Origin of the sequence: Kitasatospora sp. NPDC127116 (assembly GCF_042677365.1) — a bacterium.
Classification (GTDB): domain Bacteria; phylum Actinomycetota; class Actinomycetes; order Streptomycetales; family Streptomycetaceae; genus Kitasatospora; species Kitasatospora lactacystinica.
In genome coordinates, this window is sequence record NZ_JBHXTL010000030.1 from 1 (window position 1) to 57525 (window position 57525).

General features: G+C 74.8%; 42 protein-coding genes, 4 tRNA genes and 3 pseudogenes (1 of these 49 only partly in view). 31 read left to right on the plus strand and 18 right to left on the minus strand.

What is annotated here, in order from left to right; genetic code table 11:
* Positions 1–204: 204 nt before the first annotated feature.
* From ACFVHV_RS14750 to ACFVHV_RS14765, 4 genes and pseudogenes are all read left to right on the plus strand, one after another.
* Positions 205–2130, plus strand: a pseudogene (locus ACFVHV_RS14750) (MMPL family transporter); the annotation flags it as partial.
* Between the two features lie 82 nt (positions 2131–2212).
* Positions 2213–4492: a biotin carboxylase N-terminal domain-containing protein gene (locus ACFVHV_RS14755; RefSeq protein WP_380351426.1), complete on the plus strand. Its 2280-nt coding sequence runs from the start codon at positions 2213–2215 to the stop codon at positions 4490–4492.
* On the plus strand, positions 4489–5475 hold the full coding sequence (locus tag ACFVHV_RS14760; protein ID WP_380351427.1) for a hydroxymethylglutaryl-CoA lyase: 987 nt from the start codon (positions 4489–4491) through the stop codon (positions 5473–5475). The genes ACFVHV_RS14755 and ACFVHV_RS14760 overlap by 4 nt, the downstream gene beginning before the upstream one ends.
* A gap of 176 nt (positions 5476–5651) precedes the next feature.
* A complete protein-coding gene (locus ACFVHV_RS14765; protein WP_359908967.1) occupies positions 5652–6842 on the plus strand; it encodes an acyl-CoA dehydrogenase family protein in 1191 nt (396 codons plus the stop codon).
* Between the two features lie 158 nt (positions 6843–7000).
* Here ACFVHV_RS14765 and ACFVHV_RS14770 read toward each other — a convergent pair whose 3' ends face one another.
* Positions 7001–7477 (minus strand): universal stress protein, encoded by a 477-nt coding sequence (locus ACFVHV_RS14770; RefSeq protein WP_380351429.1) that lies wholly within the window; start codon positions 7475–7477, stop codon positions 7001–7003.
* On the opposite strand from ACFVHV_RS14770, the gene ACFVHV_RS14775 reads away from it, so the two are divergent.
* On the plus strand, positions 7409–8242 hold the full coding sequence (locus tag ACFVHV_RS14775) for a hypothetical protein (protein ID WP_380351483.1): 834 nt from the start codon (positions 7409–7411) through the stop codon (positions 8240–8242). The genes ACFVHV_RS14770 and ACFVHV_RS14775 overlap by 69 nt on opposite strands.
* A gap of 434 nt (positions 8243–8676) precedes the next feature.
* A complete protein-coding gene (locus ACFVHV_RS14780; protein WP_380351431.1) occupies positions 8677–9846 on the plus strand; it encodes an HAD-IA family hydrolase in 1170 nt (389 codons plus the stop codon).
* Positions 9847–9965: 119 nt separating this feature from the next.
* Here ACFVHV_RS14780 and ACFVHV_RS14785 read toward each other — a convergent pair whose 3' ends face one another.
* Positions 9966–10772, minus strand: coding sequence for a GNAT family N-acetyltransferase (locus tag ACFVHV_RS14785; RefSeq protein WP_380351433.1), 807 nt, complete (start codon positions 10770–10772; stop codon positions 9966–9968).
* 1016 nt (positions 10773–11788) lie between these two features.
* On the opposite strand from ACFVHV_RS14785, the pseudogene ACFVHV_RS14790 reads away from it, so the two are divergent.
* From ACFVHV_RS14790 to ACFVHV_RS14810, 5 genes and pseudogenes are all read left to right on the plus strand, one after another.
* Positions 11789–13030, plus strand: a pseudogene (locus ACFVHV_RS14790) (helix-turn-helix domain-containing protein); the annotation flags it as partial.
* A gap of 638 nt (positions 13031–13668) precedes the next feature.
* Positions 13669–14271: an oligoribonuclease gene (gene orn / locus ACFVHV_RS14795; RefSeq protein ID WP_380351435.1), complete on the plus strand. Its 603-nt coding sequence runs from the start codon at positions 13669–13671 to the stop codon at positions 14269–14271.
* A gap of 176 nt (positions 14272–14447) precedes the next feature.
* Positions 14448–14523: transfer RNA gene (locus ACFVHV_RS14800), tRNA-His, on the plus strand.
* A gap of 183 nt (positions 14524–14706) precedes the next feature.
* The gene (locus ACFVHV_RS14805) at positions 14707–15153 is read left to right on the plus strand and encodes a DUF4442 domain-containing protein (protein ID WP_359908975.1); all 447 of its coding nucleotides are present in this window, start codon (positions 14707–14709) and stop codon (positions 15151–15153) included.
* A 110-nt stretch (positions 15154–15263) separates the two neighbouring features.
* A complete protein-coding gene (locus ACFVHV_RS14810) occupies positions 15264–16181 on the plus strand; it encodes a hypothetical protein (protein ID WP_380351436.1) in 918 nt (305 codons plus the stop codon).
* Positions 16182–16443: 262 nt separating this feature from the next.
* Here the strand turns inward: ACFVHV_RS14810 and ACFVHV_RS14815 are convergent, their stop codons facing one another.
* The 3 genes from ACFVHV_RS14815 to ACFVHV_RS14825 form a co-directional block, all read right to left on the minus strand.
* Positions 16444–16902 (minus strand): GNAT family N-acetyltransferase, encoded by a 459-nt coding sequence (locus tag ACFVHV_RS14815; protein WP_380351438.1) that lies wholly within the window; start codon positions 16900–16902, stop codon positions 16444–16446.
* A gap of 130 nt (positions 16903–17032) precedes the next feature.
* Positions 17033–17938: a fused MFS/spermidine synthase gene (locus ACFVHV_RS14820; RefSeq protein WP_359908982.1), complete on the minus strand. Its 906-nt coding sequence runs from the start codon at positions 17936–17938 to the stop codon at positions 17033–17035.
* Positions 17939–18042: 104 nt separating this feature from the next.
* Positions 18043–18558, minus strand: coding sequence for a hypothetical protein (locus ACFVHV_RS14825; RefSeq protein ID WP_359908985.1), 516 nt, complete (start codon positions 18556–18558; stop codon positions 18043–18045).
* 262 nt (positions 18559–18820) lie between these two features.
* Here ACFVHV_RS14825 and ACFVHV_RS14830 point away from each other — a divergent pair, with 262 nt between their 5' ends.
* Positions 18821–20443: a tetratricopeptide repeat protein gene (locus ACFVHV_RS14830; protein ID WP_380351440.1), complete on the plus strand. Its 1623-nt coding sequence runs from the start codon at positions 18821–18823 to the stop codon at positions 20441–20443.
* A gap of 112 nt (positions 20444–20555) precedes the next feature.
* Here the strand turns inward: ACFVHV_RS14830 and ACFVHV_RS14835 are convergent, their stop codons facing one another.
* Complete coding sequence (locus ACFVHV_RS14835) at positions 20556–21212, minus strand: histidine phosphatase family protein (RefSeq protein ID WP_380351442.1); 657 nt, start codon at positions 21210–21212, stop codon at positions 20556–20558.
* A gap of 276 nt (positions 21213–21488) precedes the next feature.
* Here ACFVHV_RS14835 and ACFVHV_RS14840 point away from each other — a divergent pair, with 276 nt between their 5' ends.
* The 3 genes from ACFVHV_RS14840 to ACFVHV_RS14850 all read left to right on the plus strand — a co-directional run bounded on the left by ACFVHV_RS14840 (position 21489) and on the right by ACFVHV_RS14850 (position 25772).
* Complete coding sequence (locus tag ACFVHV_RS14840; RefSeq protein WP_380351443.1) at positions 21489–22733, plus strand: hypothetical protein; 1245 nt, start codon at positions 21489–21491, stop codon at positions 22731–22733.
* Between the two features lie 70 nt (positions 22734–22803).
* Positions 22804–24411 carry a hypothetical protein gene (locus tag ACFVHV_RS14845; protein ID WP_380351445.1) on the plus strand — a complete coding sequence of 536 codons (1608 nt, stop codon included), beginning with the start codon at positions 22804–22806 and terminating at the stop codon, positions 24409–24411.
* 8 nt (positions 24412–24419) lie between these two features.
* A complete protein-coding gene (locus ACFVHV_RS14850) occupies positions 24420–25772 on the plus strand; it encodes an AAA family ATPase (protein ID WP_359909006.1) in 1353 nt (450 codons plus the stop codon).
* A gap of 9 nt (positions 25773–25781) precedes the next feature.
* On the opposite strand, the gene ACFVHV_RS14855 is transcribed toward ACFVHV_RS14850, so the two are convergent.
* On the minus strand, positions 25782–26105 hold the full coding sequence (locus ACFVHV_RS14855) for a hypothetical protein (protein ID WP_359908998.1): 324 nt from the start codon (positions 26103–26105) through the stop codon (positions 25782–25784).
* A 236-nt stretch (positions 26106–26341) separates the two neighbouring features.
* On the opposite strand from ACFVHV_RS14855, the gene ACFVHV_RS14860 reads away from it, so the two are divergent.
* The 5 genes from ACFVHV_RS14860 (at position 26342) to ACFVHV_RS14880 (ending at position 29384) form a co-directional block, all read left to right on the plus strand.
* Positions 26342–26695 carry a hypothetical protein gene (locus ACFVHV_RS14860; protein WP_074005111.1) on the plus strand — a complete coding sequence of 118 codons (354 nt, stop codon included), beginning with the start codon at positions 26342–26344 and terminating at the stop codon, positions 26693–26695.
* Positions 26696–26901: 206 nt separating this feature from the next.
* Positions 26902–27438, plus strand: coding sequence for a bifunctional DNA primase/polymerase (locus tag ACFVHV_RS14865; protein ID WP_359909009.1), 537 nt, complete (start codon positions 26902–26904; stop codon positions 27436–27438).
* 68 nt (positions 27439–27506) lie between these two features.
* Positions 27507–27580, plus strand: a tRNA-Lys gene (locus tag ACFVHV_RS14870).
* Between the two features lie 203 nt (positions 27581–27783).
* Positions 27784–28755, plus strand: coding sequence for a GlxA family transcriptional regulator (locus tag ACFVHV_RS14875; protein WP_380351446.1), 972 nt, complete (start codon positions 27784–27786; stop codon positions 28753–28755).
* A complete protein-coding gene (locus ACFVHV_RS14880; RefSeq protein ID WP_380351448.1) occupies positions 28755–29384 on the plus strand; it encodes a DJ-1/PfpI family protein in 630 nt (209 codons plus the stop codon). Before ACFVHV_RS14875 ends, ACFVHV_RS14880 begins: the two co-directional genes overlap by 1 nt.
* On the opposite strand, the gene ACFVHV_RS14885 is transcribed toward ACFVHV_RS14880, so the two are convergent.
* Positions 29362–30594 carry an MFS transporter gene (locus tag ACFVHV_RS14885; RefSeq protein ID WP_380351450.1) on the minus strand — a complete coding sequence of 411 codons (1233 nt, stop codon included), beginning with the start codon at positions 30592–30594 and terminating at the stop codon, positions 29362–29364. The genes ACFVHV_RS14880 and ACFVHV_RS14885 overlap by 23 nt on opposite strands.
* A gap of 126 nt (positions 30595–30720) precedes the next feature.
* Complete coding sequence (locus tag ACFVHV_RS14890; RefSeq protein ID WP_380351451.1) at positions 30721–32403, minus strand: chitinase; 1683 nt, start codon at positions 32401–32403, stop codon at positions 30721–30723.
* 200 nt (positions 32404–32603) lie between these two features.
* Between ACFVHV_RS14890 and ACFVHV_RS14895 the strand changes: the two genes are divergently transcribed.
* Entirely contained in the window at positions 32604–35825 is a 3222-nt protein-coding gene (locus tag ACFVHV_RS14895; protein ID WP_380351453.1) for a S41 family peptidase, read from the plus strand.
* 13 nt (positions 35826–35838) lie between these two features.
* On the opposite strand, the gene ACFVHV_RS14900 is transcribed toward ACFVHV_RS14895, so the two are convergent.
* Positions 35839–36051 carry a hypothetical protein gene (locus ACFVHV_RS14900; protein ID WP_359901784.1) on the minus strand — a complete coding sequence of 71 codons (213 nt, stop codon included), beginning with the start codon at positions 36049–36051 and terminating at the stop codon, positions 35839–35841.
* A gap of 188 nt (positions 36052–36239) precedes the next feature.
* Here ACFVHV_RS14900 and ACFVHV_RS14905 point away from each other — a divergent pair, with 188 nt between their 5' ends.
* Positions 36240–37046: a phosphoribosyl-dephospho-CoA transferase MdcG domain-containing protein gene (locus tag ACFVHV_RS14905; RefSeq protein WP_359901787.1), complete on the plus strand. Its 807-nt coding sequence runs from the start codon at positions 36240–36242 to the stop codon at positions 37044–37046.
* Positions 37047–37165: 119 nt separating this feature from the next.
* Positions 37166–37705: a carboxymuconolactone decarboxylase family protein gene (locus tag ACFVHV_RS14910; protein WP_359901790.1), complete on the plus strand. Its 540-nt coding sequence runs from the start codon at positions 37166–37168 to the stop codon at positions 37703–37705.
* Positions 37706–37795: 90 nt separating this feature from the next.
* On the opposite strand, the pseudogene ACFVHV_RS14915 reads toward ACFVHV_RS14910, so the two are convergent.
* The 4 genes and pseudogenes from ACFVHV_RS14915 to snpA (ACFVHV_RS14930) form a co-directional block, all read right to left on the minus strand.
* Positions 37796–39871, minus strand: a pseudogene (locus ACFVHV_RS14915) (phosphocholine-specific phospholipase C); the annotation flags it as partial.
* Positions 39872–40050: 179 nt separating this feature from the next.
* Positions 40051–40710, minus strand: coding sequence for a pentapeptide repeat-containing protein (locus tag ACFVHV_RS14920; RefSeq protein ID WP_359901796.1), 660 nt, complete (start codon positions 40708–40710; stop codon positions 40051–40053).
* A 248-nt stretch (positions 40711–40958) separates the two neighbouring features.
* A complete protein-coding gene (snpA, locus tag ACFVHV_RS14925; protein ID WP_359901799.1) occupies positions 40959–41582 on the minus strand; it encodes a snapalysin in 624 nt (207 codons plus the stop codon).
* Between the two features lie 312 nt (positions 41583–41894).
* Positions 41895–42539, minus strand: a complete 645-nt coding sequence (snpA, locus tag ACFVHV_RS14930; RefSeq protein ID WP_380351455.1) for a snapalysin — start codon at positions 42537–42539, stop codon at positions 41895–41897.
* Between the two features lie 284 nt (positions 42540–42823).
* On the opposite strand from snpA (ACFVHV_RS14930), the gene ACFVHV_RS14935 reads away from it, so the two are divergent.
* On the plus strand, positions 42824–43843 hold the full coding sequence (locus ACFVHV_RS14935; RefSeq protein WP_380351457.1) for a LysR family transcriptional regulator: 1020 nt from the start codon (positions 42824–42826) through the stop codon (positions 43841–43843).
* Here the strand turns inward: ACFVHV_RS14935 and ACFVHV_RS14940 are convergent.
* Positions 43840–45114, minus strand: coding sequence for a low temperature requirement protein A (locus ACFVHV_RS14940; RefSeq protein ID WP_359901807.1), 1275 nt, complete (start codon positions 45112–45114; stop codon positions 43840–43842). The genes ACFVHV_RS14935 and ACFVHV_RS14940 overlap by 4 nt on opposite strands.
* A gap of 544 nt (positions 45115–45658) precedes the next feature.
* Positions 45659–47359: an ABC transporter family substrate-binding protein gene (locus ACFVHV_RS14945; protein WP_380351458.1), complete on the minus strand. Its 1701-nt coding sequence runs from the start codon at positions 47357–47359 to the stop codon at positions 45659–45661.
* Between the two features lie 327 nt (positions 47360–47686).
* Here ACFVHV_RS14945 and ACFVHV_RS14950 point away from each other — a divergent pair, with 327 nt between their 5' ends.
* The 4 genes from ACFVHV_RS14950 (at position 47687) to ACFVHV_RS14965 (ending at position 51843) form a co-directional block, all read left to right on the plus strand.
* Positions 47687–48667, plus strand: coding sequence for an ABC transporter permease (locus ACFVHV_RS14950; protein WP_359901813.1), 981 nt, complete (start codon positions 47687–47689; stop codon positions 48665–48667).
* Between the two features lie 16 nt (positions 48668–48683).
* On the plus strand, positions 48684–49631 hold the full coding sequence (locus ACFVHV_RS14955; protein WP_359901816.1) for an ABC transporter permease: 948 nt from the start codon (positions 48684–48686) through the stop codon (positions 49629–49631).
* Positions 49628–51709: a dipeptide ABC transporter ATP-binding protein gene (locus ACFVHV_RS14960; RefSeq protein WP_380351460.1), complete on the plus strand. Its 2082-nt coding sequence runs from the start codon at positions 49628–49630 to the stop codon at positions 51707–51709. Before ACFVHV_RS14955 ends, ACFVHV_RS14960 begins: the two co-directional genes overlap by 4 nt.
* Before the next feature lie 60 nt (positions 51710–51769).
* Positions 51770–51843, plus strand: a tRNA-Lys gene (locus ACFVHV_RS14965).
* A gap of 67 nt (positions 51844–51910) precedes the next feature.
* Here the strand turns inward: ACFVHV_RS14965 and ACFVHV_RS14970 are convergent.
* A complete protein-coding gene (locus ACFVHV_RS14970) occupies positions 51911–52795 on the minus strand; it encodes an alpha/beta fold hydrolase (protein WP_380351462.1) in 885 nt (294 codons plus the stop codon).
* Entirely contained in the window at positions 52792–53580 is a 789-nt protein-coding gene (locus ACFVHV_RS14975; RefSeq protein WP_380351463.1) for a DUF998 domain-containing protein, read from the minus strand. Before ACFVHV_RS14975 ends, ACFVHV_RS14970 begins: the two co-directional genes overlap by 4 nt.
* A 144-nt stretch (positions 53581–53724) precedes the next feature.
* Here ACFVHV_RS14975 and ACFVHV_RS14980 point away from each other — a divergent pair.
* The 3 genes from ACFVHV_RS14980 to ACFVHV_RS14990 form a co-directional block, all read left to right on the plus strand.
* A tRNA-Lys gene (locus ACFVHV_RS14980) sits at positions 53725–53798 on the plus strand.
* Between the two features lie 224 nt (positions 53799–54022).
* Positions 54023–56437, plus strand: a complete 2415-nt coding sequence (locus tag ACFVHV_RS14985) for a transglycosylase domain-containing protein (protein WP_380351465.1) — start codon at positions 54023–54025, stop codon at positions 56435–56437.
* A gap of 197 nt (positions 56438–56634) precedes the next feature.
* On the plus strand, positions 56635–57525 hold the 5' portion of the coding sequence (locus ACFVHV_RS14990) for a DMT family transporter (RefSeq protein ID WP_380351466.1). Its footprint extends 270 nt past the window's final position; the window shows 891 of its 1161 coding nt (coding positions 1–891); its start codon is at positions 56635–56637; the stop codon falls past the right edge of the window.

Below are 57525 nucleotides of genomic sequence, written 5' to 3' on the forward strand. Positions count from 1 at the left end.
CCGGGGCGCCCCCGCCCGCCCCAGCCCGCCCCGCCCCGCCCCGCCCCGGCCCCCGCCGCCCCCGGGCCGGCGGCCACGCCCCCGCGCGGGGGGGGGGCCGGGGCCGTAGGGGCGACTACCCGCCGGTACCGGTGGGCGGCGCGGGGCGGCCGGGAAGACTGCGCCGATCGGCGCACCGCCGTGCAGGAGACCCGGGAGCCTTCCATGCCGCCGTCCGCCCGTCCCGCCCCCTCGCCGGCCGCCGCGGCGCCGGCCCGGCGCTCGGCGCTGCGCCGCCTGGGCGAGTGGTGCGCGCGCCACTCGCTGATCGTGATCGTGCTGTGGCTGATCGCCCTGGCCGGCATCCAGGCCGCCAACAAGTCGGTGGGCGGCGCCTACTCGGACGACTTCTCGCTGCCCGGCACCCAGTCGCAGCAGGGCCGGGACGTCCTGCAGGCGCACGAGCCGGCCGCGGCGGGCACCAGTTCCCAGGTGGTGCTGCACGACGCGGCGCCGCTGACGGGGTTCCAGCCGCAGATCGCCCAGGCGGCGGCCTCGCTCCAGCAGTTGCCGCACGTGCTGTCGGTGCAGAGTCCGCTGCCGCCGCCGGGGCAGAGCCCGCCGCCGGGCGGGCCGCTGTCCGCCGACGGGCTGACCGGGTACTTCACCGTACGGTTCGACACCAACCCGACCCTGCTGGGCAAGGACTACCTGCCGGGGGTGGACGCGGCGGTGGAGCCGCTGCGGGCGGCCGGGGTGCAGGTGGAGTACGGGGGGCCGCTGGGCGAGCTGGCCCGGCCGGCGCCGGACGACCGTTCCAGCGAGGTGATCGGCTTCGCGGTGGCGGTCGTGGTGCTGCTGGTGGGGTTCGGCAGTGCGATCGCGGCCGGGCTGCCGCTGCTGACGGCGCTGTTCGCGGCGGTGGTGGGCCTGGGGATGCTGGGGCTGGTCGCGGCGCTGTCCACGTTCGCGACGGTGGCGCCGACGCTGGCGACGATGATCGGCATCGGGGTGGGGATCGACTACGCGCTGTTCCTGCTGACCCGTCACCGGCAGAACCTGATGGACGGGGTGGATCCGGTGGCCTCCGCCGGGCAGGCGGTGGCCACCAGCGGGCGGGCGGTGCTGGTCTCCGGCTGCACCGTGATCGTCGCGTTGTCCGGGCTGTCGGTGTCGGGGATCTCCTTCATCGCCAAGCTGGGGGCGGCGGCGGGCATCACGGTGGTGTCGGCGGTGCTCGGGGCGCTGACCCTGCTGCCGGCGCTGATGGGGCTGATCGGGCGCCGGATGGACCGGTTCGCGGTGCGCCGTCCGGTCGCGGAGGCCGGCGGGGACGTGGAGGGCGGGGCCTGGCACCGGTACGCCCGGCGGGTGCAGGCGCGGCCGTGGCGGTACCTGGTGGCCGGGGTGGCGGTGCTCGTGGTGCTGTCGATCCCGCTGTTCTCCATCCAGCTGGGCCACATCGGTGACGGCGCGGACTCCACCGACTTCACCGACCGGCGGGCCTACGACCTGATGTCCCAGGCCTTCGGGCCGGGCTCGAACGGGCCGCTGACGGTGGTGGTCGACCAGAGCGCCGTGCCCGCCGAGGCGCGGGCGGGGCTGTCGGCCTCGGTGCAGCAGGCGCTCACCGGCCTGCCCGGCGCGGCGAGCAGCACCCCGCTGCAGACCAGCCCGGACGGCGCGGTGCTGTTCGGCACCGTGATCCCGGCGAGCGCCCCGCAGGACCGGGCCACCACCGACCTGGTGAACCGGCTGGCGGACACCGTGCTGCCGGACGCGGTGGCCGGCACGGGCGCGAAGACGTACGTGACCGGCAACACGGCGGCGCAGGTCGACTTCCTGGACATCGTGTCGAGCCGGCTGCTGCTGATCATCGTGGTGGTGGTCGGGCTGGCCTTCCTGATCATCCTGCTGGTCTTCCGCGGCCCGCTGGTCGCGGTCAAGGCCGCGGTGCTCAACCTGCTGTCGATCGCCGCCTCGTACGGGGTGGTGGTGGCGGTCTTCCAGTGGGGCTGGGGCGGGCCGGCGCTGGGGGTGGAGGGGAAGGTGCCGATCGAGAGCTACGTGCCGATGATGATGTTCGCGATCGTCTTCGGGCTGAGCATGGACTACGAGATCTTCCTGCTGTCGCGGGTGCACGAGGCGTGGGGGGGCCCCCGGGGCCCCCCCCCCCGACCGCCCACCGCCACCTCCTTCGTACGGCTCCCCTCGACCCGGAGGAACGCCTCCCATGTTCGACACAGTTCTGGTCGCCAACCGCGGCGAGATCGCCCTCCGGGTGATCCGCACCCTGCGGCGGCTCGGCATCCGCTCGGTCGCCGTGTTCAGCGACGCGGACGCCGACGCGCCGCACGTCCGCGAGGCCGATGTCGCGGTCCGGCTCGGCCCGGCCGACCGCAGCGACAGCTCGGCGGCCGAGACCTACCTGCGGACCGACCGGATCCTCGACGCCGCCCGCCGCACCGGCGCCCAGGCCGTCCACCCCGGCTACGGCTTCCTCGCCGAGAACCCCGGCTTCGCCCGCGCCTGCGCCGACGCGGGCCTCGCCTTCATCGGGCCTCCTCCCGGTGCGGTCGAGCTGATGGGCGACAAGATCAACGCCAAGGAGGCCGTCCGGGCCGCAGGTGTCCCGGTGGTCCCCGGCAGCCAGGCCACCGCGCCCACCGACGATCAACTCGTCGCCGCCGCCGACGAGATCGGCTACCCGGTACTGCTCAAGCCGTCCGCCGGCGGTGGCGGCAAGGGCATGCGGCTCGTGCGGGACCGCGCCGACCTGCCCACCGAGATCGCCGCCGCCCGCCGCGTCGCCCGCACCGCCTTCGGCGACGACACCCTGCTGCTGGAGCGCTGGGTCGACCGGCCGCGCCACATCGAAGTGCAGGTGCTGGCCGACGCCCACGGCACCACCGTCCACCTCGGCGAGCGCGAGTGCAGCCTGCAGCGCCGCCACCAGAAAGTGATCGAAGAGGCTCCCTCCGTTCTCCTCAATGCCGAGACCCGCGCCGCGATGGGCGCCGCGGCCGTCCGCGCCGCGGAGTCCTGCGGCTACACCGGCGCCGGCACCGTGGAGTTCATCGTCCCCGGCATCGACCCGGACGCCCCCGCCGCCGCCTCCGACGCCGAGGGGGTTCGGGACTTCTTCTTCATGGAGATGAACACCCGTCTCCAGGTGGAACACCCCGTCACCGAACTCGCCGTCGCGGTCGGCGCGGACTCGGCCCGGCTCGACCTGGTCGAGTGGCAGGTGCGCGTCGCCGCCGGCGAACCGCTCTCCTTCACCCAGTCCGACGTCTCCTTCCTGGGCCACGCCATCGAGGCCCGCATCTGTGCCGAGGACCCGGAACGGGACTTCCTGCCCACCGGCGGCCGCATCCTCACCCTGGACGAGCCCCGGGGCGAGGGCATCCGCGTCGACTCCGGAGTGGCCGCCGGAACCGTCGTCACCAGCGCCTACGACCCCATGCTCGCCAAGGTCATCGCGTACGGGCCCGACCGCCCGACCGCGCTGCGCCGGCTCCGCGCGGCGCTGGCCGACACCCGCATCCTGGGCATCACCACCAACACCGGCTTCCTGCGCCGACTGCTCGCACACCCCGAGGTCGCCGCCGGCCGATTGGACACCGGCCTGGTGGAGCGGACGGCCCAGGAGCAGCCGGCCCTGCTCACCTCGCCGCACTCCCCCGCGAACGCGATCACCCCGGACGCGGCCGCGGCGGACCCGACCTCGGCGGTCGAAGCGCCGTCACCCGCTCACCTCCTCTACTACGCGGCCGCACTGGCACGGCACCTGGAACTCACCCCGGCCGCCGACCCCGACGGCTGGACCGACCCGTTCTCCCTTCCCTCCGGCTGGCGCCTGGGCGGCACCCCCGCCTGGACCACCCACCGACTCCGTACCCCCGGCCAGGACCCGGTGGCGGTGCGCATCCGTTCGATCACTGCGGGCAACGTAGCCGATGCCACTGACAATTCCGCCGGGACCACCCGCGAGGTGGAGCTCCGGCTCGACGAGGGCGCCGCGCACCGCGCCCGCGCGACCCTGGCCGGCGACCGGCTGCACCTGACCGTCGACGGCCTCCGCACCACGTTCTCGCTGGCCACCGACGCCACCCCCGGCCTCGCCGCCGGACCGGTGACCTGGCTCGGCATCGAGGGCGACGCCTGGCCGCTGCACGCCTACGACCCGGTCGTCGAGAGCGCCGCCGGGGCCGGGGCGCACCACGGAGCCCTCACCGCCCCGATGCCCGGCACCGTGACCGTCGTCAAGACCACGGCGGGCGAGACGGTCCGCAAGGGGCAGCCCCTGCTCGTGCTGGAGGCCATGAAGATGGAACACGTGATCGCCGCGCCGCACGACGGCGTGGTGAGCGAACTGCGGGCCGCCGCCGGCGCCACCGTCGCGATGGAGGACCTGCTGGTCGTGGTCACCCCGGTCGAGGACGCGGCGGGCGAGGACGCGGCGGCCGACCCGGTCGCCGCCCCCGCCGAGCCCGCGGAGGTCCGGTCGTGACCGCCCCCGCCCGCGAGCCCGACGCCCTCGACCTGGGCCTGCCCGACCCGGTCCGCGCCCCCGGCCTGCCCGAGGCGGTCCGGATCCACGAGGTCGGACCGCGCGACGGCCTGCAGAACGAGAAGTCCTCGGTGCCGGTCGAGGTGAAGGCCGAGTTCATCGCCCGGCTCGCGGCCGCCGGGCTGCGCACCGTCGAGGCCACCAGCTTCGTTCACCCGAAATGGGTACCGCAGCTGGCCGACGCGGAGGAGCTGTTCCCCCGGCTCGCCGGCCTGCCGGAGCGCCACCCCGGCCTGCGGCTGCCGGTGCTGGTGCCCAACGAGCGCGGCCTGGACCGCGCGCTCGCCCACCGCGCCTCCGACATCGCGGTGTTCGCCAGCGCCACCGAAACCTTCGCCCGCCGCAACCTCAACCGCTCGGCGGACGAGGCCATGGCGATGTTCCGCCCGGTCGTGGCCCGGGCCACCAAGGCCGGGGTCGCGGTCCGCGGCTACCTCTCGATGTGCTTCGGCGACCCGTGGGAGGGCCCCGTCCCGGTCGACCAGGTGGTCCGGTACGGCGTGCAGCTGCTGGAGCAGGGCTGCGCGGAGCTGAGCCTCGGCGACACCATCGGGGTGGCCACTCCGGGCCAGGTCACCGCCCTGCTGGCGGGTTTCGAGCGGGCCGGCGTCCCGGTCGACCGGCTCGCGGTGCACTTCCACGACACCTACGGCCAGGCGCTCAGCAACACCCTGGCGGCACTGCGCGAGGGCGTCACCACGGTGGACGCCTCGGCGGGCGGCCTGGGCGGCTGCCCGTACGCGAAGAGCGCCACCGGCAACCTGGCCACCGAGGACCTGGTCTGGATGCTGCACGGGCTCGGCATCCGGACCGGCGTCGACCTGCGCGCGCTCGTCGCGACCAGCGGCTGGATGGCCGAGCGCCTCGGCCGCCCGAGTCCCTCCCGCGCCGTCCAGGCGCTGCTCGGCTCCACCGGGAGCTGACCCGCCCGCACCCGTCCCGGCGCCGACCGCCCGCAACCCGGCCGGCGCCGCGCACCACCCGCACCGCCCGACACCCGTCCCTCACATCACACCGCGCGTCCGTCACACCGTCCGACGGGCGCCGGTCACCCCGCTCACGTCCGCGGCCGACCCGGCCGGGCGCCAGGAGGATCACCATGCTCGACCACAGGCTCAGCAGCGAGTACGAGGAACTGCGGCGCACCGTCGCCGAGTTCGCCCAGGACGTGGTGGCGCCGAAGATCGGCGGGTTCTACGAGCGGGAGGAGTTCCCCTACGAGATCGTCCGGGAGATGGGGCGGATGGGGCTCTTCGGCCTGCCCTTCCCGGAGGAGTACGGCGGCATGGGCGGGGACTACTTCGCCCTGGGCCTCGCCCTGGAGGAACTCGCCCGCGTCGACTCCTCGGTGGCGATCACCCTGGAGGCCGCCGTCTCGCTCGGCGCGATGCCGATCCACCGGTTCGGCACCGAGGAGCAGAAGCGCGAGTGGCTGCCCCGGCTGACCTCCGGCGAACTGCTCGGCGCCTTCGGCCTCACCGAGCCGGAGGGCGGGTCGGACGCGGGGGCCACCCGCACCACGGCGCGCTACGACGAGGCCACCGACGAGTGGGTCATCAACGGGACCAAGTGCTTCATCACCAACTCCGGTACCGACATCACCGGTCTGGTCACCGTCACCGCACTCACCGAACCGATCGCTCGTTCGAGTGAAGAGGGCGAATTGCGCTCGCCTGTGCGGGAGATCTCCTCCATCATCGTGCCCACCGGGACCCCCGGATTCCAGGTCTCGAAGAAGTATTCGAAGGTCGGGTGGAACGCATCCGACACCCGCGAACTGTCCTTTACCGACTGCCGCGTTCCCGCGGCCAACCTGCTGGGCGAGCGTGGCCGAGGCTACGCCCAGTTCCTGCGGATCCTCGACGAGGGCCGCATCGCGATCGCGGCCCTGGCCACCGGCCTGGCCCAGGGCTGCGTCGACGAGTCCGTGAAGTACGCCGGCGAGCGCCGGGCCTTCGGCCGGCCGATCGGCGCCAACCAGGCCATCCAGTTCAAGCTTGCCGACATGGAGCTGCGCGCCCACACCTCCCGCCTGGCCTGGCGGGACGCCGCTTCCCGGCTGCTGCACGGTGAACCGTTCAAGAAGGAGGCCGCGATCGCGAAGCTGTACTCGTCCGAGGCCGCCGTCGACAACGCCCGCGAGGCGACCCAGATCCACGGCGGGTACGGCTTCATGAACGAATTCCCGGTCGCCCGCTTCTGGCGCGACTGCAAGATCCTGGAAATCGGGGAGGGCACGTCCGAGGTCCAGCGCATGCTCATCGCCCGGGAACTCGGCGTCGGTTCGTGACGACCACACCCTGATGGTCACCTCCTGAGCCGCGCCCACCGGGTCACGTACCACTCAACGCGCTTCCCCGCGCACAGAGTTGGGGAGCCCGACGATGGAGGAGGCAGCAGGAGGAGACCTCGGGGAGGCTTCGTGAGAAGCCTCGGGAACGAGAGGCCTCAGGGGATCACGATCACCGGACGGTTGGCCCGCCGCGCCAGCCGTCCGGAGACCGAGCCGAAGATCTTGCCGAGCAGGCCGTGCGTCGTGCCGACGACGATCGCGTCGGCGGCGTACTCACGACCGACCTCCTCGATCTCGTGGCAGATGTCCCCGCCGCGCTCGACCAGGATCCACGGCACCCCGGTGAGGAAGTCCGCGCAGGCGAGCTCCAGTCCGAGGACCTCGGTCCGGTGGTCGGGGAGGTCGACGAAGACGGGTGGCTCGCAGCCTGCCCAGACAGTGGCGGGCAGACGGTTGGCGACGTGCACGATCACCAGACCGCACTGCGAACGGCGCGCCATGCCGACGGCGTAGGCGAGAGCGCGCTCGCTCGACAGCGAGCCGTCGAAGCCGACCACCACACCGTGCTGGAACACCGGGTCGAGGGACGGCGCCGGGGCTTCCTGCCCGGACGGCTCGGCGTGGCCACCCATCGGGCCGGCCGCGCCGGCAGCCGCCTCCGGACGCTCGGCGCCCGGGCCCAGGCGGCCCGTCACCGGAGACCCGGCAGGGTCGGCCGGGGGTTCGCCACGCCGCTGGCGGGGCCCCTGGCGCTCACGGCGGGCGAGGCTGCCCCGACGGGCGAGGCCGCGAAGAGCGCGCGCGAAGCCCGGCGGGCCGTCACGCCCCGGGCCGGACTCCCCTGGCTCGGCCGGCCGGGCGTCGGTCGGCTGCGCCACGCCGGTCGGCCGGGCCACGCCGGTCGGCTGGACCGCGCGGGCCGCTCCGGCCGCATCGGGTTCCTCGGCGGCGTCGGCTCGCTCGCGTCCCGTCCGTACGCCCGGGACGCGACCCGGGGCCTCGGCGCGCGCGTCAGCTCGTCCATCGACTCGTTCATCGGCTCGCGGGCCGACAGACCCGCCCGCGCCGCCGTCCCGGCGACCGTCGCCGTGGCCAGCGTCGTGGCCACCGTCGCGGCCGTCGTCACGGTCGTCGTCGGGACCGCCTTCGCGGCCCTCACCGAGGCGGCCACTGCGGCGATCACGGCCGTCGTCACCGCGCCGGTCGGCGCGGACTTCGGCCGGTCCGTCGGGACGGTCGCAGGCAGACCCGCCCGCCGGGCCCACGCTGCGGGGCGTGTCCGGTTCGACCGGTCGGGGAGGCTCAAAACCAGCCATGGCTCACGGCTCTTCGATGGAGAGGGGCCGACAGGAGAGGAGAACAACGCTGCCCGGGCAGCAGGCCCGCCCACGGGATGACGTCGGTCTGCGCCGCGCAGCACCGTATGTGACCTGTTCCTTTCAGAGTACGACGGGCCTGGGGCCCCGCCCAGCGAGGAAGCCCCTGAGCGACGTTGTTCCCGCGAAAGGGGGATGCGCCCGCCGAGGCAGTGCGCCCCGCCCACAGGCGATCGCGCCCCCTCCGGAAAGGAGGTTCCCTGGAGCTTGACTGAGCGGACCGGGCGGCGCAACAGCCCCACGGGACACCGTGACCGGACTGTCATGGATCGGCGACGATCCGTTGCGGCGCGTCGCGAACCGTGACGTCCGACCTGCCCCAACAGCCCCGGACGGCCCGCGCGTCACCGCCCGCCGCAGGCGTACGGAGGCCGTTTCGGCCACTCCGTACGGCTTCGCGACGCCGTCTGGCATTTGCCAGGTGCATAGGCTCGGCCGCTGGCACCATGCTTGGCATGCCCCTGCTCCTGTTCGACCTCGACAACACCCTGTTGCCCCGGGACGCCGCCTATCGGGCCTGGGCGCAGGACTTCCTGTCCGAACACGATCTCCCGCCGGGCGACCTCGAGTGGTTCGTCACCCTCGACGGCGGCGGATACGTTCCGCGCAGCACCGTACTGTCGGCGGTCCGGCGCCGCTACGGGCTGGACGTCTCGGCCGACTTCCTGATTGCCCACTACCGACGCGGCATCAACTCCCACATCCACTGCCCGCCCAGAAACATCGAGGCGCTGCGAGCCGCCCGGGCGGCCGGGTGGACGCTCGGGATCGTCAGCAACGGCGGCACCCGGCCGCAGTTGGAGAAGATCCGGCGGACCGGACTGGGCCCGCTGGTCGACGGCTGGGTCATCTCCGAGGAGGCCGACTGCGTCAAACCGGACCCGCTGATCTTCGAGATGGCCGCCCAACGGTGCGGCGTCGCACCCACCGGGGACTGGGCCGAACACACCTGGATGATCGGGGACCACGCACCCGCCGACATCGCCGGTGCCGAACTGACCGGGCTGCGCAGCGTCTGGCTGCACCACGGGCGGCCGTGGGCGGAGAGCGGCTACCGGCCGACGCTGAAGGCGGCCGGTCTGCCGGAGGCGGTCGGCCAGGTCCTCGCCGCACGGAACGCGCCCTCGCCCCGACCGGGCCTCCGCTCCGACGGGCCGCTCCGGAAGACGGCAGCGGGGATGCCGGGCTACGCGACGGCGCTGGTCGGCGCACGGTCCGGCGCACATCCCGCGATGGCCGCCCTGGACGGCCCGAGCGCATCCGTTTCCGCAACGGCCGGGCCGGCCGGCGAGCGGGCCCCCGCGGGCGGGCCCGGTGTCCGAAACCGATCAGGCGGGTTTGCCGTGATCGCCGAGGCCCGCACGGACCCCGGAGCGGACTCCGGGACCCGTGCGGCCGGCAGACCGGGCCCGGCCTCGGACGGCCTCCGCCCCGCACCGATCGCAGCGACGGCCGCAGCGCCGGCCAGAGCCACGACCGCAGCCGCGACCGTCCGCCCGAGGCCCGACGGCGCCGCACCCGCCCCGGTCGCCCTCACCGCTGCGCCCGGCACGGCATCGTCCGCGTCTTCCGCATCGCGCTCGGCGACCACCGCGTCCGCAGCCGCCGTGGCGGCCGCCCAGTAGCGCCCGGCCGCCCCCTTCACATCCCGCCGTCCCCACCGCACCCCAGCGCCACCGCGCCCCTGCCCGCCGCCCACCGCCCGGCACCCGCACCCGGAAGCCACCGCCCCGCCCCGCTCCGGCTACCCCACCGGCGCCGCCGACGTGCGGGTCCACCAGCAGGTGCGGGCCTGCTCGACGAAGCCGAGCTTGCGGTAGAGCGGTTCGCCGAGCGAGGTGGCGACCAGGGTGGCCGGGCGGTCCGGGTGTGCGTGGGCCAGCGCGGTCCGGAGGACGGCGCCGGCCACGCCCCGGCCGCGCCGGTCGGGCAGGGTGGCGACCCAGTACACGCCGGTGGCCCGGCCGTCGTCATAGGTGAGGCAGGTGCCCGCCACCGCGCCGTCGACGCGGCCGAGCCAGCCCCGCCAGCCGGGTACGTCCAGCAGTTGCTCCGGGAGCGCTCCGCCCCGGACCCAGGGCTGTCGGGCGGGCAGCGGGAAGCCTTCCACGATGGCCCGCTCGACCATGGCGAAGCCGTCGCCGTCCCGCGCCTCATCCACCGTCAGGACCCCGCCTCCGCGCGCCTCCGAGACCGCGGGCAGGACGGCGGTCGCGCCTTCGACCGGTCCTGGGTCCCGGACCATCACCGGCATGAGCGGCATCCGGGTGGCCCCGAGGCCCGTGAGGTCGAGCCCGTCGTACGGGTCCTCCACGGTGCAGCGTATGGTCGACCAGTCGGCCATCAGGTCCGCCAACTCCTGCGCCAAGGCCGCTGGTTCGTCGTAGGGGCGGGTCACCACGATGCGGTGCGCGTCGTCCGGGGTCCGGGCGCACCGGACCGCGGTCAGCCCCGGGCGGGTGCGGGACTGCCAGCCGTGGACCCGGGCTTGGGCGAGCCAGAAGGCGGCGGCGTTGTCGTTGGCCCGTTCGAGCCGGCTGCTGGTGTTCACGGCAGGACCGTAACCCGGCGGTCCGGTTCCCGGTTCCCCCGTTCTGGGCTTGGCCGGATGAAGCCTGGGAGGCGCACGACTTCTCCCCGTGCGCCCCCTCGTGCACCGCCGATTTTCGGTCAATTTCGCGCCGATCCCTCCCGCTTGGGCAAATCCGCAGCCCAGACCAGCCGGCCGGGCGCACCGGAGCCGGACGCCCCAGGAACCGTCCCGCGACAACCAGCCACCGTTGCCCCGGCCCTCTTCCCAGAAAGGTCGACGGGTGCCACGCTTCGTGATCGAATGCATCACGCCAAATTGCCATGTCGACATAGCGTCGGATGGTGAACTTGTCACAACGGCAATGGTCCACCCGATAGATTTCGATCTTGGCCAGCAGTGCCGCACCACCCACACCACACCACCGAGGGGGCTTGAGCGCCTTGAGCAGGGTGAGCAGGAGCGACGCGGGTCCTGACAGCGGCCAGGCGGCGGCCGGCGGCGCGGGTCGGTCCGCGAGAGGCACTGGCACCACCGCGATCGCCACCACCCGCACCTCCGGCCCCCAGGGCGCCGCTTCGCACTCCTCGTACTCCACGGTGCCCTCCCCCGGGGCGGGCGCCGGCGGCGGTCCCGGTGCGACGCCGACCGCCGCGGACCACGGCGTGGCGACGCCCTACGGGAGCCAGTCCCCCTACGGCGGCCCGCCCGCCTTCGGCGGACAGTCGTCGTTCGGCGGACAGCCCGTCAGCCGAGGACCCGTCAGTCCCGGCCAGCCCTACGGCGGCGAGCACCCGGGCCATTCCGGCCACCCCGGGCACCTCGCCCATCCCGGCCAGTACGGAGGCCATCCCGGCCACGCCGGCCACCCCGGTCATTCCGGCCACCCCGGCTACGGCGGCGGCGCCCCGGGCCTGAACGGCGCCCCCGCCGCCGGCCCGGGCGGCGGTCCGCTCGGCGGCCTCGCCCTCGGCTCCGGCCACGGCCACGGCCCGCTGGGCCACGGCGGGCCCGGCGCGAACGGCTCCCCGACCCCGATGACGTCCTCCGCCCCGCGCAAGCTGTCCGGCCGGCGCCGCCGGGAGACCGTCGCCGTGCTGATCTTCGGTGGCGCCCCGATCTTCGAGAGCTCCATCCCGCTCTCCGTCTTCGGCGTGGACCGCCAGGACGCCGGGGTGCCCCGCTACCGCCTGCTGGTCTGCGCCGGCGAGGAGGGTCCGCTGGCCACCACCGGCGGCCTGACCCTCTCCGCCCCGTACGGCCTGGAGGCGCTCGCCCGGGCCGGCACGATCGTCGTTCCGGCCTGGCGCTCGATCTCCCAGCCGCCGCCGGTCGAGGCGATCACCGCCCTGCGCAAGGCCCACCACGAGGGCGCCCGGATCATCGGGCTCTGCACCGGCGCCTTCGTGCTGGCCGCCGCCGGTCTGCTCGACGGCCGCCCGGCGACCACCCACTGGATGTACGCGCCGACGCTGGCCAAGCGCTACCCGCGGGTCCACGTCGACCCGCGCGAGCTGTTCGTCGACGACGGCGACGTGCTGACCTCCGCCGGCACCGCCGCCGGCATCGACCTGTGCCTGCACGTGGTGCGCAGCGACCACGGCGCCGAGGCGGCCAACGCGCTGGCCCGCCGCCTGGTGGTGCCGAGCCGCCGCGGCGGCGGAGGACAGGCCCAGTACATCGATCAGTCTTTACCGGAGGAGATCGGCAACGACCCGCTGGCCGAGGTGGTCACGTGGGCGCTGGAGAACCTCAACCAGCAGTTCGACGTCGAGGTGCTGGCGGCTCGCGCGTACATGAGCCGGCGCACCTTCGACCGGCGGTTCCGCACGCTCACCGGCAGCGCGCCGCTGCAGTGGCTGATCACCCAGCGGGTGCTCCAGGCACAGCGGCTGCTGGAGACCTCGGAGCTGTCGGTGGACGACGTCGCGCGCCGGTGCGGGTTCCGTTCGCCGGTGGCGCTGCGCGGGCACTTCCGGCGCCAGCTCGGGGTCTCCCCGGCCGCGTACCGGACCAGCTACCGGGCCCGCCGTCCCGGTCAGCAGCCGAGCGCGCCGGCCGGTGCGCTCGGCGACCTGCGGCTGCCCGGAGCGCTGCCGCACCCGGCGGGCGCGGTCGCGCCGGCGGGCGGGCCGCTGTTCGGCGGGGCGCACGGTGTGCCGTCGGCGCAGCCGTTCCCGGCCGGTCCGGGGGCGCCGCTCGCGGTCGGGCAGCACGGGCAACCGGTGCCGCACGGCCAGCAGGGGCAGCAGATCGGTCACGGGCAGCCGGGAGCGCACGGCCAGCCCGGCGGGTTCGGTCCGGGCCAGGTCGGGACGCCGACCGGCCAGCCCTTCCACGTCCGGGCCGGTCAGCCGTACCCGCACCAGCAGGCCGCACAGCAGTCGCACCCCGGGCAGCAGGGTGCGGCAGGGCGCGGTCCGCTGCGGCCGCCGGTGGTTCCGGCGCAGGCCGGACCGGGGGCGGGGACCGGACGTCCGCCGCGCACCGCGGAGCACGCGGCGGCGGAGGACGGTCTCCCGCAGCCGGGGGTCCGCGGTCAGGGCCAGGGGCACCGGAGCGCGGCCGAGCGGCCCGCGGACGAGCCGGGTGCGGCCGGGCGCGGTCACGGCGCGGCCGCGGGACGGATGCCGGCCCCGGCCGGGCAGCCGGGCTCGGGGCCGGGTGAGCTCCGCGGTCGCCAGGCCCGGGCTCCGCAGGTCCGCGGCCAGGCGGCCGGCCGGCCCTCGGCCGAGGGCGCCCGGGCGGCGCGCGAGGTCCGGGCCGGACGGGACGGCCATGCGGTCCGGGCCGGCCGGGAGGGCGAGCACCCGGACGGCCCCGGTACGCACGACGGGCCGGAGGAGCACCAGGCCGAGGCACCCCGCTCGGCTCCACCGGTCCCCGCGGCGCGTGATCGCGCCGTAGGGTGAGTTGTGTGAATGACCGTTTGGTATGGATCGACTGTGAAATGACCGGCCTCGACCTCGACCGGGACGCCCTGGTCGAGGTCGCGGTGCTGGTGACGGACTCCGAGCTGAACATCCTCGGCGAGGGCGTGGACGTCATCATCCGGCCGCCGGCGGAGGCGCTGGCGAACATGCCCGAGGTGGTGCGCGAGATGCACACCGCCTCCGGGCTGCTGGAGGAGCTGGAGCAGGGCGTGACCCTGGCCGAGGCCGAGGAGCGGGTGCTCGCCTACGTGCGCGAGCACGTGCCGGAGGCGGGGAAGACCCCGCTCTGCGGCAACTCGGTGGCCACCGACCGCGGCTTCCTGGCCCGGGACATGCCGGCCCTGGAGAAGCACCTGCACTACCGGATCGTGGACGTCTCCTCGATCAAGGAGCTGGCCCGCCGCTGGTACCCGAAGGCGTACTACAACAGCCCGCAGAAGGGCGGCAACCACCGGGCGCTCGCCGACATCCGGGAGAGCATCGACGAACTGCGGTACTACCGCGAGGCGGTGTTCGTCCCGCAGCCCGGCCCGGACGCCGACACGGCGCGGGCGATCGCCGGGAAGTACCGGTCCCCGGCGAACTGAACCCGGTTCCGCCGGGCCGGTCCGCTCCCGGAACGGCCCGGCGGAACCCCGCCGGAGGGTCGGAGGAGGTGCCCGCGTCAGCCGGATCGAAACCCTGGCGCGAGCACCCTCTCGGATCCTGTAGAGTTCTTCCTGTCGGAACGGGAACGCGAGAGCGGGAACGGACCGGACAGATGGTGGGTGTAGCTCAGTTGGTAGAGCACCTGGTTGTGGTCCAGGTGGCCGCGGGTTCGAGTCCCGTCACTCACCCCAGAGCCTGAGGGGCCGATCTCTTCAAGAGATCGGCCCCTCAGGCGTTTTCGCGTTCCCTCAGCTGTGCACGGCCTCAGTTGCACGCCCCCCACCCGGATGTGCGCTCCCTCACACGTGCCCGCCGGGTCGACTTTCCGGCCTACCCCCTGCCGCCGGAAGCTACCGGCTAGTAACATCGTCGCCATGACCACACCCACGATCGGCAAGCTGCTCGACGACACCGTGCCGATGGCGCACACCCTCAACCTGGACTACCTGGAGACCACTCCGGAGCGGGCCGTTCTCCGCCTGCCGGACCAGCCCGCGTACCACAACCACGTCGGCGGCCCGCACGCCGGCGCGATGTTCACGCTGGCCGAGTCCGCCAGTGGCTGCATCGTGCTCGCCGCCTTCGGCGACCAGCTGTCCCGGGCCGTGCCGCTCGCCGTGAACGCCGAGATCGCGTACAAGAAGCTCGCCATGGGCGACGTCACCGCCACCGCCGTGCTCGGCCGCCCGGCCGCCGAGATCGTCGCCGAGCTGGACGCCGGCGGCCGCCCCGAGTTCCCGGTCACCGTCGAGATCACCCGCGCCGACGGCGCCGTCACCGGCGTGATGACGGTCACCTGGACGCTGCGCCCCAACTCCTGACCACCACGCGGCCGTTGGCCCCGGGAGCGCCGACCCCGGGGCCACCCGCGCGATGACCGTCCGTGACGGCGGGCGTGACCTCACCACCCGGCCGCTCGTTCTCGATTCACGTGCGAGCCAATCACGCGACCAAGCCCCAGGAACCCGCCCCTCGCGGCGACGCCGGTGCCCGCCGCGGGATCGCCCGGTGGCTGCCCCGCCCCCGGGTCGTCGCCGCCGCGGGAGCCCTGCTCACCCAACTCTGGGGGGTCGGCGCCCCCGGGGCGTACGCGGCCGCCGCCGACCCACCGCCGGACCCGGCCCGGCCCGCCGTCCGGCGCGCGCTGCACGGCGCCCCGGCACTCGACCGGCCGGTGCTCGACGGACCCGCCCTCGACGGACAGTCAGCCGAGCGTCCCGTCGGGTCCGGGCCCTCGGCGGGCAGACCGTCGGCGGGCGGCCCGCCGGACCGCTCCCCCGGGGCCGCCGGGGAACCGGCCGGCAACGGCCCGGCCGACGGGACCACCGGGGCGGTCGGCACGGTCGGCGGCACCCTCCAGGAACGCATCCGGGCCGGCGGCCTTCCCCTGCCCGGCCAACGGGCGGCCGTCCCCGACGCCTTCGCGCTCGCCTCCGGCCTCCTCGACACCCTCCCCGCCCGGGCCCGGCCCGACGACCCCCGCGCCTCCCGCGAGGGCGGACCCGCCGGCCTGTCCTCCGCCGCCCGCCGCCGACCCGGCGACTCCCTTCCCGCCGTTCCCCGGCAGCGCCGGGCCGCGGAGGGACCGCTGGTCCAGGAGGCGACGGCCACGACCGTCGACCGGGCAGGACCCGCCGCCGAGCCCGACCGGCCGGCGGACTCCACGGCCCCCGCCGGAGCCGGCCCCGGCCGGACGCCCGCGGCGGTGGCCATCGCCGACACCGCCACGGCGGCCACCTCCCATGACGGCTCCGCCACCGCGACCGCCGTCCTCGCCCCCATCGCCGCCGGGCTGCTGCTCACCGGGGCGGCCATGTGGAAGCACCGCGGGCTGCCACGCGGGCACTGAACTCGAACTCCCGCCGTCCACCCGGAGAACGAGCGGGCCGACGCCGGGGTACGCGCATCGCGAGGCGCGGGCGGGGGCACCGCCCGGCCGAAGACCGAAGGCCCGGGACTCGGTGCCACTCCGGCAGCGAACAGTCCCGGGTCGGTCGAGCCGCGGCGTCGGGCTGCGCGCGTCCCGGGGCCGCCGAGGCGTCTCCCGCCGCCGGGCGCGCGCCGGGACAGCGGCGGCGGTAACGGCAGCGGCAGCGGCAGCGGCAGCCCGCCTACTGCACGGCCAGGTCCAGGACCAGCAGCGGGAGTTCGCGCCCCGGGATCGAGCCGGACGGGACGCTGCCGACCCGGGTGGCACCCATCGCGAGGTAGAACGGCTCGGCGTTCGGGTCGGAGTCGATGGTGAGCCGGCGCAGGCCGAGCTCCACGGCCAGGCCCCGGGCCTGCTCGAACAGCGCGCGGCCGATGCCTCGGCCGATCGACTCCGGCTCGACGAACAGCTGGTCCAGCGACCCGGTCGGCGGGGCGCCGGAGAGCGAGACGAACCCCAGCACCCGCCCGCCGTGCTCGGCCACCACCGTGGCCGACCGCTCGATCACGCCGGCGTCCACGGTCAGCTCCGCCCGGCAGGCGGCCATGAACGCCTCGCCGTAGCCCCAGTACGCCTTGGACCGCAGGGCGATGCCGGTGAGCAGCGCGGCCTCGTCCGGCCGGGCCGGTCTGATCTCCATGGCGCCCCCTCGGGTCGGTGGCCGGACGGCAGCGCCATTGTCGGCCGCGATCCGGTCGTCCGCCAACGGATTTGCGGCGGGCGGCACGGCGCTGCCGGGGTTCACCGCTGGACGCGCCGGACCGCGGCCGTCAGCGGAACACCCCCGGCGGCGGTTCCGGGGACGGGGCCGCCGTGGCGTCCGTCGCCGGAACGGCTCCGGCCGCGAAGTCGGTGAGGGCGCGCCCGTGTTCGACCCGGGCGTGGGCGGAGTCCGAGGCGGCGCGGCGGGTGAGGTCGGCGACCGGGAGGGGGGTGTGGGCGGCGGCCAGGACGAGGTTGCCGAAGCGCTTGCCGCGCAGCACGGCGGGGTCGGCGATCAGGCACAGCTCGGGGAAGACCGCGCCGAGGGTGGCGACCTGGGAGCGGGCGAAGGGCAGGGCGCCGCCGTCGGCGATGTTGGCGGCGTACCAGCCGCCGGGGGCGAGGGCCCGGGCGGCGAGGGTGGTGAACTCGACGGTGGTGCAGTGGGCGGGGGTGCGGGCCCCGGAGAAGACGTCGGTGATCACCAGGTCGACGCTGTCCTCGGGAGTGCGCTCCAGCACGCTGCGGGCGTCCGCGCCGCGCACCTTGATCTGCCAGCCGCGGTCCAGGGGGAGTTCGGCGCGGACGAGTTCGGTGAGCGCGGTGTCGATCTCGGCGACCTGCTGGCGGGAGCGCGGCCGGGTCGCGGCGGTGTAGCGGGCCAGGGTGAGGGCGCCGCCGCCGAGGTGCAGGACGGTGAGCGGGCGGCCGGGCGGGGCGACCAGGTCGATCAGGTGGCCGAGCCGGCGCTGGTACTCGAAGCCGAGGTGGGTGGGGTCGGCGAGGTCGACGAGGGACTGCGGGGCGCCGTCGATCAGCAGCGACCAGGCGGCGGGGCGGTCGCGGTCGGGGCGCAGTTCGGCGAGGCCGGAGCCGACGGGGCGGCTGAGCGGGCCCTGGGCGTGGGTGCGTCCGTCCGGTCCGGTGGTGGCCGCCGGTTCCGGGCCGCGCGCGGCTCTGCTGCTTCGTCCCATACCGGCCATTATCGCCGTCGGGGTGGAACACCCACAGGTCAGGGGCGTGCCCCGGGGACCCGGCCGGAGGTTGGGGGCCCGGCGGGATCCGCGCGGCACGCCCGCTAGAACGGGCCGAGGCCGCCTGCGGTGAGCGTGCAGGCGGCCTCGCAGAGGGCGGAGCGGAGCACCCAGGCGTCGGTGGGGCGTGCGGTGCGGCCGGCGCCGGAGGGCGGGATCACCCAGCGCGGGTCGGTGGTGGCGGGCACGAGCGCGCCCGCGGTACAGGAGCTGCCGGGCAGGTGCCAGGTCTCCCAGGTGCCGGCCGGGACGAGGAAGGAGACGGTGCTGCCGTTGCGGCTCTGCAGGACGGCTCCGCAGGCGCGGCGCAGTCTCAGGATGTCGACGGCTTCCAGGCCGTGCCGCAGGGCGACGGTCACGGTGTCGCAGGCGGTGACGGAGGTCCCCTCGTCGGGGGTCGTGCGCTCGCGGCGGCGGCCGCCGCAGGGGGTGCGGCCGCCCTCGACCGGTCCCCGGCCGGGGCGCCGGTCGTCGGCGGGTTCGGGGAGCAGGGCGGGAGCGGCGCCGGCGAGCACTCCCCCGCGGACGGGTCGGTACTGCGGCAGTCCGGTGGCCATCATGGGCTCTCCTGTACCTCGTCGGTCCGGAAGCACAGCCGTTGGGCGGGGCCGCCGGGCTGGGACGGGCCGGGGCGACGGCATGGGCTTTTTCCGCGTACCAGGACAACGCGGGGCCAGCGCCGCAGGCCACGGGGCGCATTACAGCAAGGCATGGCATTTCATGGCGGATACCCAGCAACATCGCCCCTTTTACCCTGCATTGACATTGAATGTCCGGCCAACCGAATGTGGCCGCTCGGTGACTCCGAGTACTCTCGGCGCCATGGCAGCCACCCCACCGGCCGAGCCGAACCGACCGTCCCCCAACCCCGTGATGCGCGCGCTGCGCGGCGACCGTTCACCCGGCGAGTTCGCCACGGCCGTCCGCAGGGCCGCCCGCGAGATCGGCGAGCACGTGTCCTGCGACGCCCGCTACGTCGGACGGGTCGAATCCGGTGAGATCCGCTGCCCCAACTACGCCTACGAGCGGGTGTTCCGGCACATGTGGCCGGACCGCACGCTCACCGACCTCGGCTTCGCCCCCCGGACCTCCGTCCGCCGCCGCCCGGTGGCCGGATCCGGCGGGTGGAGCGAACCACCTCCGCTCCACCCGACGTTCCCGCCCCCGCCCGCCCCGCGCTCACCACTCTCCACTCAACTCCCGTACGCTGCCTCGCCGTACGCGGATCCAGCCGCTCCGGACGGGCCCCCGTGGCCGAGTCCCGGGACGGCGCCCCGGGGGCCCGATGGATCGCCCTATCTCGACGAGGAGAACGACGACGTGCGTCGCCGTACGTTCCTGGCCGGCGGCACCACCGCGCTGGCCGCCGTGATCGGCATCGACCGACCCGCATCGGCCGCCGGCCGGCAGGCCGGTGCCGACGGCGCCTCCGGTGCGCTCACCGCCCGAGGTGCCTTCCCCGGTGCGGAGTTCACCGCACCGTCGCTGCTCGGCGGCGAACCGCTGGTGCCCGGCCGCCCCGGGCCGGTGGCGCCGTCGCGCCGGGTCGGCGCCGCCGAGGTGTTCGGCGTCGAGCAGGCCGTCCGGGAGATCCGGCTGGCCGACGACGCGCACGGCGCCGACGCCCTGTACGAGCTCGCCGGGCGGTCGCTGCGCAACGCCTACGTGTTGCTCAACGAGTGCGAGTACAGCGCCGAGACGGAGCGCCGGCTCCAGGCCGGGGCGGGTGAACTCGCCATCTCCGTCGGCTGGTTGGCCCATGACTCGAACCGTCTCGCGGACGCCCGCTCGTTCTACTCCGAGGCGCTCGCCACCGCCCGGATGGCCGGGGACTCCGGGCTGGAGGCGCACGTCTTCTGCAACAGCGCCTTCCTCGCCCGGGACGCCGGCCGCCCGCGCGAGGCGCTGCGCGCCGCCCAGGCCGGGCAGGTCGCCGCCCGGGAGCTGGACTCCGAGCGGCTGCTCGCCCTGCTGACCATGCGCGAGGCCGGTGCGTGGGCCCTGCTCCAGGACCGCGCCTCCTGCGAGCGCGCCCTCGGCCGGGCGTACGCCCTGTTCGACCGGGGCCCCGGTGCGCGGGACCCGGAGTGGATGTCCTTCTTCGGCGAGGCCGAGATCGCCGGGCTCCAGTCGCAGTGCTGGTCGGCGCTCGGCGACTGGGACCGCGCCAGCGAGCAGGCCGTGCTGGCGATAACGCTCCAGGAGCCGCACTTCCTCCGCAACCGGGTGCTGTACACCGCCGAGCTGGCCCACGACCGGCTCGGCCGCGGGGACCTGGCGGGCGCGGCGCACCACGGCTCGGCCGCCGTCGCGCTGTTCGACGCCGTCGGTTCGGCCCGGATCCGGAGCATGCTCGCGGACACCGCGGGACGGCTGCGCCGGCACGTCGCGGTGCCCGAGGTGCGCCGGTTCCTGACCGATTACGACCGGGCGGCGGCCGCGTAGGACCCGCACAGGGCCCGGGCAGGCCCCCGGGAGAAGCCCCGGGCCGCCCGACGGACCGGGGACCGGCGCGGTCGACGGACCGGGGACCGGCGCGGTCGGCGCCCGCCCGGGGTCAGTGCCCGGCGGTCGGACCGTCCAGGTGGGACAGGTCGTTCCAGATCTCCACCGCCGGCGCGCCGTACTCCCAGGACAGCACGCAGAGCGCGGCCGTACCGAGCTTGAACCGCTGGGCGAACTCGGGCGGCAGACCCAGCCAGCGGGCGGCCAGGATGCGCAGCAGGTGGCCGTGCGCGAACAGGACCACGTCCCGGTCGGCGCAGTGCATCACGGTGGTGTCCGGCTCCGGGACGCCGTGCTCCTCGTTGAGGCCGGCCAGGAAGGCGTCCACCCGGGCGGCCACGTCGGAGAGCTTCTCGCCGCCGGGCACCCCGTCGCGCCAGATCAGCCAGCCGGGGTGGTCGGTGGCCCGGATGTCCGCGCCGGTGCGGCCCTCGTACGCGCCGTAGTCCCACTCCATCAGCTCCGGGCGCTCCACGGCGCGGTCGCCGAAACCGGCCAGCTCGCAGGTCTCCTTCGCCCGGCCGAGCGGGCTGGTGCGGACGAGCGCGTCCGGCAGCCCGTTCCAGGGGGCCTTGGCGAGACGGGCGCCGAGGGCCCGGGCCATCGCGCGGCCCTCCTCGGTCAGCGGGATGTCGGTGCGGCCGGTGTGGCGGCCGGTGGCGGACCACTCGGTCTCGCCGTGGCGGACCAGCACGATGCGGGCGGGCATGGGGGCTCCTAGCGACAGCAGGGCGGTGGCAACGGTCGGTCTCACCATTGAGCACCGGGCTCCATGATCCCCCACCCGGACGGCGGCCACGATCGCGGGGGCCGTGGCGGCGGCCGCGGCCGCACGCCGGCGGGCGCGGTCCGCCGGGGGCCCGACCACGGCCGCCCCGGGTGCCGGCCGGTGCACCGGCCGGCGTGTCGACCGCTGTGCCGCCCGGTCGTCCAACGGCCGGTCCGCACCGCGTTGTCGGACCCGGATGCGACACTGGGCCGCACCATGAACGTCTCGACGAACGTCCCGCCCGGCGGGCCCGCTGAGCCGCTCGCCCAGCGGCTCGCGGAGCTGCGCGGACCGGCCCCGCAACGCAGTCTGAACGCCCGCTCCCTCGCCGCGCTCGCCGCCAATCCGGGCTGCCACCGCCGCGCCGTGCTGGACGCGGCCGGGGTGGACAAGTCCGCGCTGGCGGCCCGGCTCGGCCGCCCCGCCCCCTTCGGCCAGTCCCCCTTCGCCATCGCCCGCGGCGTGATCTTCGAGTCCCGGCTGAAGGCGGACGGCTACGCCCCGCTGCTGGAGCCGCTGCGCCACCACCTGGGCCTCCCGGCGGACGACCGGGCCCCGCTCCGGGTGCCGGACCTGCTGCACCGCTCCGGCCCGGCCGTACGCGCCGACCGGACGGCCGAGGCACTGGCCGCGGCCGCCGCCGACCCGGAGGCCTGGACGCTGCTCGACCACCCGATGCTGCGCCTGGCGGTGGCCGGCAGCACCGCCTACCTGGAGCCGGACGCCCTGGTGGTGCACGGCGGGCGGTGCACCGTGGTCGAGATCAAGTCCTTCCCGGTGCTGGACGGCAGCGCGGACCCGGCCAAGGTCGGCGCCGCCGCCCGACAGGCCGCGGTGTACGTGCTGGCGCTCCAGCAGGCCGCCGCCGCGGCGGCCGGGCAGCCGCTCGCCGAGGACCCGTACACCGAGCAGCGGCTCGCGGGCAGCCCGCGCACCAGCGTGCTGCTGGTCTGCCCGAAGGACTTCGGCAACCGGCCGACCGCGGTGGCCGTGGACGTCCGCCGTGAACTGGCCACCACCCGGCGCCAGCTGAGCCGGATGACCGGCATCGGCCGGCTGCTGGAGGCGCTGCCGCCGGACGCCGGCTTCGACCTGGCCGCCGACGAGGACGGCGCGCCGGCCCGGACCACCGAGCAGCTGACCGCCTCGGTCGAGGCGGTGCCCGCCGCGTACAGCCCGGACTGCCTCTCCACCTGCGAACTCGGCTTCCACTGCCGTGCCCGGGCCCGCTGCGACGACCGGGTCGAGCAGCTCGGCCGGGGCGTGCGCGGCGAACTGGGCAGCATCCGGACGGTGTCCGGGGCGCTGGCCGCCGCCGGCACCAAGGGCGACGACCTGGACGGCGCGGACGACGCCGCCGAACGCCTGGCCTACGCGGCCGCACTGCGCGCCGAGGCCCTGGAAGCGGCGGCCGCGGCAGCCACGGCCGCCGGAGCCGGCGCCCCGGGGGCCGTCGCATGAGCGGGCGCGACGCGGGAGCGGCCCCGGCCGAGGGCCGCGGGAGCACCGCCGGGCGAAGCGGGGCGGGCGCATGAGTCTGCTCACCACCCTCGCCCGGCTGGAGGCCGTCCGCAGCGGCCGGGCCGAGCCGCTGGCCACCGTCCGGCACCGGCACCTGTCCGACCGCCCGATGGTGCTGGTCCCGCTGACCGCCGCCGGCGAGTCCGGCGCGCCGCTCGCGGTGCTGCTCGGCACCGACCGGGACGCGCCCCGGCTGCACCTGGTGCCGCAGCCGCTCAACCGCACCCTGCGGTTCGACTTCCTGGCCGAGCTGGCCGCCGACCTGCTGCCCTACCTGGAGTCCTTCGCCGAGGACGTCGAGCAGATCGAGGGCTCCGAGAAGGACCCCGAGAGCGGCGAGAAGACCCAGGTGTTCCGCGAGCTGTGCGCGGACGCCCCGCAGCTGATCGTGCCGAACGGCGCGGGCGTGCACCACCTCGCCCTGATCGGCCGCTCGACCCGTTTCCGCCGCACCGCCGAGGACGCGGAGCCGGGCCCGTACCCGGCGCCGGTCCGGGTGCCGCTGCTCGGCCGCTGGCTGACCCACCTCACCGACCGCGCCCAGGTGCCCGGGTCCTCGCTGCTGCTGCCGATGACCGGCCTGCTGGCCCGGCACTGGGCGACCGGCCAGAGCCACCTGGAGGACCAGCACCTGGCGGCCCGGCTCGCCTGGCACCACCCGCCGGCCGGTCTGACCGGCGCGCAGGCGGCCGAGCTGGCCGAGTCCGCCCGGGACGACCGGGGGCAGCTGCTGCACCCGCCGGCCGGGCCGACGACCGACCCCCGCTTCGACGAGTTCGTGCTCGCCCCGGCGATCACCCGCTACGACGCCGCGGTGGGCGCCCTGCAGCACAGCACCGAGCAGCGCGACGAGGCCGCCGCCGTACGCGCCCGGGCGGCCGTGCGGGCCGCGGTGACGGCGCTGGAGGAGGCGCTGTCGACCGTCCTGCTGCCCACCTGGCGGGACGTCTGGCGGGGCCTGGACCTGCTGCGGACCCTGCCGCCGGCCGGTCACCTGGAGGAGCGCTGGACCGGCGACCGCTGGTCCTACACCGGCCACCGGGACCGGCTGGCGGCCGGCGAGCCGCCGCAGCCCCGGCAGGACGACGCCGTCACCGCGGCCCGCAAGCTCGCCCAGCGCGAGCGCGAGCAGGCCCGGCTCGACGTCCAGGAGGCGCTGGACGATCCGCTGGCGATGGCCGAGCACCGGCTGGCCGGCGAGGCGTTCAGCGGCGTGGTCACGGAGGTGGTGCCGGACTGGGACACCACCGGCCGCTCCCCCAAGCCGCGCCCGCTGGTCACCCTGCGCACCGCCGACCGTCCGCACGCGGACCTCGGCCGCGAGGTGCACCGCGTGCACGGCGCGTCCGCGCAGAAGGCCGAGATCGTCGCGGTGGACACCGCCGGGGGCACCCTCACCCTGCGGGTGCTCTCCGGCATGGGCCGCCGGAAGGAGCCGGAGCCGGGCAGCCTGCCCGAGCCCGGCGAGTCGGTCACCTTCACCCTGTTCGAGCTGACGGTGCGCCAGTCCGCGCCGCTGCCCGAGCCGGACGACACCCCCTGGACCCACGGCGGCCCGCCCGGCGCCGCGCCCGTACCCGCCCCGTCCGCCCCGTCCGTCTCCGAGGAGTGGGAGTGAGCCGTCCGATGACCCCCGAGCAGGCCCCGGGCGAGGCCGCCGACGCCGCGGTGGCCCGGATCCTGGCGGCCACCGTCCGGCCGCCGGCCGGCGCCCCGCGCGGCGTGGTGGTGGACTCCCCGCCCGGCGCCGGGAAGTCGACGCTCGTGGTGCGGGCCGCGCGCGAGCTGGTCGAGGCCGGCGAGCGGCTGATGATCGTCGCCCAGACCAACGGCCAGGTGGACGACCTGGTCGGCCGGCTGGCCGGGAAGGCGCCGGAGCTGACGATCGGGCGACTGCACGCCGCGGACTCACGGCCCGGCCCGGAGGTGCTGAAGCACGCCAACGTGACGCCCTCCGACAAGGTCGCCGACCTGGTCGAGCACGACGTGGTGATCTCCACCGCGGCCAAGTGGCAGTGGGTGCGGGCCGAGGCCCCGTGGCGGCACGCGATCGTCGACGAGGCGTACCAGATGCGCTCGGACGCCCTGCTCGCGGTGGCCCGGCTGTTCGAGCGGGCGCTGTTCGTCGGCGACCCGGGCCAGCTGGACCCGTTCACCGTGGTCGGCACCGAGCAGTGGGCCGGGCTGTCGTACGACCCGTCCGGCAGCGCGGTGGTCACCATGCTGGCGCACAACCCGGAGATCGAGCCGCACCGGCTGCCGGTCTCCTGGCGGCTGCCCGCCAGCGCCGCGCCGCTGATCTCGCGGGCCTTCTACCCGTACACGCCGTTCCGTTCCGGCACCGGCCCGGACGACCGCCGGCTGACGGCCTCCGTGCGTCCGGACGGCTCCGCCCTGGACGCGGTGATCGACCGGGCCGCCGAGCACGGCTGGGCCCTGCTGGAGCTGCCCGCCCGGCACACCGTACGGACCGACCCGCAGGCCGTGGCGGCCGTCGCGGCCACCGTCCGCCGGCTGCTGGAGCGGGGGCTGACCGCCCACTCCGAGCAGGGCGAGGCCCCGCTCACCGCGGACCGGGTCGCCGTCGGCACCGCCCACCGGGACCAGGCGGCGGCCGTGCGCGCGGCGCTGCTCAAGGCGGGCGTGCCGGTGGACGGCGCGGCCGGTCCGGCCGTCACGGTGGACACCGCCAACCGCCTCCAGGGCCGCGAGTACGACGTCACCGTGGTGCTGCACCCGCTCTCCGGGCGCCCCGACGCGACCGCCTTCCACCTGGAGACCGGCCGGCTCTGCGTGCTCGCCTCCCGGCACCGGCACGCCTGCATCGTGGTGGCCCGGGCCGGGATCGCCGAGCTGCTGGACGAGCACCCCGCGACCGAGCCGGTGCAGCTGGGCGTGCCGGTGACCTTTCCGGACGGCTGGGAGGCCAACCACCAGGTGCTGCACCACCTGGGCGGCCACCGGGTCCACCTGAGGTAGCCGCCGGTGTCAGTCCTCGGTCTCGCAGACCGCGAACGCCACCACCGGGCCCCGCTCCGTCCGTGCGCTCCACCCGCGCCCGTCGGCGGTGGGGCCGGTGGCGCGCACCGGGCCGTCCGCGTCCGGCTGGAGCCGGTAGCCGCCGCCGGTCAGGTGGGTGCCGGACGGGCAGGTCGCCGTCGAGACGCCGTCCGCGCCGCTCGGCTCCCCGGTGACCACCAGGGCCGTCTCGGCGGCCGAGGCGGGCGGGGCGACGGCGGCGACGGCGAGCAGCGCGCCCGGCAGGGGCAGGACGGACAGGGCGAGGGCCGTGAGGCCTCTTCTCACACGCATGGGGGTTCCCTCCAGCTCGGTCGGACGACCGGGTACACCGGGACAACCGATTCGCATGCGATCCGGAAGCGCGGCGCGGGAGGCGCACGCCCGGCGCGAGCCGGGGAATAGCGCTCGCGTGCGCACCGTTCCGCTACCGGCCACCGCCGCGAGACAATGGACGGCGGCCACGACCGGGCGGCGCAGCCCGGAGCAGATTCCTTCCACCCCCACCCGAGACCCGGAGGTGTCCGTCCATGCCCGACTCCCCAGAGTCTTCCGAGCCCACCAGGCGCCTGCGTCCGGTGCAGCTGCTGTTCGAGCCGCAGTCCGCCGAACCCGAGCCGGAACGATTCTTCGACCTGGAGTCGATCGAGGACCCGGCGGAGCTGCTGCGCCGCTCCACGGAACTGGCCCTGGCCTTCCGGGCCGCCGCCGAGCGGGCCACGGACTTCCAGGCGGTCGCCGCCGCGCAGCTCGCCGACCCGCGCCGGTTCGACGCGCTGTCCGACGCCGAGGTCGCCCGGCGGGCGGACTGGACCCCGGACTACGCCGCCAAGATGATCGAGTACGGCCGCACCCTGCTCCAGCCGCGCCGGCACGAGGACTGAGCCCCGCGCCCGTCCGCCGGACACGGGCCGCTGGCATATGCGCGGCGGGGAAGGGTACGCCGTCCCCCGCCGCGCTGTCCGGCGAACAGTGCTTTCCGTCCCGGCGCGGGCGGGCGCCGCGCAGGCTGCTCCCCGTGGAGATCTGGACACAGCAGTCGGTGACGCAGCAGTCGGTGACGTACCCGTCGGCGACATACCCGTCGGTGATGCACCCGTCGGTGGAGTACGTCGGCGCGGCCGGGGAGGCCTGGCTCGCCTCCGCCAGCGAGTACCCGCGCAGCATGCGCGCCCTGTGGGAGAGCCGCCCCTGGGCGCCGTCGGTGCTGCCCTGCGGGCGCGCCTTCGACGTGATCAGCATGCCGGCGCTGTTCGGCCGCCGGGTGCTGGACGAGCTGTGGGCCTCCGGACCGGGCTGCGGGCCGGTGGCCGTCCACCGGGGGCGGATGCTGCTGTTCGTCCAGCCCGGCGCCGCTCCCCGGCTGCGCCGGCTGCTGGCCTGGGAGGAGTGGGCCCGGGACGTGCCGCCGCTGCTGTGCCACGGCAGGGGCGACGCGGTGACCGTGCCGCCCCTGCAGCGGATGGTGAACAGCCCGGACTCCCCCGGGCAGGGCGCCGGCCGGTGGATCGTCGCACCCGAACAGCGCAGTCCCCGGCTGCCCGGCGCCGCGGTGGTGCTCTGGGCCTGCGTGCGGGCGGCGCGCGAGCCGGTTCCCGCCGGGGCGCCCGTCGTGACCGGAGGGTGAACGCGGGGCGGCCGGTATTCGATTTTGGCTCGGCCGCACGGCGCTGCTAGAGTCTTCTCTGTCAGCAGGCGCCGCTAGCTCAGTTGGTTAGAGCAGCTGACTCTTAATCAGCGGGTCCGGGGTTCGAGTCCCTGGCGGCGCACAGACAGCCGGAAGGCCCTTCGCGAGAGCGAAGGGCCTTCCGGCGTTTCGGCGTCCGCCCTCCCGTACGCCCGCCTCCCGCCCGCCTCCCGCGCGTCCTTCCGTTCCCACGCCGCCCACGTGCCCCCCGGCACGCTCCGGATGGCAGGAAAGGTGGGAAGCAGGTCATTGCTGCCACCGCCCCCCCGTTGGGAGGCTGGCCGTATGAGAGCGCACAGCGTGGTCATCGTCCTCTTCGAGGGCGTGCAGAGCCTCGATGTGACCGGCCCCCTGGAGGTGTTCGCGGGGGCGGGCCGGGCGTCCGGGCAGCCCCCGGCCTACCGGGTGACCACCGCCTCCCCCGGCGGCGGTCCGGTGCGCAGCCACAGCGGACTGCGGCTGCTGCCGGACGCGGACCTGGCCGAGGTCGGGGCGGTGCACACCCTGCTGGTTCCCGGCGGGATGGACACCGAGCGCCCGGACCCGGCCCTGGTGGCACGGATCCGGGAGCTGGCCGGACGGTCCGAGCGGGTGGTGTCGGTGTGCACCGGCGCCTTCCTGCTCGCCGAGGCCGGACTGCTGGCCGGACGCCGGGCGACCACCCACTGGGCCTACGGCGAGGAACTGGCCCGGCGGTTCCCGGACGTCGAGGTGGACCCGGACCCGATCCACGTCCGGGACGGGCGGATCGCCACCTCGGCCGGGGTCACCGCCGGGATCGACCTGGCACTGGCCCTGGTGGAGGAGGACCTCGGGCGCGAAACGGCCCTGCTGGTCGCCCGCCACCTGGTGGTCTTCCTGCGCCGGCCGGGCAACCAGGCCCAGTTCAGCACCCAGCTGGCCGCCCAGGTGGCGGCCCGGCGGCCGCTGCGCGAGGTGCAGCGGTGGATCGCCGAGCACCCGGAGGCCGACCTCTCGGTCGAGGCGCTGGCCGGCCGGTCGGCGCTGTCGCCGCGGCACTTCGCCCGGGCCTTCGCCGCCGAGGTGGGGGTGCCCCCCGGCCGGTACGTGGACGGGGTCCGGCTGGAGGCCGCCCGGCGGCTGCTGGAGGACACCGACGACGGCATCGAGGAGATCGCGCGCTCCTGCGGCTACGGCACCCCGGAGGCGATGCGGCGCGCCTTCGTCCGGGCCCTGGCCGCCCCGCCCGCCGAGTACCGACGCCGCTTCCGACCCGAACCCACCGGAGGTCACTGATGCGCATCGCCATCCTGCTCTACCCCGAGTTCACCACCCTGGACGCGGTCGGCCCGTACGAGGTGCTGTCCCGGATCCCCGGCGCCGAGGTGGTGTTCACCGCCGCCGAGCGGGGGCCGGTGCGCAACGACCTCGGCAGCCTGGCGCTCGTCGCGGACGCCGCCCTGGACGAGGTGGACTCGGCCGACCTGCTGCTGGTGCCCGGCGGGCCCGGGACGGAGGCCCAGCTGACGGACCGGGCCGTGCTCGACTGGGTGCGCCGGGTGGACGCGACCACCACCTGGACCACCTCGGTCTGCTCCGGCTCGCTGATCCTGGGCGCCGCCGGGCTGCTCAAGGGCCGCCGGGCCACCAGCCACTGGGGCGTCCTGGACCGGCTGCCGCACTACGGGGCGGAGCCGACCGGGACGGAGCGGGTCGTCATCGACGGCAAGTACGCCGTCGCCGCCGGGGTCTCGGCCGGGATCGACCTCGCCCTGACGCTGGCCGGCGTGATCAGCGGGGACACGACCGCGCAGGCGATCCAGCTGCTGATCGAGTACGACCCGCAGCCGCCGTACGCGTCGGGCTCCCTGGCGAAGGCGTCCCCCGAGGTGGTCGAGGCGGTCAACCGGCTGATGGTGCGCTAGGTGTACTGACCACGGAGGCCGCGCCCCGCCGGGGCGGGAAGGCGTGGCGGCGGGCGGCGGTGGCCACGGCGAGGACGGGGAGCATCAGCGCGAGCACCGTCCAGGGCAGGGCGCCGGTGCCCAGGCCGCTCAGGACCAGGCCGCCGACCACGCCGCCGCCCGCCATCGCGGCGTTCCACAGGGTCACCAGGACGGCCTGGGCGGCGTCCGCCCGCTCCCCGCCCGCGTCACCGAGCGCGGTCTGGAGCAGGGTCGGGACGCCGCCCCAGCCCAGGCCCCAGAACAGCGCCGCGACGTACACCGGCGGCGCGCTGCCGGACCGCACCGCGAGGACGGCCGCCGTCAGCGCGACCAGCAGCGCGGCGCCGATCGTCAACTGCCGCAGCCGGCGGTGGATGTGCGCGCCGATCAGCCAGACGCTCGCCAGCGAGGCCAGCCCGAAGACCAGCAGCACGGTGCCGGTGGCGCCGCCGAGGCCGGCCCGGTCCAGGAAGGGCGCGATGTAGGTGAACAGGATGGTGTGCGCGAGCACGAAGAGCACCGTCACGGTGAGCACCAGCCGCACGCCGGGCACGGCGAGCGCCTCGCGGACCGGTGCCCGCTCACCGGCCGGCTGCCCGGGCTGGTCCGGCAGCAGCGCCGCGATCCAGCCGATCACGCCGACCGCCAGTGCCGTCATGGCCAGGAAGGGCACCCACCAGGCGAGCACCTGCCCCAGGAAGGTGCCGACCGGCACTCCCAGCGACAGCGCGACCGGCACGCCCGCCATCGCCACCGCCATGGCCCGGCCCTGCTGCTCGACCGGCACCAGCCGGCGCGCGTACCCCGCGAGCAGGGCCCAGGCCAGGCCGGCCGCGACGCCCGCGAGGAAGCGGGCGGCCAGGGTGAGCGGGTAGCTGGTGGAGACCGCGGTGACGGTGTTGGCGACCGCGAAGCCCGCCATCGCGGAGAGCAGCAGCCGCTTGCGGCCCCAGCCGGCGGTGGCCGCGCTGAGCGGGATCGCGGTGACGGCGGAGCCGATCGCGTAGACGGTGACGGTCTGCCCGGCCGCGGACTCGCCGACCCCGAGCGCCTCGCTCATCCCGGGCAGCACGCCGGCGGGCAGGTTCTCGGTGAGACCGGTGACGAAGACGGCGGTGGCCAGGGCGAGCAGGGCGGACAGGGGAAAGGGCTTGCGGGGTACCGGGGTTGTGAGCTGTGTGGTCGCCATGGGGCCATGCTCGGACCTCACACCGGTGTCAGGTTCAAGCATGGCCCCGAAGGCGTCGGCTCGCGGGGCATCCGGCCCGCAGAACGTCCGAATGACCGGGGCGTCCGGGTCGGCGGAGCGTCCGGGTCAGCGCCCGAAGTAGCCGTTGAAGTTCTTGGAGAACTCCTGGCCGCCGAACCGGTCCCAGTTGATCGACCAGGTCATCAGCCCGCGCAGGTTCGGCTGCGCGCCCGAACGCGGCACGTAAGTCCCGCAGTTGGCCAGCTTGGTCAGGCAGTCGAGCGCCTTGTTCACCTCGGCCGGGGCGACGTAGCCGTTGCCCGCGTTGGTGGTGGCCGGCATGCCGATGGCGACCTTGGAGGCGGGCAGCGCCGGGAACACGTTGCTGGTGTTGCCCGCCACCGGGAAGCCCTTGAGCAGCATGTCGGTCATCGCGACGTGGAAGTCGGCGCCGCCCATCGAGTGGTACTGGTTGTCCAGGCCCATGATGGAGCCGGAGTTGTAGTCCTGGACGTGCAGCAGGGTGAGGTCGTCGCGCAGCGCGTGGATGACCGGCAGGTACGCCCCGGCCCGCGGGTCCTGGCCGCCCCAGGGGCCCGATCCGTAGTACTGGTAGCCGAGTTGGACGAAGAAGGTCTCCGGCGCCATGGTCAGCACGAAGCCCGGGCCGTACTTGGCCTTGAGGGTCTTCAGCGCGGAGATCAGGTTGACGATGACCGGGCTGGTCGGGTTCTTGAAGTCGGTGTCACCGGTGTTGAGGGAGAGCGAGTGCCCCTCGAAGTCGATGTCCAGGCCGTCCAGGCCCCACTTGTCGATGATCGCCGAGACGGAGCTGACGAAGGTGTCCCGGGCGGCGGTGCTGGTCAGCTGGACCTGGCCGTTCTGGCCGCCGATCGAGATCAGCACCTTCTTGCCCTGGGCCCGCTTGGCGGCGATGGCGGCCTTGAACTCGTCGTCCGACTCGACGCCCGGGCACTCGGTGGCCGGGCAGCGGTTGAAGCGGATGTCGCCGGAGGTGACGGAGGTGGGCTCGCCGAAGGAGAGGTTGATGAAGTCCCAGGAGTTCGGGACGTCGGCCATCCGGGTGTAGCCGGCGCCGTTGGCGAAGCTCGCGTGCAGGTAGCCGACCAGGGTGTGGCTGCCGGCGGGCGGGCTGGTGGGCGTGCCCGTGGGGGTTCCGGTGGGTGTTCCGGTCGGGGTGCCCGTCGGCGTCCCGGTCGGGGTCGCGGTCGGCGAGGCGGTCGCGGTGGGTGTCGGCGTGGGCGTCGGGCTGGGCGCGCCCGGGCCGTCCAGCGAGATGTCGTCCGCGTAGTAGGTGCCCTGGCCGTACCAGCCGTGGGTGTAGACGGTGGCGCTGGTCTGGCTCGCGCCGGTGGTGAAGCTGAGGCTGAGCTTCTGGTACGCGCCGCCGGTGCCGGGCGTCCAGGTGCTCGGGCCGCCGCCGTCCACGCCCAGGTAGACGTACGAGCCGTTGACGAAGGCGCTGAGCGTGTAGGTGGTGTTCGGGGCGACGGTGACGCTCTGGCCGCACTGGGCGGTGTCGCCGGCCGTGGCGGCCGCGGCGAGCGCGCGGCTGCCGCCGTGCACCGGGCCGGTGACGACGCTGCCGGAGTTGCCGGTGCAGCTCCAGGGGCCGAGCGAGCCGGACTCGAAGCCGCCGTTGGCCAGGAACTCGCCGGCCGAGGCGGCGGGGGCCAGGCCGAGTGTGACGCCGACCAGGGCGGCTGCGGCGACGGCGGAGGCGGTACCGGCGGCGACGGCCGCGCGGCGGCTCGTGACCGGGGTTCCGGGGACGGGTGTTCTGCGCATGCGGGCGCTCCTGCGATGGCGCGGTCGTGGGGGACGTCCGAGGGCACGCCGGAGCACGCGCCAGTGGGGGGAACGGCCCGGCCTGGCACCCAAGTTGGACTAGACCACTGAAGTGGATTCGACCGGGCGGTGTCAATGGTCCAGACCGGTTCCCGGCTTCTCCGGTTGCCGGGGGTGACACCCCGTCGAAGGATGGAGGGGTGACCCCGCCCGGCTACCTCCGCCACCCCCACCTGCACGGCGACCTGCTCACCTTCACCGCCGAGGACGACGTCTGGATCGCCCCGCTGGACGCCGACGGCGCCGGCACCGGCCGGGCCTGGCGGGTCGGCTGCGACCGCACCCGGGTCAGCGACCCCCGCATCTCCCCCGACGGCACCACCCTCGCCTGGACCAGCTGGCTCGGCCTCACCCCCGAGGTGTGGACCGCCCCGGTCGACGGCGGCCGGGCGAGCCGGCTCAGCTTCTGGGGCAGCCAGGACACCCGGGTGCGCGGCTGGCTGCCGGACGGCGAGATCCTGGCCGTCACCTCCTACCACGAGCCCTTCGGCCACTACACCTGGGCGCACGCCCTGCCACCGGACGGCTCACCCGGCCGCCGGATGCCCTGGGGGCCGGTCGGCGACGCCCAGATGAGCCACGAACGGACCGTGCTGCTCACCGGCGCCGCCCCGCACGCGCCCGCCGCCTGGAAGCGCTACCGGGGCGGCGCCACCGGCCGGCTCTGGGTGGACGGCGAGCGGATCCTGCCCGAGCACACCGGGCACCTCGCCGCCCCCATGCCGGTCGCCGGCCGGGTCGCCTTCCTCTCCGACCACGAGGGCATCGGCAACCTCTACTCCTGCCGCCCCGACGGCACCGACCTGCGCCGCCACACCGACCACGCCTCCTACTACGCCCGCGAGGCCGCCACCGACGGCACCCGGATCGTCTACCAGCACGCCGGCGACCTCTGGCTGCTGGACGGCCTGGACGCCCCCGCCCCGCGCCGGCTGCGCGTCCCGCTCGGCGGCGCCCGGGCCGGCCGCCGCCCGTACCAGGTCGGCGCCGCGAGCCAGGTCAAGGACCTCGCCTGCGACCAGACCGGCCGGGCCGGAGTGATCACCGTGCGCGGCAGCCAGTACTGGCTCACCCACAAGGACGGCCCGGCCCGCGCGCTCGCCGACACCCCCGGGGTGCGCACCCGGCTGCCGGTGGTGCTCGGACACACCGGCGAGGCGGCCTGGATCACCGACGCCGAGGGCGCCGACGCGATCGAGGTGATGCCGCTGCCCGGCCACGCCGAACCGCCGGGCCACGCCGGGCCGCGGAAGCACCACCACCGGGTGCTCGCCGCCGGACGGATCGGCCGCGTCCTGGAGCTCACCGCCTCCCCCGACGGCAGCCGGCTCGCCGCCACCACCTCGGACGGACGACTGCTGCTGGTCCGCGCCGCCGACGGCGAGGTGCGCGAACTGGCCGCCTCCGGCTACGGGCCGGTCTCCAGCGCCCGCTTCTCCCCCGACTCGCACTGGATCGCCTGGTCCGAGCCGGTCGCCGGGCGTTCACTGCGCCGCATCCGGCTCACCCGCACCGACGCGCCCTCCTCGACCACCGACGTCACCGACGGCCGGTTCGAGGACGAGCAGCCGGTGTTCACCCGGGACGGCCGCTACCTGGCCTTCCTGTCCTGGCGCGGCTTCGACCCGGTCCACGACGTGCACACCGGCGACCTCTCCTTCCCGCTCGGCTGCCGCCCGTACCTCGTCCCGCTCGCCGCCGACACCCCCTCGCCGTTCTCCGCCCCGGCCGAGGACGGCGCACCGCACCACGACGGCGACGGCACCGTCTGGGTCGACCCGGACGGCATCGGCGAGCGGCTGCTCCAGTTCCCGGTGATCGCCTCCAAGTACTCGGCCACCGACGCGGTGCGCGGCGGCCTGGTCTGGCTGCGCTGGCCGATCTCCGGCACCCTCGGCCAGACCTTCGCCAGCCCGGAGGACACCTCGGGCCGCCCCTCGCTGGAGCACTTCGACCTGGCCCGGGGCACCCGCAGCACCGTGGTCGACAAGCTGGACGGCTACGCGGTCTCCGGGGACGGCGGCTCGATCGCGGTCTACTCGGCCGGGACGCTGCGGGTGATCCCGGTCGGCGCCCCCTCCGCCGGGACCACCGTCGACCTGCGCCGGATCACCCACACCGTGCACCCGGCCGCCGAGTGGCGCCAGGCCTACCACGAGGCGGCCCGGATCGTCCGGGACCAGTTCTGGGACGAGCGGATGTCCGGCCTGGACTGGCCCGCGCTGGTCGCCCAGTACGAGCCGCTGCTGGACCGGATCTGCTCCCCCGACGACTTCGCCGACCTGCTGCGCGAACTCCTCGGCGAACTCGGCACCTCGCACGCCTACGTCACCCCGTCCCGGCGCGCAGAGGGCCCCACGCTCGCCCAGCAGCCGCTCGGCCTGCTCGGCGCCAACGCCCGCCACGCCCCCGACGGCCGCTGGCTGGTCGACCGGGTGCTGCCCGGCGAGACCTCCGACCCGCGCGCCCGCGCCCCACTGGCCGCCCAGGGCGTCCGGGACGGCGACGAGTTCCTGGAGATCGGCGGCCGCCCGGTGGACCCGCTGCGCGGACCGCTGCCGCTGCTGGCCGGCACCGGCGGCAGCACGCTCGAACTGGCCCTGCGCAGCGGCCCGGACGGCCCGGTGCGGCGGATCGTGATCACCCCGCTGACCGACGAGCGGCCCATCCGCTACCAGGACTGGGTGACCAGACGACGCGCACTGGTGCGGGAGTTCAGCGACGGGCGGTGCGGCTACCTGCACATCCCGGACCTCGGCGGCTCCGGCTGGGCGCAGTTCAACCGGGACCTGCGGCGCGAGCTGGACAAGCCCGCGCTGGTCCTGGACGTCCGCGGCAACGCCGGCGGCAACGTCTCCGAACTGGTGCTGGAGAAGCTCTCCCGGCATGTCCTGGCCTGGGACTTCAGCCGGGACCGCCGACCGGTGCGCTGGCCCCGGCACGCACCGCGCGGACCACTGGTGGCACTGGCCGACGAGGCCACCAGCTCGGACGGCGACGTGATCATCGCGGCGATCAAGCTGCTCGGGCTCGGCCCGGTGATCGGCACCCGCACCTGGGGCGGGGTGGTCGGGATGAGCGGGCGCCACACCCTCGGCGACGGCACCCAGATCTCGGTGCCGAAGAACGCCTCCTGGTTCGGCGGCGGGCTGGGCTGGTCGGTGGAGAACCGGGGCGTCGAGCCGGACGTGCACGTGCTGCGCACCCCGCGCGACTGGGCCCGGGGGCGCCATCCGGAGCTGGTCGCGGCCGTCCAGCTGGCCCTGGAGCTGCTGGAGGACGCGCCCGCCGCGGCGCCCCCGCCGGAGTCCACGCCCCGGCCGGACCTGCGGCGACCGCCGCTGCCGCCGCGTGCGGGGTGATCCCCGGGCTCAGTCAGCCCCAGGGGTCGCCCTCGGCGGTCATGTTCTCGGCGGCGCGCCGGTCGTCCTCCTCCTGGGCGAGCCGTTCCTGCTGCTCCCGGGTCCGCTCGACGTCGTTGCCGTAGGCGTCGGCGGCCTCGTCGTGGGCGAGGGCGGCGCGCTGGGCGGCCTCCTGCCCGGTGGACTCGTGCTGCGGCCGGTGGAACAACCTGTCGAAGATGCCCATGACTCCTCCAAACGGGGTGGACGGGAGGTCGGAAGACCGGGCTGCCCCCACTCTCACACCGGGTGCCCACGGGCGCACCTTGAGCCTTTGGTCCCTGGTGGACGCGCCCAAGGACCGTAGCCGCGGGCCCTCGGCCGGGCGCAGGTTGGGGCCGTCGGCGAAATCGACGCCACCCTCTGGAGCCCGCTGTGACCGTCGCACATCCCGGAAGCCACGCCCGGCGCACCGCCGAGGACCCGCACGACGGACCGCGCCGGCGGGTCGGCCCGCTGGCCGCGCTGGACGGCCGGCTGCCCGGCGCGCACGACCTGCTGCTGATGCAGTGCCCCAGCTCGCTGCGGCCCCTCGCCGGCGGCGAGCTGCCGCCGTGGGCGCGGGCGGTGCTGCGGGCGCACCCCTGGGTGACGGTCGGCCGGGCACCCGCCGTGGTCGGCAGCCCGGTGGACCTCCCGCACCCGCAGCGCTGCACCCGGGACCCGGAGGCGGCGCCCGAACTGTGGTTCCCGGTCACCGTGCGCGGCCCGCGCCCCGGACAGCGGATGGACGCGCTGGCCCCCTGGGCGGCGGTGGCCCGGACGCTGCGGCCCGAGCAGCTGGTCGAACGGCGCGAACGGCTGGCCCCCGAACGGCTGGCCGGCATCCCGGCGCTGGCCCTGCTGCCGGAGGTCGGCCGGCTGGTGGCGGACCACCGGCTGCCCTGGGGCCCGATCGGCGCGGTCGGCTACGAGCTGGGCAGCGGGGTGCCGGTGAGCGGACCGCTCAGCCCGCTGCGGCTGGTGCTGCGCTGCCCGCAGCCGATCAGCCGGCGCGACGCCCTGCAGCTGCGGCGGGCGCTGACCAAGCTGCCGGTCCCCGTGCAGGCCGAGCTGGAGACCCGGCACGGCTCGGTCCAGCTGGCCGAGTACGCCTCCGGCGCCCACAGCCTCACCCTGCTCACCCCGGACGGCCCCCGCGAGGTCCGTGACCCGTGGTTCCCCCGGGGACCGTTCGTCTGAGCGGCCGGACCGGTCGGGCGGCTCCCGCCGGAGCCGGGGCAATCTCGGAGTTGGCGCGAGGGCGCGGCACCCGCGACGATGGAGCGTCCTCCGACCGTCCCGGACAAGGGAGTTGCCCCGTGCCGCACATCACCATCGACAACGGACAGCCGGGAATCAGCGGGCTGCTGGCGCTGCGCCCGGACACCGCGGCCCCGCTGGGGATGCTCGCCAACGCGCTGCTGCGGGACCCGGCCCCGATGAGCCGGGGCGAGCGCGAGCTGGTCGCCGCCTACGTCTCGCGGCTCAACGGCACCCGCTTCTGCGAGGGCTCCCACAGCGCCTTCGCCGCGGCGCAGTTGGACGGCGGCGAGGACCTGGTGAAGGCGGCCCTGACCGATCCCTCGGCCGCGCCGCTCACCGAGCGGATGCGGGCCCTGCTGCGGATCGCGGCGGAGGTGCAGAAGCAGGCCGCGCCGGTTTCGAAGGAGGCGGTGGCGGCGGCCCGCGCGGCCGGCGCCGGTGACACCGAGATCCACGACACCGTGCTGATCGCCGCCGCGTTCTGCATGTACAACCGGTACGTCGACGGTCTGGCCACCGACCTTCCCGAGGACCCGGGCTACTACGCCGAGGGCGCGAAGCGGATCGTCGACTCCGGCTACGCCCGCGGGAACTGAGCAGCGGGGGCCGGAGCACCGGGCGGGGGCCGGCGGGGGCGGCGCCCCCCGGCGGCGGTGGCGCGCCGCGCCCCGGGCGGTGGGGCGGGAGCCGGTGTCCCACGCCCCACCCCACACCAGGGGGCCGGTGTATCGCTGGGACCAGCTGCTGTCGGCGTCCACCGTGACGGTGAAGTCGTACCAGCCGTTGTTGTACGCGACCGCGTTGAAGACGTCGCCGACGCTGCCGCCGGCCGGGACCTGGTACGTCCAGGGGCCGTCCGTCCGGTAGTTGTTCGAGGCGATGGTGAAGGTCACCGCCGTGCTGCCGGAGTTGGCCAGCTCGAACCGGAGCGCGAGCTTCCCCGTCCCCGGCTCGACCGCGTACGAGGCGGTGACGGCCGCGTTCCTGCCCGCCTTGGTGAGGTCGCCGGTGAAGCGGCGCAGGAAGCGGTTCGGGCCGACGACGGTCAGGTCGTACTTGCCGTTGCCGAAGCCGTTGGTGCCGCAGTTGAAGAAGTCGGTGACGGGGCTGCCGGAGTCGACGGTGTACTGCCAGGGGCCGCCGCTGCGGTAGGCGTTGGCGTAGGCGGCGAAGTGGGAGGCCCGGGCGGCGCCGTCGTTGGACATCTTCACCCAGACGTGCATGACGCCGCCGGCGTCGGCGTCCCAGTGGTCCAGGTTGGCGTTCGGCTGGTACGGCAGGGCGCGCGCGGGCCGGGTGCCGGACTCCTGCACCGGCAGCTGGTTGTTCACCGGGGCCGGGTTGGGCAGCGGGCCGCAGGCGGACAGGCCGATGGTCTGCGAGGTGTCGGGCAGCGCGGGCAGGCCGTACACCGGGTGGGCGAAGTCGAACACGCTGGTCAGGTCGCCGCAGACGCGGCGGCGCCAGTCGCTGATGTTGGGACAGGCGGCGGGCTTGCCGAGGGCGGCCGTCCAGACCTCCAGGAAGCGCAGCACCGAGGTGTGGTCGAAGGTCTCGGAGTTGACCCAGCCGCCGCGGGTCCACGGCGAGACGGCGATCAGCGGGACGCGGAAGCCGAGGCCGATGTTGGTGCCGTTGTAGAACTCGCCCGGGGTGCCGGCCGGGGCGGCCGGCGGCGGGACGTGGTCGAAGAAGCCGTCGTTCTCGTCGTAGTTGAGGAACAGCACGGTGGAGTTGAAGACGTTCGGGTCCGCGTTGAGCGCGTCGATCACCATGTGGACGAAGTGCGCGCCGTCGGCCGGGGTGGCGTACGGGTGCTCGGAGGAGGCCTGGTCGGCGACGATCCAGGAGACCTGCGGGAGGGTGCCGGCCAGCACGTCGGCCTTGATCGCGGCGGCGATGTCGTCCGGGGTCCTCCCGGTGGCCTTGGGCACCGAGCCCATGCCCTTGACCGCCAGCGGGCTGCCGGCCGGGGCGCCGGTGAAGTTGGTGAAGTACGCCAGGGCGTTGTCGCCGTAGTTGTCGGCGGCGTTCTGGTAGACCTTCCAGCTGACGCCCGCCGTCTCCAGCGCCTCGGCGTAGGTCTGCCAGCGCAGGCCCTTCTCGTCGCCGCCGTCGTAGGCCGGGCCGCCCGCGGCGCCGGACGGGTCGATCTGGCCGGACCAGTGGTAGGTGCGGTTGGGGCCGGTCGCGCTCAGCACGGAGCAGTGGTAGGCGTCGCAGATGGTCCAGTTCTCGGCCAGCGCGTAGTGGAACGGGATGTCCTGGCGGGTCAGGAAGCCGAGCGTGCGGACGTTGCCCTTGGCGGCGACCCAGGAGTCCAGCTTTCCGCCGTTCCAGGCCTTGTGCTGGTCGGACCAGCCGTGGCTGAGGTCCCCGTTGCACTGGGCGAGGCGCTCGGGGTCGGCGCCGCCGGCCGGCTTGGTCTGGCTGAACTGCCACGGGTACTGGCGGCCGAACAGGCCGTTGGGCTGGTTGAAGACGCTGTAGCCGCCGGATATCTGGATCGCGCTGCGGTCGGCGAAGCCGCGCACGCCGCGCAGCGTGCCGAAGTAGTGGTCGAAGCTGCGGTTCTCCTGCATCAGGATCACCACGTGCTGGGCGTCGGTGATGGTGCCGGTCGTGCCGAGCGCGGTGGTGGCGGCGGTCGCGGCCGTGCCGCCCGGGGCGGCCCCCGCGGCGGCACCGGTGCCGGCCACCGCGAGGCCCGCCGCGGCGGCACCGGACAGCGTGACGAACTTCCTACGACTCAACTCGGCCATCAGCCCGGCCCGTCCCTTCGCTGGCGATGTTGTGCACACAAGTCGGAGCTCACTCGATCGCGCAGCAGTCTCCACCGCGCGCGAAGCGGCCCACCAGATGCGTGCGGCAGGATTGGCGGACTGTTCGTCGGGGCGTCACCGAGCGACGCCCGGCTGAACGGGCGAAGGGGGCCGGGTGCTCAGCGGTCCTTGACCTCGATTCCCAGTGCGTGGGCGAACTGCGGTGCCAGTTCCATCAGTTGTGGGGAGCTGATGACCGCGCCGCGCAGCCCCTGGTGGCCGTCGGCCAGGCCGAGCCGGACGGCGCCGCGCAGGTCCGTCCGGCTCAGCGTCGCGCCGCGCAGCCGGACCTCCTCCAGGGTCGAGCCGGGGAAGGACACCCCGGTCAGCTTCGCCCCGCCGAAGTCCACGTCGCGCAGCAGGCAGTCCTCGAACACGACGTCCCGCAGGACCGCCGAACGCAGGTTGACCGCCTCCAGCTTGCAGCCCCGGAACACCACCCGGCGCAGCGCCGAGCCGTACCCGGCGACCCCGGCGAGCACCCCGCCGACGAAGGAGCTGTCCTGCCACTCGGAGTCGCTCAGGTCGCAGGCGACCCAGCGGCCGGCCTGCACCCACACCTCGTTGAACCGGGCCTGGCGCAGCTTGACCCCGCTGAGCGCGACACCGGTGAAGGCGCACTCCAGGAAGGCCGCCCCGGCACCCGACTCGTCGGTGTGCTCGCCCCCGTCGAAGTGCGCGGTGTCGTACCGCTCGTCGCTGCGCAGCGGCCCGGTGTGCGGGCGCAGCAGCTCGGCGTACGGGAGGTCGGCGAGCCGGTCGGGGACGGCACGGGACATGGCGGTGGCTCCTGGCGGTCGGGGGCGGAGGGGTCTCGCCCGCATGCTCGCACGCGGCACCGACAACGCCCGGCAGCGACGACACCCGGTTCCGACGGCACCCGCGGCGACGACACCGGTTCCGACGACGTCCGGCACCCGGCACCCGGCGACGCCCGGCAGCAGCGCCGGCCCGACACCTCCCCGACACGGCGGTGCCCCGGACCGGCCGCCTCGGCGCGGCCGGTCCGGGGCGTTCACCGCTCGGGTCAGCCGCGCACCCAGAGCGAGTTGACGCGGGTGCGCTCGGCGCTGTTCGGGTACGGGTTGGTGCAGGAGGTGCCGGGGCCGCCGCCCGACATCAGCTCGCTGCACGGACCGGAGTAGTGGTCCGGCAGGCCGAGCACGTGCCCGGTCTCGTGCGCCACCACGCGCACCGAGCTGTACTGCTGGTTCTGCTGGTAGTCGAGGAAGACGTAGCCGCGCCCGTGGCCGTCGGTGCTGGCGTAGGAGCCGCGGCTGTCGTTGCCCTCGTAGTAGCGGAAGTCGGCGGCCGAGCCGGACCGCAGCTGGACGTTGGCGACCGAACCGTTCCAGATCTGCGCGGCCTGGGATATCTGGTTGCGGAAGGACGGGGCGGAGCTGGCGTCGTAGGTGACGGTGACGGTCGCCAGGCCGGGGTTGGCGGCCTGCTTGGCCTTGGCGGAGGCCATCACGGCCTGGAAGAAGGCCTGGTTGTTCGCGGCCTCCGCGGCCGAGCCGGCGTACGTCGAGGCGGTGTAGCCCTGCACGGCCGGGGCGGCCGGGGCCGCGGCGGCGGCCGTGGTGGGCAGGACGGCGAGGCCGGCCGCGAGGGCGAGGCCGAGGGTGGCGGACAGCACGGATCGCTTCATGTGGGGGCTCCGATTCCTTAGGTGACGTGGCCGGTTGGGGGCCGGCCCGGGGGAACACCTGGTCAACGGGTGGTGTCCCCAGAGCTTCGGGCAACCCGGTGCGTGCGCGGATGATGCCAACCCGCGATAGCACCGTCCAATACCCCTGTGACGGGGCCGAATTGAGTTGTCTTTTCCTGGCCTTGACTCAATCGTTCCCCTGGCATTCCGTTCCGGCGGCGGCTAGGCTCCCGTCCGGGGAAGTACCCGGTGCGGCGGGCCGCCCGATTCCGGCCGGGCGGCCCGCCGCTCCGAACCCGCCTGCGGGCCGGGTCAGTTCCGCGCCGCGAGTCCGTTCTCCCAGAGGGAGTCGACCTGGCCGCGCTCGTTGCCGTCGGGGTACGGGTTGGTGCAGGACGGGCCGGGGCCGCCGCCCGACATCAGCTCGCTGCACGGACCGGAGTAGTCGTCGGGCAGGCCGAGCACGTGCCCGGTCTCGTGCGCCGTGACGCGGAGCGAGCTGTACTCCTGGTTCTGCTGGTAGTCGAGGAAGACGTAGCCGTGGCCGTGGCCGTCGGTGCTGGCGTAGGAGCCGCGGCTGTCGCTGCCCTCGTAGTACGAGAAGTCGCCGCTGCCGCCGGTCTCCTGGAGCCGCACGTTGCGCACCGAGCCGTTCCAGATCTGCGCGGCCTGGGATATCTGGCCGGTGAAGGAGGGCGCGTTCGCGGTGTCGTAGGTGACGGTGACGGTCAGCAGCCACGGGTTGGCGGCCTGCCGGGCCTTGGCGGAGGCCATCACGGCCTGGAAGAAGGCCTGGTTGTCCGCGGTCTCCGCGGCCGAGCCGGCGTACGTCGAGGGGGTGTAGCCCTGGACGGCGGCCGGGGCGGCCGGGGCCGCGGCGGCCACGGTGGCGGGCAGGGTCGCGAGGCCGGCCGCGAGGGCCAGGCCCAGGGCGGCGGACAGCACGGATCGCTTCATGCGGGGCTCCGGTTTCGCGGTGCGCCGCCGCGCCGGGGCCGGTGGGGGCCGGGCCCGGGGGCGGTGCACGGTGGGGGCCGTCCCCGGCGGTGACCGGGGCGGGTTGCTGCCCCCGAGCTTCGACCCGCCCGGGGCCCTCGCGGATGATGCCAACCGGCGATAGCTCGGCCGCATAGCGGCCGGGTCCGCCGCGCGCCGCGCCGGTCGATCCGCCGGTCGATACGCCGGTCGGTCCGCCGGTCGATCCGCCGACCGGCCCTTCGGCATGCCCTTGAATGCCTGTCATGTCCTTGGCGAGGCGGTGCGGCGGCGTCTATGCTCCGGACGTGGAGCTCGACGTGAGACACCTCCGGGTGCTGTGCGCGATCGCCGACAGCGGCAGCCTCCGCAAGGCCGCGCTCCAGCTCGGCATGACCCAGCCCTCCCTCACCACCCAGCTGCACCGGATCGAACGGGCCATCGGCGGCACCCTGTTCACCCGCGAGCAGACCGGCAGCAGGCCGACCGCGCTCGGTCACTCGGTGCTCTCCCGGGCCCGGCCGGTGATCACCGAGATGGCCGCCCTGGTGACCGCCGCCCGCCAGGAGGCCCGGGACGCGGCCGGGCCCGGCCGGCAGCGGCGGCTGCGGATCGGCAGCGTCGGCAGCCGGGCGGTCGCGGCCTGGCTGCGCCGGGTGCACGAGCGGCTGCCGGACACCGACACCACCATCCACGTGGACGTCTCGGCCAGCGCGCTGCTGCGGATGGTCGCCGCCGACCAGCTGGACGTGGCCTTCGTGTACGAGAGCGAGGGCTTCCCGCTGCGGGTGCCGCCGGACGCCGAGCAGCGGGTGCTGATGGCCCGGGAGCCGCAGTTCGTCGCGCTCGCGGCCGGGCACCCGGCCGCCGCCCGGCCGGTCGTCCACCTGGCCGACCTCGCCGAGGACACCTGGATGGTCGACCCGACCGCCGACCACGAGTACGCGGCGATGCGCCGGGTGTTCAGCGAGGCCGGGCTCAACCCCCGGGTGGTGCAGGTGCGGGACAACGCCACCGCCGCCGAGCTGGTCGCCTCCGGCGAGGCCGTCCGCCCATGCCAGCCGACCTCGCTGCCCGGGCCCGGCACCGTGGTCCGCCCGGTGCACGGGGACCCGCTGGCCGTCCGGCTGCTGTTCACCTGGCGTCCGTGCGTGCTCAGCCCGCCCGCGCTGGACGCGCTGTACGGCGAACTGCGGGCCGCCTACCTGGATCTGGCCAAGGTCAACCCCGCCTACCTGGACTGGCTGGCCCGGCACGAGCCGGTGCTGCTGGAGCGGGTCGGCTAGCGTGCGCCCACCCCGCCGACGCCCGGCCCGCCGGCACTCGCGCCGCCGACGCCCGGCCCGCCGGCACCCGCCCGCTTGCTCTCCCGGCCGTGGATCAGCACGCCCACCGCGATCATCAGCGCGCAGACCAGGCCCGCCGCGAGCACCCCGGAGCCGCCGAGCGCGGTGCAGGCCAGCACCAGCACGGCCCCCGTCGGCGCCACCGCCTGGGCCGCCGCGCCCCGCTTGGTGTGCCGGGAGTGCAGGAACCAGACCGTGAACAGGTAGAGCGCGGTGGGCACGGTGACCGTCGCGGTGGCGGCGGTCTCCGAGATGTGCGCCTTGTGCACCGCCGACTCCACCGCGACCTCCAGCCCGGTGCCGATCGCCGCCGCCGAGCCGAACACCAGGTAGTGCCCGTACCCCCAGACCAGTGCCTGCCGGTTGGACCGCAGGTGCTCGTGGACGGACCGGGCGAAGTAGATCCACCAGGCCGAGAAGCAGATCAGCAGCCCGCCGACCGCGACCGGCACCAGCCGCCCCGGGCTCTCGTGCTCGTCCACCGCCGACTGCACCGCGACGGTCGCGGCCGCCACCGTCTCCCCGAGCACGATCAGGGTGAACAGCCCGTACCGCTCGGCGATGTGGTGCGGGTGCCAGGAGGTCCGCATCCGCAGCTCGGCGACCACCGGCACGGCCAGCTCGCACAGCACCCCGACCGGGATGACGTACGACCGGACGCCGGGCGGCAGGAACAGCACCACCACCCAGCCGACCTGACAGAGCGTGATCCCCGCCGCGTAGCCCAGCGCGACCCGGCGCGCCAGGCCCTGTTCGCCGGCGGCCGCGCGCAGCCACTGGGTGACCATCGCCAGGCGCATCACCACGTAGCCGACGATCGACAGCGTCAGGTCCTGGGTGGCGAACAGCCGCGGCACCCCGGCGGCGAGGATCAGCACCCCGGCGATCTGCACCAGCGTGGTGACCCGGTACGGCACGTCGTCGACGTCGTACGCGGAGGCGAACCAGGTGAAGTTCATCCAGGCCCACCAGATCGCGAAGAAGGTCAGCGTGTAGCCGTGCAGGCCCTCGCCGTAGTGCCCGGCCGCCAGGGAGTGGGCCAGTTCGCGCCCGGCCTGGCCCACCGCGACCACGAAGCAGAGGTCGAAGAAGAGCTCCAGCGGGGTGGCGACCCGGTGCGGCTCGTGCCGGTCGCGCGGGACCATCCGGCGCACCGGCGGCGGGTCGACGGGGTGGCCGGGGGGTGCCGCGGCTGCGGGGTCACTGACCATCGGAGCTGCTCCGGGAGTCGGGAGGGGGTCGTCCCGCGCATCCTGGCAGCGCCTCCGGCCCGGTGCACGCACCGGCACGGCAGGTGTGCACGCGCCGGCAGGGCCGTGTGCACGCTCGGGCACGGCAGGCTCGGGCAGGGCAGGGGGCAGGCTCGGGCAGGGCAGGTGTGCACGCTCGGGCGCGTAGCGAGAACCCCGCGCGCCCCCGGTCACGATGGCCCTGAATGTCCCTTTTTTCCTTGCCGTCAGCCCCAGTTGACGCTCCGGTGCGCGAACCGGGTGACAGCGCGGCGGGTTTCCGGGCGCGCCCCGCGCGCTGCCCCTCGGGCGACCGGCGCGCCGCTAGATTCTTCCCCGGTTGGAAGAGCGCGGGCCCTGCCGGGCCCCATGACACGGGCGGCCTGCGGGCAACGCGGAAGGTCAAGGCGGGTGGCGGGACAGCGGGGGCGGCAGAGCCGATCCTCCCGCGTCCGCGCCACCGGCCTCGTGATCACCGCGCTGCTCGCCAGCGCCTGCCGTGCGGCCCGTCCCGTCCCGGCGGCGGCTACTTCTCCCAGCCGATCCTGCTGTAGTCCTCCCCCGCCAGGCCGAAGGCCCCGTAGTTGGCCAGGCCCTTGCGGGTCGCCACCACCTCCGGCCGCTGGTAGAGCTCGACGGTGTGGCCGAGTTCCCAGATCTTCGCGTCCGCCTGGTTGTAGAGCTTCGCCGCCTCCTGCGGGTCGACCGTCCCGGCCGCCTTCTTCAGCAGGTCGTCGATCTCCTGGCTGCCCAGGCGCGAGGGGTTGCTGAAGCTGTTGTCGCCCACCGGCAGCCGGAAGTTGGTCAGGCTCTTGGACAGCGGGAAGGAGTCGGTGTTGCGCCAGCTCGCGATCTCGAACTTGCCCGGGTTCACGTACTTGGTGAAGAAGTCGTTGGCCGCCACCTTGTCCAGGCTGACCTTGACCCCGACCGCCTGCCACATCGCCACCGCCGCGGTGGCCAGGTCGATCTGGGCCTGCGGCGTGGAGTCGTTGAGCACCCAGTGCAGTTCCAGCGGCCGGCCGTCCTTGGTCCGCGGCTGGCCGCCGGACTCCTTCCAGCCCGCCTCGTCCAGCAGCTTCTTGGCCGCGGCCGGGTCGAACTTCGCCCAGTCGCCGGAGGTGTCCTGGTACCCGGTCTGGTTGGGCATGAAGATGTGGTTGCCGAGCGGCTTGAACTCCACCGGCACCCCGTTGTTGGCGATCTTGATCAGCGCCGAGCGGTCCAGCGCCCTGCCGAGCGCCTGGCGGACCCTCGGGTCCTCCAGCGCGCCGGTGCCGCCGAAGGAGATGTGCACCTCGTCCCACGGGCTGGCGGCCCGGATCACGGTGTCCTTGGCGCCCTTGAGCTGCCCGTACGCGGTGGCGGTGCCGGCCGCGGCGTAGTCGATCTCGTTGTTGAGGTACGCCTGGGTCGTCGCCGCCTGGGACATCACCCGGAAGGTCACCTTGTCGACCTTGGCCCTGGTGCCCCACCAGGCCGGGTCCGGGACGAGGGTCAGGGTCTGCGCGGTCTTGTCCGCCGTGCCGACCTTCAGCGCGCCCGCGGTGATCGGGATCTTCTCCACCCAGCCCTTGTTGAAGTCGTCCGGGGTGGAGATGCCGGCCGCCGGCATCAGCGGGCGGAACAGGTTCTGCCAGTCGGCGTACGGCTCGGCGAAGGTGACCTTGACCTCGCTCGGGTCGGCGCCCTGCTCGACCGCGGAGATCTGCTCGTAGCCGGACGGGTCGGAGAGGTTGTACGCCGGGTCCTTGCCGCTCGCGGCCTGCCAGTCGGCCTTGAAGTCCAGGTAGCTCAGCGGCTTGCCGTCCGACCACTTGGCCTTGGGGTTGAGCTTGTAGGTGACCACCTGCGGCGAGGTCGAGGTGACCTTGGCGTCCACCAGGTAGTCCGGGTCGGGCAGGAAGGTGCCGGCGGCGTCCGTGGTGAAGAGCGAAGGCTCCAGGTTGCGCATGATCGAGACCGCGGAACCGTAGTAGCCGTCCACCTGCAGCGGATTCCACTGGGTGATCCACTGGTACAGCGGGAAGCGCACCTCGCCGCCGTCCTTGATCTGGTCCAGCGGCTTGGGGTTGAGGTCGTTGGAGCCCTGCCCCGGCGGCTCGCTCCTGGCCGCGCCGTCGACGGAGCCACCCCCGCCCGAGGTGCACGCGGTGACCGCGAGCGCGACGGCGACGGCGAGGGCGGCCGCCCGGCCGAGACGGCCGGCCGTGGTGGAAGCGTCCATGAGGGTCCCCTGGGATCGATGACGGGATGTGGGGCGCGCGAGGTGTGACGAGGCTTGAGCGTGGGCAGCCAATTCGGCATCGAGCGAGCAGAACGTAACAGCGGATCAGACCGACCACCAGGGGGAGGAGCGCACGTCTGATCCAAAAGTCACACACGGCAACACGGACGCAACACCAGCTCAGTGCCCCGGTGCTTCACTCTGACCTGCGCTTTCCCAACTCCCTTGCCAGACCACCCGACTGACGCCCGAACGGGCCCGGACCGAAGGCCAACCGATGCCCACCAGACGCGTCGGCCCCACCCGCACCGCAGCGGGCGGCCGTTGATGCTCCGCTACCTGGCGAAACGCCTGGGCTACTACGCGGTGCTGCTGATCGCCGCCGTCTTCCTGGCGTACGCGATCTCCGCGACCGCCCTGCAGCCGCGCACCTACTTCGACGCCAAGGTCCCCCGCCCGGCCGCCGAATCGGTCGAACGCCAGCTCACCGCGCTCAACCTGAACGACCGCACCCCGGTCGTCGAGCGCTTCGGCCACTGGGCCGGCGGGCTGCTCCACGGCGACCTCGGCCGGACCATCCACGACACCCCGGTCACCGACGACTTCGGCCGCCGGGTCTGGGTCTCGCTTCGCCTGCTGCTGATCGGCAGCCTGCTCGGCATGGTCCTGGGCGTCGCGGCCGGGGCCTGGAGCGCGGTGCGCCAGTACCGGGTCTCCGACCGGCTGCTCACCGTGCTGTCCTTCGTCCTGCTCTCCACCCCGGTCTTCCTGGTCGCGCTGATCCTCAAGAACGGCGCGATCACCGCCAAGGACGCGGTCGGCCACGAGGTGATCCCGTTCACCGGCTACGAGACCCCCGGGCTCACCGGCGGCCTCGGCACCCACCTCGCCGACTGGGCGCTGCACCTGCTGCTGCCCACGATCTCGCTGGCCCTCGGCGGCCTCGCCACGTACAGCCGCTACCAGCGCGGCACCATGCTCGACGTGCTCGGCTCGGACTACCTGCGCACCGCCGAGGCCAAGGGTCTGACCCGCGGCCGGGCGCTGCTCAAGCACGGACTGCGCACCGCGGTGATCCCGATGTCGACCATGTTCGCCTACAGCTTCCTGGGCATCTTCACCGGCGCGATCTTCACCGAGACGATCTTCGGCTGGCACGGCATGGGCGAGTGGCTGATCCAGTCGATCAACGAACAGGACGTCAACTCCGTGGTGGCCGTCAACCTGTTCACCGCCGTCGTCGTCCTCGCCTCCGGCTTCCTCGCCGACACCCTGCACGCCGCCCTCGACCCGCGCGTGCGGTCCTGACCGGAGGTGACCTGAGATGACCACCACCGTCGCCGATCCCTCCGCCCCGGCCACCGGCCCCCGGACCGCCGGTCGCGGACGCCTCGTGCTCAACCGGCTGCTCGCCGCCCGCGGCGCCGTCGCCGGGACCGTCGTCGTCCTGCTGCTGTTCCTGCTCGCCTTCGGCGGCCCGTACCTCACACCCTGGGACTACGCCACTCCCGACTTCTCCGCACTGCACCAACCCCCCTCCGCCGAGCACTGGTTCGGCACCAACGGGGTCGGTCAGGACGTCTTCGCGCAGACCGTCCGCGGCCTGCAGAAGTCGCTGGTCATCGGCCTGCTGGTGGCGCTGTTCTCCACCGTGCTGGCCTCCGTGGTCGGCGCCTGCGCCGGCTACTTCGGCGGCTGGGCCGACCGGGCGCTGATGTTCCTGGTGGACCTGCTGCTGGTCTTCCCCGCCTTCCTGATCATCACCATCGTCTCGGCCCGGCTGAAGAGCGCCGGCTGGATCGCCTTCGTCCTGCTGCTCGCCCTGTTCAACTGGATGATCACCGCCCGGGTGGTCCGCTCGATGACCATCTCGCTGCGCGAGCGCGAATTCGTCCGCGCCGCCCGCTTCATGGGGGTGCGGCCGCTGCGGATCATCAGCCGGCACATCCTGCCGAACGTCGCCTCCTTCCTCATCATCGACGCCACCATCGCGGTCGGCGGCGCCGTGATGAGCGAGACCGCGCTCTCCTACTTCGGCTTCGGGGTCAAGCCGCCGGACGTCTCGCTCGGCACCCTGCTCGCCGCCGGAACCGGTGAGGCCCCGGTGTTCCCCTGGCTGTTCTACTTCGCCGCCGCCCTGCTGGTGCTGTTCGTCCTCGCCGTCAACCTGATCGGGGACGGGCTGCGCGACGCGCTCGACCCCACCTCCGGGGTCGCGCCCCGCCGTTCGCCCCGTACCCGTCGTTCCGCCGGCCGTAGGAAGCACCCGTGACCACCACCGTCGAAACCCCGCTGCTCGCCGTCCGGGACCTGCGGGTGGACTTCGCCGGGCCCGACGGCCCGGTCCCCGCCGTCCGCGGGGTGGACATCACCCTGCGGCGCGGCGAAACCCTCGGCATCGTCGGCGAGTCCGGCTCCGGCAAGTCCGTCACCGCGCTGTCCGTGCTCGGGCTGCTGCCCGGCACGGCGAGCGTCAGCGGCTCGGTGCGGCTGGACGGACGGGAACTGGTCGGGCTGCCGGGCCGGGAGCTCGCCGCGATCCGCGGCCGCCGGATCGCCATGGTCTTCCAGGACCCGCTCTCCGCCTTCACCCCGGTCTACCGGATCGGCGACCAGATAGCCGAGGCGGTCCGCATCCACCAGCGGGTGGACAAGGCCGCCGCGCGCCGCCGGGCCGCCGAACTCCTGGACCTGGTCGGCATCCCGGCGCCCGACCGGGCCCTGGACAGCTTCCCGCACGAGTTCTCCGGCGGCATGCGCCAACGCGCGATGATCGCCATGGCGGTCGCCAACGAACCCGACATCCTGCTCGCCGACGAGCCCACCACCGCGCTCGACGTCACCATCCAGGCCCAGGTGCTGGACGTGCTGCGCACCGCCCGGCAGGAGACCGGCGCGGCCCTCGTCCTGGTCAGCCACGACCTCGGGGTGATCGCCGGAACGGCCGACCGGGTCGCGGTGATGTACGCCGGACGGGTGGTCGAGACGGCCGGGGTCGACGAACTGTTCGCGGCCCCCCGCCACCCCTACTCGCTCGGCCTGATCGGCGCGCTGCCCCGGCTGGACGGGCGCGGCGGTCCGCTCGTGCCGATCCCCGGCACCCCGGCGCCGATGGCCGAACTGCCCCCTGGCTGCCCGTTCGCGGCGCGCTGCCCGCTGGCGCAGGAGCGCTGCGCCACGGCCGAGCCCGCCCTGGAGGGGGCGGACGGCCACCTGTCGGCGTGCGTGCGCTCGGCGGAGCTCGCCGAGCGGCGGCCCGCGCCGGCCGAGGTCTATCCCGTCCCGGAGCTGCCCTCCACCGCCGTCGGCCCCGGCGACCGCTCCGCCCGGACGCCGGTGCTGTCGGTGAGCGGCCTCGGAAAAACGTTTCCCCTGCTCAAGGGCACCGTGTTCAAGCGCAAGGTCGGCGAGGTGTACGCGGTGGACGGCGTCGACCTGGACCTGCGGGAGGGTGAGACCCTCGGCCTGGTCGGCGAGTCCGGCTCCGGCAAGTCCACCACCCTGTTCGAGCTGCTGCGGCTCGGCGCCCCGGAGACCGGCCGGATCGAACTGTTCGGCCGGGACACCGCCGCCCTCACCCGGGCCGAGGCCCACCGGCTCCGCGCCCGGGTGCAGATCGTCTTCCAGGACCCGATGGCCAGCCTGGACCCCCGGATGCCGATCGGCGACATCGTCGCCGAACCGCTGCTCGCCCAGCGCACCCCGCGCGAGGAGATCGCCCGCCGGGTACCCGAGCTGCTGCGCCAGGTCGGGCTCGACCCGGAGCACGCCGTCCGCTACCCGCACCAGTTCTCCGGCGGCCAGCGCCAGCGCGTCTCCATCGCCCGGGCGCTCGCCGTCCGGCCCGGCCTGCTGGTGCTGGACGAACCGGTCTCCGCGCTGGACGTCTCCATCCAGGCCGGCGTGCTCAACCTGCTCCAGGCGCTCAAGGCCGAACTGGGCCTGTCCTACCTGTTCGTCTCGCACGACCTCTCGGTGATCCGGCACCTCGCCGACCGGGTCAGCGTGATGTACCTCGGCCGGACGGTCGAGCAGGGCGAGGTGGCCGCCGTCTTCGACCGCCCCCGCCACCCGTACACCCACGCCCTGCTCTCGGCCGTCCCGCTCCCCGACCCCGCCGCCGAACGCGCCCGCGACCGCGTCCTGCTGGCCGGCGATCCTCCCCCGCCCACCGAGCGCCGCACCGGCTGCGTCTTCCGCACCCGCTGCCCGCGCTACGCCGGGCTGACGTCCCCGGCGGACCGGGCCCGCTGCGAGCGGGAACGGCCGGCCCTGGTCGAGGGCGCGCCGGGGGCGGACCACAGCGCGGCCTGCCACCACCCGGACCCCGGAGGAAACTACGCAGGGTGATCACTCGAACACGATTCGGTGGATCCGGTCGGCGCCGTGTAAAGTCTTCGACGTCAGCAGGCGCCGCTAGCTCAGTTGGTTAGAGCAGCTGACTCTTAATCAGCGGGTCCGGGGTTCGAGTCCCTGGCGGCGCACATGGCAAGGTCTCAGGCCGTCCACTCCGGTGGGCGGCCTGAGGCGTTTCCGGCCCCGGAGGACCGCTCAGCGGGTGTCGAGCACGGCCGAGGCCACCGCGTCCGGGCGGTCGAACATCACCAGGTGCCCGGCCGGGGCGGTGATGCGGAAGTCCGCCCCGAGCAGCGCCGCCAGCTCCCGCTGCCGGGCCAGCCACTCCTCGGTGCGGCGGGTCCGGCAGCCGTCGTCGGCGGCCAGCACGGTGATCGGCAGGTCCTCCGCCAGCGGCCGGGTGCTCCGCAGCCCGTCCAGCTCGGCGGCTATGTCGAGGTAGCGGCCGTTCTCCCGCAGCAGCGCGCGCAGGGCCCGCCCGGTGCGGTAGCAGTGCCGCACCAGCGGCGCCGGGGCGAGGTCCTCACGGCGGACGGTGGACAGCCGGGCCGTGGCCCGGCGGACGGACGGGCCCAGCAGGTAGGGCACGGCGAGGGCGGTGGCGGCCCCGGCCACCGCCCGGGCCGCGAGGTCGCGCGCGCCGGGCGCCGGGTACGGCCGGGCCGCCGCCTCCACACTGCCGTCCACCAGCACCAGCCCGGCGGTCCGCTCGGGGTGCAGCCGGGCGAAGGCCTCCACGTGGAAGCCCGCGAGCGAGTGCCCGACCACGGTGCACGGCTCCCGCAGCCCCAGGCCGTCCAGCACCGCCCGGATGCGTCCGGCCTCGCCGGCCGCCGTCGGGGCGGGCCGCCCGGTGGCGGGCTCGGGGGCGCTCAGCCCGTAGCCGGGCCGGTCGAAGCGGACCACGGTGCGGTACGGGGTGAGGAAGGGGACGACCAGGTCCCAGTCGAACCAGCTGCTGCCGAGGCCGCCGGAGAGCAGGCAGACCGGGCCACTGCCCTCGACGCGGACGTGCAGCGGGGTCCCGTCGACGCGCAGGAAGCGCGCCCGGCCGGCGGTCCGCGTTCCGGGAGTGCTCATGCCGGCCTGCGCTCCTGGAGCGGCCCGGTCGGAGGGCACCGCTCCCCGTCCCCGGCGCCCCCGTCCGACGGGTCGGGCGCGCCCGCGCGGGCGGAGCGGGCGACGTCCAGGGCCAGCAGGCCGAGCCAGAGCGCGACCAGCAGCACCTGCAGCCGCTGCCCGGCCCCGAGCGCCCAGGTGCCGCGCCCGGCCTGGAAGGCGGCGATCGAGGCGAGGCTCCAGCCGGTGGCGAGCAGTTCGGCGCCCAGCAGCCAGGGCCCGAACCGGCGCACCCCCGGCCACCAGCGGTAGCGGCGGGCCGCCACGGTGAGCGAGACCAGCGCGGTGAGCGCCCCGGCCATGGCGAGGCTGCTGGTGACGGCGTGCGCGGTGTGGGTGGCGGGGACCAGCCCGGCGGTCTCCCGGGCGGCGCACATCTCGTCGCTGGTGGGGGCGCAACTGAGCGGCAGCCGGGAGTCGGCGGCGGTCGCGGCGCCGAACAGGGCCAGCGCCGACCAGCCGGCCAGCGCCCAGCGGTGCCGGCGGGAGGCCCCGACCCGCCCGGTGGCGAGGGCGGTGCCGGCGGCGGCGAGCAGGCAGAGTCCGGCGGCCAGGTCGGTGGCCCGGAACAGGCCGCCCAGCGGCTGGTCCTCGGCGGCGAGTTCGCTGATGTACGCCCGCACCGGGTCGAGCCCGGTGCTCAGCACGACCTCCAGCACCCAGGCGGTGTACGCCACGGCGCTGAGCAGCAGCAGGGTGGCGACCGCCGTCCGTGCGGTGCGGTGGCCGGGCTGGAGGCGGGGCACCGTTCCACCCTAACCAGCGGCGAACTCCGGACCAACCGGAAGGAAAGGGGCAGGTCGGGCAGCCGCTGTCCGGGTGGTCCGGGGGTGACCCGCAGCCGGTTCGAGGCACCCCTCGGAAGCGTGTATTGTTTTCCAGGTCAGCAAGCGCCGCTAGCTCAGTTGGTTAGAGCAGCTGACTCTTAATCAGCGGGTCCGGGGTTCGAGTCCCTGGCGGCGCACAGACAGTTGGGGAGCCTCTCGCAGCAGCGAGGGGCTCCCCGATTTTTTGGCCTCCGACGTCCGTTTTGCGTGTGATGTCGGTCTCGATCGGCGATTCACCGGAGCCATCCGGCCCATTCTGCTCGTCCAGGGCAGTAGAACCTGAATCGGGACAAAGGTCCCCAACCGCCGATGTCCCCGTCCGTGCCGGCTGCCTCGATGCGCCCGCAGGAAAGGCCGCGCATTGTCCAGAAACGCCCAGAGCGGCCGTAGCACGCCGTCGATCGGCCTCCGCCCGGTCAAACGGTTCAAGCGCTCCACCGGCCCGGCCGGCGGGTCGGGCCGCACCGGCGGGTCCGACGGATCCGGCGGCAGGAGGTCGCGCCGCCCGAAGCGCACCGGCATCCGCCGGCTGATACCCACCTGGCGGATGACCCTGCTCGGCTTCGGCACGGCGCTGCTGCTCGGCATCGGCCTGTTCGCGCTGGGGATCACCCTGGTGAAGGTGCCGGACGCGCACGCCGCCGCGACCGCCCAGAGCAACACCTGGCTCTACTCGGACGGTTCGGTGCTCACCCGCACCGGTCAGACCAACCGGCAGAACGTCTCCCTGGACAAGGTCTCCCCCGCCGCCCAGCACGCCGCGCTGGCCGCCGAGGACCGGAACTTCTACAACGAGGGCGCGGTCAACGTCCAGGGCCTGGCCCGGGCCGCGATCAAGACCGCCAAGGGCCAGGGGACCCAGGGCGGCTCCACCATCACCCAGCAGTACGTGAAGAACACGTACCTGAACCAGAAGCAGTCGATCACCCGCAAGGTGAAGGAACTGTTCATCGCCATCAAGGTGGACGCCACCGAGAGCAAGAACGACATCCTCTCCGGCTACCTGAACACCTCCTACTACGGCCGCGGCGCCTACGGCATCCAGGCCGCCGCCCAGGCGTACTTCGGCATCGACGCGTCGGCCCTCAACGCCGCCCAGGGCGCCTACCTGGCCACCCTGCTGAACGCCCCGAGCGCGTACGACGTCGCCACCGCGACCGCGGCGGGCAAGCAGAACGCCGTCAACCGCTGGAACTACGTGCTCGACGGCATGGTCAAGGAGGGCTGGCTCTCCGCGGACGAGCGGGCCGCGACCACCTTCCCGGACGTCCGGGACCCGCAGCCCAACCCGGGCCTGTCCGGCCAGGCCGGCTACCTGGTCGACGCCGCCACCCAGTACCTCACCTCCAGCGGGGTGATCAGCGAGACCGAGCTGGCCAAGGGCGGCTACACGATCAAGCTGAGCATCGACCCGGCCCGCCAGCAGGCCCTCCAGGACTCCGTCCAGGCCCAGCTGCACGACAGCCTGAACCCGGACAAGCGGAAGAAGGACGCGGCCGCCCAGGCCGGCGCCGCCTCGGTGGACCCGAAGACCGGCGCGGTCGTCGCCCTGTACGGCGGCGTCGACTACGTGAAGCACTACGTCGACAACGCCACCCGGCGCGACTACCAGGCCGGCTCGACCTTCAAGGCGATCGCGCTGGCCGCCGCGTTCGAGAACGAGGCCAAGACCCAGGACGGCCGCACCATCACCCCGCGCACGGTCTACGACGGCACCAGCGGCCGGAAGGTCCGCGGCGGCAAGGGCACCCCGTACGCGCCGCCGAACGAGGGCGACAAGAGCTACGGCCAGATCAGCCTCCAGCAGGCCACCGACTGGTCGGTCAACTCGGCGTTCGCACAGCTCGCGCAGGACACCGGGCTCCAGAAGGTCAAGGACACCGCCGTCGCGATGGGCCTGCCCGGCAACATCCCGGGGCTCGACCCGGTGCCGTCCATCCCGCTGGGCGCGGCCACCCCGAGCGTGCTCGACATGGCGGGCGTGTACGCCACGCTGGACAACGGCGGCAAGCAGATCACCCCGTGGCTGGTGCAGTCGGTGGACCGCGAGGGCGAGAACGTGGCACTTCCCGCGCACAAGACCACCCAGGCGATCAGCGAGGACACCGCCAACCAGGTCACCTCGATGCTCCAGGGCGTGGTGAGCGACCCGGGCGGCACCGGCTGGCGGGCGAAGGCGCTCGGCCGCCCGGTGGCAGGCAAGACCGGCACCACCGACGACCAGAAGTCGGTCTGGTTCGTGGGCTACACCCCCGAACTGGTCACCTCGGTCGGCCTGTTCGGCCAGGATCCGGGCACCGGCGCCCAGGTCAGCCTGAGCGGCGTCGGCGGCATCGACGGCGCGGCCGGCGGCCAGTTCCCGGCCCAGATCTGGACCAGCTACATGAAGGCCGCGCTCAAGGGTCAGCCGGTCGGCGACTTCCCGACCCCGGCCGGCGGCGACTCCTCGGGCGCCGTCGACCTGCCGACCGCCCCGAGCACGCCGAGCGGCGCCCCGTCGACGAGCGCCCCCACCGGCGCCCCGAGCACCGGCCCCACCACGGCACCGGGCGACGGCTCGACCTCGCCGGGCGGCACCGACGGCGGTGCGACCACCGCACCGACGGCTCCGCCGACCAGCCAGCCGACCACCCAGCCCACCCGGCCGCCCCGGCCCACCTCGAAGCCGACGGCGCCGACCACCCAGCCGACCGCGCCCCCGACCAGCCGGCCGACCACCCAGCCCACGGGCGGGGCGGACGCGCTCACGGGGGCGGGCGCCTCGGCCGGTGACTGACGGCCGACGACCGGCGACCGGCTGGTCGGTGGCTTACGGCCGGTGGCTGACGGCCGGTGGCTGACGGCCGACGGGGCCGGCACGGTCACGGGGCCGTGCCGGCCCCGGTGATTGCGCCATTGCGCACAGTCGGGGGCAGGACCGAATGACGGAATGGCGCCTTACCCGATCACCGGTATGACTGTCACAATGCGGCGGTGCACAGATCAACGGCCTCGCCCACCCTCCCTTCGGGCAGAACCCTCGGCCTCGGCCTCGCGCTGGTCTCCGCCGTCGCCTTCGGCGGCTCCGGCACCGCGGCCAAACCGCTGATCGAGGCCGGGCTCTCCCCGCTGCACGTGGTGTGGCTCCGGGTCACCGGGGCGGCGGTGGCGCTCCTCCCGGTCGCCTACCGGCACCGGGACGCCGTCCTGCGCCGCCCCGGCCTGCTGCTCGGCTTCGGCCTGCTCGCCGTGGCCGGCGTCCAGGCCTGCTACTTCGCGGCGATCTCCCGCATCCCGGTCGGCGTCGCCCTGCTCATCGAGTACCTCGGGCCGCCATTGCTGATCGGCTACGTCAAGTTCGTCCAGCGCAAGCCGATCACCCGCGGCGCGGCCGTCGGCGCCGGCGTCGCGGTGGCCGGGCTGGCCTGCGTGGTCGAGGTCTGGAGCGGCCTGGGCTTCGACGCGCTGGGCGTGCTCTTCGCCCTCGGCGCGGCCCTCTGCCAGGTCGGTTACTTCGTGCTCGCCGACGCCGGCCAGCACGGCGAGCGCCCGGTCGACCCGCTCGCCGTCAGCGCGTTCGGGCTGCTCATCGGCGCCGTGCTGCTCACCGCCCTCACCCGGCCGTGGCAGGCCGACTGGAGCCGGCTCGGCGGGTCGGTGGTGATGAACGGGCACAGCCTGCCCGCGTTCCTCCCGGCCGCGTGGATGGTCCTGATCGCGACCGTGCTCGCCTACGTCACCGGCGTGATCTCGGTCGGCTACCTCTCGCCGCCGATAGCCGGGGTGGTCGCCAACCTGGAGGCCGTGGTCGCCACCGTGACGGCCTGGGTGCTGCTCGGCGAACACCTCGGGCTGCCGCAGATCACGGGCGGCCTGCTGGTGCTG

Coding starts and splice junctions, on each gene's coding strand:
- ACFVHV_RS14875 (WP_380351446.1), top strand. CDS start 27,784: ATGAGAGCGCACAGCGTGGTCATCGTCCTCTTCGAGGGCGTGCAGAGC.
- ACFVHV_RS14765 (WP_359908967.1), top strand. CDS start 5,652: ATGCTCGACCACAGGCTCAGCAGCGAGTACGAGGAACTGCGGCGCACC.
- ACFVHV_RS14860 (WP_074005111.1), top strand. CDS start 26,342: ATGCCCGACTCCCCAGAGTCTTCCGAGCCCACCAGGCGCCTGCGTCCG.
- ACFVHV_RS14815 (WP_380351438.1), bottom strand. CDS start 16,902: ATGGAGATCAGACCGGCCCGGCCGGACGAGGCCGCGCTGCTCACCGGC.
- ACFVHV_RS14920 (WP_359901796.1), bottom strand. CDS start 40,710: ATGTCCCGTGCCGTCCCCGACCGGCTCGCCGACCTCCCGTACGCCGAG.
- ACFVHV_RS14950 (WP_359901813.1), top strand. CDS start 47,687: ATGCTCCGCTACCTGGCGAAACGCCTGGGCTACTACGCGGTGCTGCTG.
- ACFVHV_RS14945 (WP_380351458.1), bottom strand. CDS start 47,359: ATGGACGCTTCCACCACGGCCGGCCGTCTCGGCCGGGCGGCCGCCCTC.
- snpA (WP_359901799.1), bottom strand. CDS start 41,582: ATGAAGCGATCCGTGCTGTCCGCCACCCTCGGCCTCGCCCTCGCGGCC.
- ACFVHV_RS14820 (WP_359908982.1), bottom strand. CDS start 17,938: ATGGGACGAAGCAGCAGAGCCGCGCGCGGCCCGGAACCGGCGGCCACC.
- ACFVHV_RS14890 (WP_380351451.1), bottom strand. CDS start 32,403: ATGCGCAGAACACCCGTCCCCGGAACCCCGGTCACGAGCCGCCGCGCG.
- ACFVHV_RS14885 (WP_380351450.1), bottom strand. CDS start 30,594: ATGGCGACCACACAGCTCACAACCCCGGTACCCCGCAAGCCCTTTCCC.
- ACFVHV_RS14835 (WP_380351442.1), bottom strand. CDS start 21,212: ATGCCCGCCCGCATCGTGCTGGTCCGCCACGGCGAGACCGAGTGGTCC.
- ACFVHV_RS14935 (WP_380351457.1), top strand. CDS start 42,824: ATGTCCTTGGCGAGGCGGTGCGGCGGCGTCTATGCTCCGGACGTGGAG.
- ACFVHV_RS14900 (WP_359901784.1), bottom strand. CDS start 36,051: ATGGGCATCTTCGACAGGTTGTTCCACCGGCCGCAGCACGAGTCCACC.
- ACFVHV_RS14880 (WP_380351448.1), top strand. CDS start 28,755: ATGCGCATCGCCATCCTGCTCTACCCCGAGTTCACCACCCTGGACGCG.
- ACFVHV_RS14955 (WP_359901816.1), top strand. CDS start 48,684: ATGACCACCACCGTCGCCGATCCCTCCGCCCCGGCCACCGGCCCCCGG.
- ACFVHV_RS14780 (WP_380351431.1), top strand. CDS start 8,677: ATGCCCCTGCTCCTGTTCGACCTCGACAACACCCTGTTGCCCCGGGAC.
- ACFVHV_RS14845 (WP_380351445.1), top strand. CDS start 22,804: ATGAGTCTGCTCACCACCCTCGCCCGGCTGGAGGCCGTCCGCAGCGGC.
- ACFVHV_RS14755 (WP_380351426.1), top strand. CDS start 2,213: ATGTTCGACACAGTTCTGGTCGCCAACCGCGGCGAGATCGCCCTCCGG.
- ACFVHV_RS14770 (WP_380351429.1), bottom strand. CDS start 7,477: ATGGGTGGCCACGCCGAGCCGTCCGGGCAGGAAGCCCCGGCGCCGTCC.
- ACFVHV_RS14830 (WP_380351440.1), top strand. CDS start 18,821: ATGGCAGCCACCCCACCGGCCGAGCCGAACCGACCGTCCCCCAACCCC.
- ACFVHV_RS14825 (WP_359908985.1), bottom strand. CDS start 18,558: ATGATGGCCACCGGACTGCCGCAGTACCGACCCGTCCGCGGGGGAGTG.
- ACFVHV_RS14855 (WP_359908998.1), bottom strand. CDS start 26,105: ATGCGTGTGAGAAGAGGCCTCACGGCCCTCGCCCTGTCCGTCCTGCCC.
- snpA (WP_380351455.1), bottom strand. CDS start 42,539: ATGAAGCGATCCGTGCTGTCCGCCGCCCTGGGCCTGGCCCTCGCGGCC.
- ACFVHV_RS14840 (WP_380351443.1), top strand. CDS start 21,489: ATGAACGTCTCGACGAACGTCCCGCCCGGCGGGCCCGCTGAGCCGCTC.
- ACFVHV_RS14865 (WP_359909009.1), top strand. CDS start 26,902: ATGCACCCGTCGGTGGAGTACGTCGGCGCGGCCGGGGAGGCCTGGCTC.
- ACFVHV_RS14970 (WP_380351462.1), bottom strand. CDS start 52,795: ATGAGCACTCCCGGAACGCGGACCGCCGGCCGGGCGCGCTTCCTGCGC.
- ACFVHV_RS14940 (WP_359901807.1), bottom strand. CDS start 45,114: ATGGTCAGTGACCCCGCAGCCGCGGCACCCCCCGGCCACCCCGTCGAC.
- ACFVHV_RS14805 (WP_359908975.1), top strand. CDS start 14,707: ATGACCACACCCACGATCGGCAAGCTGCTCGACGACACCGTGCCGATG.
- ACFVHV_RS14850 (WP_359909006.1), top strand. CDS start 24,420: ATGACCCCCGAGCAGGCCCCGGGCGAGGCCGCCGACGCCGCGGTGGCC.